Below are 49,147 nucleotides of genomic sequence, written 5' to 3' on the forward strand. Positions count from 1 at the left end.
CTACGTCCTGTAGGCCTCACGGAAGTTAAGCTCGAGCGCCGATGGTAGTTGGGGGAGAGTCAAGGACCTTCTCCTAAAAGCGCCACATCTTTGTGGCAACGGAGAAGTCAGCACATCCTGTGCAAGTCCTGTGAGAGTAGGACGTCACCAAGCAAGTGAAAGACCAGCCAAATCGGCTGGTCTTTTTTGCCGCTTCCGAGGTTTCGCTTAAATCAACCAGATTTTCGCGTAAATCGGCTCCACTTTCGCTTAAATCCCCCTGAGTTTCGTTTGAATCACAAAATCATGCAAAAAACGCTTCCTTGTACTTACAATAGAAGACCTTATTCAGACAAATGTCCCCTTAAATTTAGCTCACCACCCTCTATTTTCCTGGAATAGCATATACTTCACCTTTCTTATGCACCCGCTTGCTCTTTTTCAAAAGCATAAAGCCACTTCCCGCATATAGAAGAGAGGCAATGTAAAAAATACTGCCGATGGTTAGAAAGTCAATTAAGTATCCAGTTAGAATGATGGCAATGGCAGCGCCTACAGATGTCCATACATGATATTTCCCTATCTCGATTCCTGCGGTTTCTTTGGATACATTCCTCGCAAGTGAAGTTTTTTCTGAGTTTCTTTGTATCGCTCCTAAAAGGCCCATAATGATCTGAAGAACATATACATGCCATACTTCCGTCATGAGAGGGAGAAATAAGAGAATGACAGCCATGGACCAAGAGTAGATGGCAAATAAGACGCTGTCTCCAAGCCGGTCTGCCAGTCTTCCGATGACAGGATAAGCTAATGCTGAGGTCAGGGCAAAGAGGCCATAAGCCCAGCCGAATTGGGAGTAGCTGTTCCCGACATTATTAAGCAACAACACATAAAACGGAAATATCATGCTGCCGGCAATGGAGATGATGCTTTGATAATAAAGAAATCGCTGATAATTCATTTTCCATACTCCTCATAAAAAAGACTTTGAAATCGTTCTTCAGGATCGTATTTGCGTTTCATTTGAAAAAATTCCTCAGAAGGCGGATAGGCTTGCTTAAACTGCTGTTTGGTTGGATACGAATAATACGGCAAATAGTAGCTTCCGTTATGTTGTAACGTTAAATTTAGCATATCGTTGATCACTTGCTCGGTGTTTTTAATATCGTCTGCTGAGGTTCCTTGATTGATTAGTAAAACAAGCGCGAACATATCATCCTTTGAAAAAGACATCACCGCATTATCATTTTTTTCCACGTAACGAACCGTAATATTCAGCAGATTGAAATCTTCTTGCTTTTCCAATATGTTTCTCAGACCGTCGATGTAATCTGCAAACTCGTTAACAGGCACAAAATATTCCTGTAATACTTCTGTTTTTTTCGGATGATCATATTCCATGAACAAACTGTCGGACCTCATAACGTTATTTCGGGTTTCCAAATCGCCATGTGTATTTTTTGCATAAGATTTTTGCGTAGTCCAAAATAAATCTTTCCCCCAGTCGCTGTGCCGGGATAAACCTAAAAAGAATTTTGGAAGCATGATGATTTTTTCTTCTTTCAATTTACTGAAATCCTTTAATTTTTTTTGATCAGCGGCCATTACATAATCTGTGATATACATTTCCTTTAGTAAAGTATCGGGAGCTACAGAGATCCTGGACATATGCATTCTTACCTGGCTGTCATTCTTTACTTCCTTTTCAAAATAGGCTGCATACTCTTTATAATCGATTGTTTTTGTTCTTATCTTGTATAGCTCGTCATCTGTGAGTTGAAGCGTTACATCCAGGATGATGCCGAATAAACCGTATCCGCCAATTACGAGCGGGAATAACTCAGCGTTTTCGGTTCTGCTGACGTTTATAATCTGGCCATTAGCATTTATGAGGCGATAGGATTCTACACTATCAATTAATGCATCATTACGAATATCGCGCCCATGGACGTTTACACTAAGTGAACCTCCGACGGTGAATATATTTTGTGATTGCATGACTTTAACCGCTAAGCCATGCTTGTTGATATGTCGTTGAATGTCATCCCAGGTTGCCCCGCTCTGTACGGTGATTGTTTTCTCTTCGAGATCAAGATCGAGTATTTTATTATATTTCTGCATATTAATCATGATGGTATTCGGGTAGTAGGTGTGGCCTCCCTGGCTATGCTGCATGCCGGCAATTGAAATCTTGTCATTCTTTTCAATGAGTTGTCGGAAATCTCTTTTCTCGGTTGCGTGCTCGATGCTTTTTACTTTAACCGGTAGCAGCCCTCCTTTATCTTTAACTTCAGGATGAGATACGTTCGTTTGATAAAGGTGTAGGGAACTTCCAAATACAGCACAATATATAGCAAAAAGGAGAATCCTCCAGGCAAACTTTTTTTTCATTTAAAATCCCTTCCCATCAGATCCTTTATATTTCCATAATACTCATGAATATAGTGTAATTTTACACTTTTATTGAATGAATTCAATAAGATTTTAAATAAAGCACTCTTGAATTTTCCAGTCAATTATCTTAATCTAGTGTGAGGTTGTGTGAATAGGGTAAAATAATCGAAAACAGGGCTATAGTAAAGGGGACGTGGTTGGGTGCTTCAAAATAGTACGACAATGGTCTTGATTATTCTTTTAATTAATATTGTCTATGTATCTTTTTTTACGATCCGGATGATTCTGACTCTGAAAGGGCAGAAATATTTAGCCGCGGGAATCAGTATGATCGAAGTGATCATTTATGTCATCGGCTTGGGGCTTGTGCTCGATAACCTCAATGAGATCCAGAATTTGATAGCCTATGCGGTTGGGTATGGGTTGGGCGTGCTTGTTGGGATGAAAATTGAGGAGAAACTGGCACTTGGATATATTACCGTAAATGTTATAACGGCAGAATACGATAAGGATTTGCCGAGACAATTAAGGGAGAAGGGGTACGGTGTAACGAACTGGCTTGCGCATGGTTTGGAAGGTGATCGGATGGCTCTGCAAATATTGACACCGAGAAAATATGAACTGAGGCTATATGATACAATAAAGCAACTTGACCCTAAAGCATTTATAATTGCTTATGAGCCTAAAACAATTTATGGCGGTTTTTGGGTGAAATCAGTAAAGAGAGGAAAGCTGTTTCGTGACCAAGAAAAAGAAGGAAATCTTTGAAGTCGAAGACGGGGAGACCATCGATGCCTGCCTGGAAAGGATTAAGGCGGCAGGATATGTTCCTGTTAAACGAACGGAAAAGCCAATATTTCAAGAAATAGTAATAGATGGAAAGGTTCAATATGAGCCAATTAAAAGAAAAATGATGTTTGAAGCAAAGTTATTGGAGTAAAACACGAACATTAACGTTCTTTCAACTGTCTATCATTCGATTTACGACTTGACAAAATGGATGCTTCCTTAGTAAGATGGGGTAGTAAATAAGAATTCTCTCATATAATCCTGGGAATATGGCCCGAAAGTTTCTACCCAATAACCGTAAATTATTGGACTATGAGGGAAAGTAGATACTTTATCTGGATTACATATGTCTTTTGTATGTATTAAAAAAGACTACGATTCCGGACAGACTACTTTCTCGATTTTGAGATAGTCTGTCCGGTTTTTTTATTTTTAGGATTTCTTGCTTTCGCTTAAGTAGTCTGTATTTTTACGTAAATCAATGCAGTTTTCGCGTAAATGACTGGGTGTTTCGCTAAAATCGATATATTTTGGTTGGATAAAAACCAACATGTTGGAGGAGAAGCCAATGAAACCGGAAGTTGGCGTTATTATGGGAAGTGTTTCTGATTGGGAAACGATGAAGTATGCGTGTGAAACGCTTGAACAGTTGGAGATTCCTTTTGAGAAAAGAGTAGTATCTGCGCATAGGACTCCTGATTTGCTGTTTGAATATGCCGAAAGTGCAAGGGACCGGGGTATTAAGGTCATCATCGCCGGTGCTGGAGGCGCGGCCCACCTTCCTGGTATGACAGCGTCCAAAACGACGCTGCCGGTGATTGGGGTGCCGGTTCAGACAAAGGCGCTGAACGGAATGGATTCGTTATTATCAATCGTTCAAATGCCGGGCGGCGTTCCGGTTGCGACCGTGGCCATCGGGAAAGCCGGATCTATCAACGCGGGGCTTTTGGCGGCACAAATTTTGGGATCGCATGACAGCACAGTCGCGGAAAAGCTCGAAGCCATGCGAAATGAAACGAGAGAAAAGGTGTTGCAAAGCAGTGAGCATCTTAAATAATAAAACCATATTACCTGGAGATACAATTGGAATCATTGGTGGCGGGCAGCTCGGCAGGATGATGGCTCTCTCCGCGAAGTCACTCGGTTTTCATATCGCAGTATTGGATCCGACAGAGAATTGTCCATGCGGACAGGTCGCCGACTTTGAAATAAATGGCGCTTACGATGATTTGGATTCAATCGAAGAGCTTGCGAGAATCAGTGATGTTATTACATTCGAATTTGAAAATATTAACTTTGAGGCGCTTGAATGGTTAGAGGATCATGCCTATGTGCCACAAGGATCAGAATTACTGAAAATCAGCCAGGACAGGCTGCTTGAGAAAGCGGCTATCTCGATGACCGGGGCCTCTGTTGCGCCTTATTTCGCCGTTAATAATCTCCACGATTTGTACAACGGGATTGAAAAGGTCGGGTATCCGTGTGTTTTAAAGACAGCACGCGGGGGCTATGACGGAAAGGGACAGCTTGTTATCCGGAGCGAAGTAGATATAGCAAAAGCAACGGACGTCCTGATCATGGGAAAGTGTGTACTAGAAGCATGGATCCCATTTGTGAAGGAAATTTCGGTTATCATTACCCGGAAAGCAAATGGTGATAGCAGCTGTTTTCCAGTGGCCGAAAATATTCATTACAACAATATTTTAGATAAAAGCATCGTGCCTGCAAGAATTAGTGGGCAAGCGGAAGCTGAAGCTATAAAGCAAGCAAAGCTACTTGCGGATGAACTCGAATTGGTCGGCACGCTTGCGGTGGAGATGTTCCTGACAGCAGAGGATGAAATCATTATCAACGAGCTTGCACCTAGACCTCATAATTCTGGACATTATACGATGAATGCATGCGAAACTTCGCAGTTCGAACAGCATATTCGTGCGATTTGTAACTGGCCGTTAGGTAATACTAATGTATTGAAGCCAGTGGTCATGGTGAATATTCTTGGACAGCATCTGGATGGTCTCACCGGCCATATTACTAACTTATCAGATTGGAAGCTTCATCTTTACGGAAAAGAAGAGGCCAAACACAATCGAAAAATGGGGCATATCAATATTTTGCGCCCATCAATTGATACAGCACTTTCTGAAATTAACAGCAGCGGATTTTGGAATCTGCAGACTGAAACGGAGGATATTTCATGATTGAACGTTATACACGCCCGGAAATGGGCAAAATTTGGACGGATGAAAACCGGTTTAATGCCTGGCTTGAAGTGGAGATTCTTGCCTGCGAGGCGTGGGCTGAGCTTGGCGTCATTCCAAAGGAAGATGTAAAGCTTCTTCGCGAGAACGCTTCTTTTAATATTAACCGAATCAATGAAATTGAAGAAGAAACGCGCCATGATGTCGTTGCCTTTACCCGTGCGGTTTCCGAAACATTGGGTGAGGAGCGTAAGTGGGTCCATTACGGATTAACATCAACAGACGTTGTGGATACAGCCCTGTCCTATGTGTTAAAGCAAGCGAATGAGATTTTGGCAAAAGACCTCGAGAGATTCGTTGAAATCCTAAAGAACAAAGCTCAGGAGCATAAATATACCGTAATGATGGGACGTACACATGGCGTTCATGCGGAACCAACGACTTTTGGACTGAAGCTCGGTCTCTGGTATGAGGAAATGAAGCGAAATGTCGACCGCTTTAATGAAGCCAGGAAAGGGATCGAATTCGGAAAAATTTCCGGAGCGGTCGGAACCTATGCCAATATCGACCCATTCGTAGAGCAATATGTTTGTGAGAAATTGGGACTGCAGGCAGCGCCTATATCAACCCAAACGCTCCAGCGCGACCGTCATGCGCACTACATGAGCACGATTGCCTTAATAGCGACATCGATTGAAAAGTTTGCAACCGAGGTTCGCGGCCTTCAAAAAAGTGAAACGCGTGAAGTTGAGGAATTTTTCGCAAAAGGCCAAAAAGGCTCGTCAGCGATGCCGCATAAAAGAAACCCGATCGGCTCTGAAAACATGACGGGAATGGCCCGGGTGATCCGCGGCTATATGATGACCGCTTATGAAAATGTGGCTTTATGGCATGAGCGTGATATCTCGCACTCTTCAGCAGAACGGGTAATCCTTCCCGATGCGACGATCGCCTTGAACTATATGCTGAACCGTTTTAGCAACATCGTGAAGAATTTAACGGTCTATCCGGAAAATATGAAACGCAATATGGATCGTACCCTTGGCTTAATCTACTCACAGCGTGTGCTATTGGCGCTTATCGAAAAAGGACTTGTGCGCGAGGAAGCGTATGATACAGTGCAGCCTAAAGCGATGGAAGCTTGGGAAACACAAGTCCATTTCCGGGAACTGCTTGACAAGGATGAAAAAATCACAAGCCTGCTTACAAAAGAACAGCTCGATGATTGTTTTGATTATAATTACCATTTGAAAAATGTGGATTTGATTTTTGAACGACTAGGTTTGTAGGTGCATGGGGCGGAGGATCGCCGAAAAACGGTTACATCCTGTGCTCCAACATCTATTTTTTACAGATTTCCGTTGGATTATCGCGTTTGTGCTCGATAATCAGGATTTCTGCTCGATAAATCAAAATTGTGCTCGATGATCAGGATTTCTGCTCGATAAATCAAAATTGTGCTCGATGGTCAGGATTTCTGCTCGATAATTCAAATTTGTGCTCGATAATCAGGATTTCTGCTCGATATTTCAAAATTGTGCTCGATGATCAGGATTTCTGCTCGATAAATCAAAATTGTGCTCGATGATCAGGATTTCTGCTCGATAATTCAAAATTGTGCTCGATGACCAGGATTTCTGCTCGATTGTAAAAACTGCAACTATAGAATTCCTAATATTCCAAATCCGGAGGGCTGACTGATGAAAAAGCTTGATCTGCTATATGAAGGAAAAGCGAAACGAATTTACGCAACGGATGAAAGCGGATTGGTGTGGGTGGAGTATAAAGATTCTGCCACAGCCTTTAACGGCGAAAAGAAAGCTGAGATTGCCGGCAAAGGAATCCTGAACAACAAGATTACAAGTTTGCTATTTTCCAAGCTTCATAAAGAAAACATTGCTTCGCACTTCGTTGAGCAGCTTTCCGACAGGGAACAGCTGGTCAAAAAAGTCGACATCATCCCCCTTGAAGTGGTCGTCCGGAACACGGCTGCCGGCAGTCTGTCAAAGAGATTGGGCATCCCGGAAGGAACTCCTTTTAAAAAACCGATCGTAGAATTCTATTTTAAAGATGACGCTCTCGGTGACCCCTTATTAACAGAAGATCATATCGAAGAATTGGCACTTGCAAACAAAGAAGAAGTCGAGATCCTGAAACAAAAAGCGTTGCAAATAAATAATGTTTTAATTCCGTTTTTCAAAGAGCTGGGAATCTCTTTAATCGACTTTAAATTGGAATTCGGTAAAACCGCGGCAGGAGCCATTCTGCTTGCTGATGAAATTTCGCCGGATACGTGCCGGCTTTGGGATATCGAAACGAATGAACGGTTGGACAAGGATGTATTTCGCCGGGATTTAGGCAATTTAACCGATGCATATGAAAAAATCTTAACGAAGCTGGGGGAAAACCTGCATGTATAAAGTCAAAGTATATATCACATTAAGAGAAAGTGTATTGGACCCACAGGGAACTGCTGTTCAGCAATCCTTGCACAGCATGGCATACAACGAAGTGAAGGATGTCAGGATCGGCAAATATCTTGAACTTTCGCTAGAAAAAAGTGATCGCGATATCGATCAGCTCGTTAAGGTAATGTGCGAAAAGCTGTTGGTAAATACGGTGATTGAGGACTATCGATATGAAATCGAGGAGGTTGTCGCTCAATGAAATTTGCAGTGATCGTCTTTCCAGGCTCCAATTGTGATAGTGATATGTATCATGCGATCAAGGATGAACTCGGAGCGGAAGCGGAGTTTGTCTGGCATACAACAGACAGCCTCGACGGATATGATGGGATATTGCTTCCAGGAGGCTTTTCTTACGGAGATTATCTTCGAAGCGGTGCGATTGCCCGTTTTTCAAAGGTGATGTCTGAAGTAATCAAAGCGGCGGAAGCAGGCAAGCCAGTTCTTGGTGTGTGCAATGGATTTCAAATTTTGCTGGAAGCTGGACTGCTTCCAGGGGCGATGCGCAGAAATAAAGATTTGAAATTTATGTGCCGCAAAGCGGATTTGAAGGTTGAAAACAATCGGACGATCTTTACAAATGGATATGAACAAGGAGAAGTTATCTCGATACCAATCGCCCATGGTGAAGGTAATTATTATTGCGATGAGCAAACCCTTGCAGAATTAAAGGAAAATAACCAAATCGTATTTTCGTATCATGAAATAAATCCGAACGGAAGTCTTGATGATATAGCAGGCATTACAAATAAAAGAGGTAATGTACTCGGTATGATGCCACATCCGGAGCGGGCAGTCGACACGCTCTTGGGAAGTGCAGACGGATTAAAACTGTTTCAATCAATCGTAAAAAGCTGGAGGGAATCACATGTCTTTACTGCTTGAACCAACACCGGAATTGATCAAATCAGAACGCATCTATGCACAAATGGGATTATCTGATGCGGAATTTACGAAGGTTGAAGAAATCCTTGGCAGGCTTCCGAATTACACCGAAACCGGCCTGTTCTCGGTTATGTGGTCCGAGCACTGTTCATATAAGAATTCCAAGCCGGTGCTAAAAAAGTTCCCTGTTACAGGCGAGAGAGTTTTACAAGGACCCGGTGAAGGAGCAGGAATCGTTGATATTGGTGATAACCAAGCGGTTGTTTTTAAGATCGAAAGCCATAACCATCCGTCCGCCATCGAACCATACCAGGGCGCAGCTACGGGAGTTGGCGGGATCATCCGTGATGTTTTCTCGATGGGGGCCCGGCCAATTGCCTTACTAAACTCGCTGCGATTCGGAGAATTGGATAATCCGAGGGTTAAGTATTTGTTTAAAGAAGTAGTAGCCGGTATTGCAGGTTACGGCAACTGTATCGGAATCCCGACTGTTGGCGGAGAAATCCAATTCGACCCTTCCTACGCTGGAAATCCGCTAGTGAACGCGATGTGTGTCGGCTTGATCAATCACGAGGATATTAAAAAAGGACAGGCGCATGGAGTCGGAAATACCGTCATGTATGTAGGTGCAAAAACAGGTCGCGACGGCATTCACGGGGCAACCTTTGCTTCCGAAGAACTAACGGACGCTTCCGAAGAAAAACGGCCGGCAGTCCAAGTTGGTGATCCTTTCATGGAAAAGCTGTTGCTTGAAGCGTGTTTAGAATTAATTCAATCGGATGCGCTGGTAGGGATTCAGGATATGGGAGCGGCAGGATTAACAAGTTCAAGCGCTGAAATGGCAAGCAAAGCCGGCTCAGGAATTGAAATGAATCTGGATTTCATCCCTCAACGGGAAACCGGCATGACAGCTTATGAAATGATGCTTTCCGAATCTCAGGAGCGCATGCTCATCGTCGTAAAAAAAGGACGTGAGCAGGAAATCGTCGATTTATTTTCCAAATACGGTCTTGAAGCCGTTTCAGTCGGTGTAGTTACCGATGATAAAAACCTAACACTTTACCATAAAGGTGAATTGGTAGCTAAGGTATCGGCTGATGCATTGGCGGAAGAGGCGCCCGTGTATTACAAACCTTCCCGGGAGCCGCTTTATTATCAAGAGTTCCAGCAGATGGAGAGCAAGTCTTATAAACTGGCTGATTACGGTGAAACTCTTAAGAAATTACTTTCTCAGCCTACGATTTCCAGCAAGGAATGGGTGTATGACCAATATGATTATATGGTTCAGACAAATACGGTCGTCGTGCCAGGTTCTGACGCGGCTGTTGTGAGAATAAGAGAAACTAATAAAGCACTTGCGATGACAACCGATTGTAACTCCCGTTATTTATACCTCGATCCGGAAATCGGAGGCAAAATTGCGGTAGCCGAGGCAGCACGCAATATCGTCTGTTCCGGTGGAGAGCCGTTAGCGATTACGGATTGCTTGAATTTCGGAAACCCGGAGAAGCCGGAGATTTTTTGGCAAATTGAGAAAGCGGCCGACGGGATGAGTGAAGCATGCCGTACGCTAAGTACACCAGTCATTGGCGGAAATGTTTCCCTGTACAACGAAAATAACGGTGTAGCCGTATATCCGACACCGGTAGTGGGCATGGTCGGCTTGATCGAAGACATCAACCATGTGACTACGCAGACGTTTAAAAATGCGGGCGATCTGATCTATGTCGTTGGAGAAACAAAAATTGAATTCGCGGGCAGCGAGCTTCAAAAAATGATTGAAGGCAGAATTTTCGGCAAAGCTCCTTCCATTGACTTAGAAGTTGAGAAAAAGCGCCAGGCTCAAATTTTAGCAGCTATCAAAAACGGCTTGGTTTCTTCAGCCCATGACCTAGCGGAAGGCGGTCTAGCTGTTGCAGTTGCTGAATCATTATTCGGGACAGGACATCTTGGTGCTGATATTAAAGTAACCGGCGATGAGTCGACCGCTTTATTTAGCGAAACCCAATCCCGTTTCTTGATCTCGGTTAAATCTGAGCATCGCCAAGCGTTTGAAGGAATAGTCCAAGACGCAGTGAATATTGGAGAAGTGACAAGTAACGGTGTTTTGACAGTGGTGAATGAAGAAAATAATAGATTGGTTGACGCAAATGTCGGTGAATTACACGAAGCCTGGAAAGGAGCGATCCCATGCTTGCTGAAATAAAAGGCCTGAATGAGGAATGCGGTGTATTTGGTGTTTGGGGACATCCGGACGCGGCCCAGATTACGTATTATGGATTGCACAGCCTCCAGCACAGAGGGCAAGAAGGCGCTGGTATGGTGTTAAGTGATGGCGGGAAACTGACAGGTGTTAAGGGAGAAGGACTGGTTACCGAAGTGTTTACCGCTGAGAAAATGCAGGATCTTTCTGGTATCGCCGCGATCGGTCATGTGCGCTATGCGACAGCAGGTGGCGGTGGCTATGAAAACGTCCAGCCGTTTCTATTTAATGCTCAAAGCGGCGGGCTTGCCCTTGCCCATAATGGGAATCTCGTCAATGCGAAACAGCTGAAAGGGCAGCTTGAAGCACAAGGAAGCATCTTTCAAACGACATCTGATACGGAAGTGCTGGCCCATTTAATTAAAAAAGGCGGCTTTTCCGATTTAAAGGAACGGGTTAAAAATGCATTAGGCATGCTGAAAGGCGCATACGCATTCCTAATCATGACCGAAACAGAAATGATAGTCGCTGTTGACCCGCATGGCCTTCGCCCGCTTTCGCTTGGGAAACTGGGAGATGCCTATGTGGTCGCTTCGGAAACATGTGCACTGGACATTGTCGGCGCGGAGTTTGTCAGGGATTTTGAACCGGGTGAACTGGTCATCATGAACAAAGATGGCATACATTCGGAACGTTTTGCCGCATCAAGCCAGCGTTCGATGTGTACGATGGAATACGTCTATTTTTCCCGTCCGGATAGCAATATTGATGGCATCAATGTTCATACCGCGAGAAAAAATTTAGGGAAGCAGCTGGCGATGGAAACATTGATTGACGCAGACGTCGTTACAGGCGTTCCTGATTCGAGCATTTCTGCGGCAATCGGCTATGCGGAAGCTGCAGGCATTCCTTATGAAATGGGTTTGATTAAGAACCGTTACGTAGGACGTACATTTATCCAGCCGTCACAGTCTCTTCGAGAGCAAGGAGTGAAAATGAAGCTAGCACCGGTAAGAGGCGTAGTGGAAGGCAAACGCGTTGTTATGGTCGATGACTCGATTGTTCGTGGCACAACAAGCAAACGAATTGTCACAATGCTCAAGGAAGCGGGAGCAAAAGAGGTACATGTCTGCATCAGCTCACCTCCTATTAAAAACCCTTGCTTCTATGGAATTGATACATCTTCCAGGGAAGAATTGATCGCTTCCGAAAAATCGGTGGAAGAAATCAGAAAGCTGATTGGCGCCGATTCACTCACCTTCTTAAGTGTGGAAGGCATGGTTAAGGGCATTGGACGGCCCTTCGCTGGTGAAACCCATGGTCAGTGTCTTGCGTGCTTTACCGGTCAATATCCAACAGAGATCTACGAGCAGTCCGTACAAGAGTTACAAAAATGCTGATGGGGAGGATTAACAATGGCAAACGCATATAAGCAGGCCGGGGTGGATATTGAGGCTGGCTATGAATCGGTTACCCGGATGAAAAAACATGTTCAGCGTACAATGCGCCCGGAGGTCATGAGCGGTCTCGGCGGTTTTGGCGGCATGTTTGATTTATCAACACTCGGTTTAAAGGAACCCGTTTTAGTCTCGGGAACCGATGGTGTGGGGACGAAGCTGCTTTTGGCGATCTTGCTTAATAAGCATGATACCATTGGGATTGACTGTGTCGCTATGTGCGTCAATGACATCGTCGTCCAGGGAGCCGAACCGATTTACTTCTTAGACTATATTGCCTGCGGCAAAGCCCTTCCTGAAAAAATCGAAAGCATTGTACAAGGTGTGGCAGACGGCTGTGAACAGGCGGGAGCAGCGCTAATCGGCGGCGAAACAGCTGAAATGCCGGGAATGTATGATGCAAACGAATACGATGTCGCCGGATTTGCCGTTGGCGCCGTTGAAAAATCGAAGCTCGTTACCGGGAAAAACATCACTCCGGGGGATCTTGTCATTGGCCTTGCATCAAGCGGGATTCACAGCAATGGTTACTCCCTCGTGCGCAAGGTGCTCTTGCAGGATTCCGGCCTGAAATTAGCGGAGCATATTGATGAACTGGGCTGTACGTTAGGCGAAGAATTGTTGAAGCCTACCAAAATTTATGTAAAGCCGATTTTGTCAGCTTTGCAATCATATAAGCTAAAAGGAATGGCCCATATAACCGGTGGCGGATTTATCGAAAACCTTCCGCGCATGCTTCCTGAACATACAGGGATTGAGATTGAGCTGGGGAGCTGGAGTATCCCGCCAATTTTTAAGCTGCTTGAAAATAAAGGAAGCCTGTCGCATGAAGAAATGTTCAATATTTTTAACATGGGAATCGGCATGGCTATCGTTGTCAGTCCCGAAGACAAAGACGCAGTTTTAAGCCACTTTGAAGGCTGCGGTGAAACAGCCAGTGTGATCGGTAAAGTAGTGGATCGTGAAGGAGTGTCCTTTACCCGATGAGAAAAATCGCGATTTTTGCATCAGGGAATGGGAGCAACTTTCAAGCGATATACGAAGCTGTAAAAGCAGGAAGCCTGCAGGCGGACATCAGTCTGGTCGTGAGTGACAAAAAAGATGCCTATGTCCTGGAAAGAGCGAATTCCGCAGACCTTGAGACATTCAGCTTTACACCAAAAGAGTACAAGAGTAAAGAAGAGTTTGAAACAGAGATATTGATGAACCTTCGTGAACTTGGAGTAGAAGTCATTGTTTTAGCAGGATATATGCGTTTGATCGGACCGACGCTTCTGGGTGAATTTTCGGGCAGGATTGTCAATATCCATCCGTCCCTGCTCCCGTCTTTTCCAGGAAAGGATGCAATCGGACAGGCGTTTGCTGCCAAAGTAAAGGTGACAGGCGTGACGGTTCATTACGTGGACGAAGGGATGGATACCGGGCCGATCATCGCCCAGCAGGCAGTGCCGGTGCTCGAAGGCGATACAAGAGAGAGACTGCAACAACGGATCCAGATAGCGGAGCATGAACTATATCCGTCTGTTTTGAAAGAGATATTAGAGAAAAATGAGTACATTCATGTGGAGGGATAAACGTGGCTAAAAGAGCATTGCTTAGTGTTTCCGACAAAACCGGCATTATTGAATTTGCAAAAGGATTAAAAGAAGCCGGTTTTGAAATCATATCTACCGGAGGCACAAAGAAAGCATTAACTGAAAACGGCATAGAGGTCACAGGGATCAGCGATGTAACCGGATTTCCTGAAATTTTGGACGGACGGGTGAAAACCTTGCATCCCAATGTCCATGGTGCCTTACTCGCCCGACATGGAGACCCAGAACACCAAAGACAGCTCGAACAGCATAATATTACACCGATTCAGATGGTCTGCGTGAATCTTTATCCGTTCCAACAGACAATTGCGAAGCCGGATGTTACTCCTGAAGATGCGATTGAAAACATCGATATCGGTGGACCGACGATGCTCCGCTCAAGCGCTAAAAACCATGAATATGTAACAGTCGTTACGGATCCTGCCGATTACGGGGCAGTCCTTACCGAATTGTTTGAACAAGGTGAAGTCCAGCCAGCTACGAGAAGAAGGCTGGCTGCAAAAGTATTCCGCCATACGGCTTCATATGACGCTGTCATCTCGGAATACATGACAAAGCTTGCTGAAGAAGAAAATCCGGAAAGCCTGACGGTCACATACGAATTAAAACAAACGCTCCGCTACGGTGAAAATCCGCATCAAAAAGCGTCCTTCTATAAAAAGCCGCTGGGCTCCGCATTCTCAATTGCGCATGCAGAACAGCTTCATGGAAAAGAGCTTTCCTACAATAATATTAACGATGCAGACGCTGCCATACAAATCGTGAAAGAGTTCAAAGAACCGGCAGCTGTTGCGGTCAAGCATATGAACCCATGCGGCGTTGGAACAGGCTCCATTATTAGGGAAGCATTCAAAAAAGCGTATGAAGCAGATGAAACCTCCATTTTCGGTGGCATTGTCGCATTGAATCGGGAAGTGGATCGAGAAACGGCCGAGATGCTGAGCGGGATTTTTCTGGAGATTGTGATTGCCCCGGCATTTTCAAAAGAAGCCTATGAAATCCTGACCGCTAAGAAAAACATTCGTCTGCTCACAATTGACTTTAATGGAAACCAAAAGATAGAACGTAAATTAACTTCCATCGAAGGCGGCCTGCTTATCCAGGATATGGATACATACGGATTAGATCAGGCAAATATCACAGTCCCGACAAAACGTCAGCCGACTGGTCAAGAGTGGGAAGCATTGAAGCTGGGCTGGAATGTTGTCAAGCACGTGAAGTCCAACGCGATTGTTGTCTGTGACGATAAAATGACACTAGGTGTTGGTGCAGGCCAGATGAACCGTGTTGGAGCTGCGAATATAGCCTTGGAACAGGCGGCTGAGCGGGCAAAGGGCAGTGCTTTGGCTTCGGATGCCTTCTTCCCGATGGATGACACAGTGGAGGCGGCAGCAAAAGCGGGCATCACAGCCATCATTCAACCGGGCGGCTCTGTCCGGGATGAAGATTCAATCAAGAAAGCCGATGAATATGGCATTGCCATGGTATTTACAGGCGTACGGCATTTTAAGCATTGATGTCTGAAATCGTTACAAGCGGGTATATAGAAAATACCAGGCTTTTAATTTGGGATGAGGTGGGTTCATGAATGTGTTAGTCATTGGCCGTGGCGGCAGGGAGCATGCCATCGCCCGAAAGCTGAAAGAAAGTAAGCGAGTAGATAATGTGTACGCGGCACCGGGCAATCCGGGAATGGAAGATGTCGCCGAGCTGGTTTCCATCCAGGAAAACAATCATGAGGGTCTCATTTCCTTCGCAAAGGAAAAGGAGGTTTCCATAACGGTTATCGGAGCGGAAATCCCTTTGCTGAATGGACTTGCTGATGATTTTAAAAAAGCGGGCTTACGGGTGTTCGGACCAGACCGGCTGGCCGCTGAAATTGAAGGCAGCAAATCATTTGCCAAGGATTTGATGAAAAATTACAACATTCCAACCGCAGAATATGAAACGTTCTCTGATTTTGAACAGGCTAAAGCCTACTTGGAAGAAAAGGGAGTTCCGATCGTGATAAAAGCCGATGGACTTGCGGCTGGAAAAGGTGTTGTTGTAGCCCAGACAATGGAAGATGCATTGGAAGCATTATACGAAATGCTGATTGATGCTAAATTCGGACAATCGTCAGCTAAAGTGGTCATAGAAGAGTATTTAGACGGCGAAGAGTTTTCATTCATGGCTTTTGTAAATGGTGATAAAGTATATCCAATGGTCATCGCTCAGGATCACAAGCGGGCATTTGACGGAGATAAAGGCCCGAACACCGGGGGAATGGGCGCATATTCACCAGTGCCGCAAATTCCGGATAACATTGTTGAAAAAGCTTTGGAAACGGTGCTAAAACCGGCTGCTTCGGCACTCGTTCAGGAAGGGCGACACTTCACGGGTGTGTTATATGCAGGATTGATCACGACCACTGACGGGACCAAAGTCATTGAATTCAACGCCAGATTTGGCGACCCGGAAACGCAGGTTGTCCTGCCAAGAATGGAATCCGATTTTGTCGACGTGCTGGAGTCAGTACTAGAAGGAAATGAACTCCAAATCGAGTGGGATGATTCTCCGGTGCTCGGAGTGGTTGTAGCGGCGCAAGGTTATCCGGGTGAATATGAAAAAGGCAGTGTCATTAAGGGGCTCGAAGAAGTAAGTTCTGAAACGCATATCTATCACGCGGGCACGGCCAAAAATGACTCGGGTGAATATGTTTCGGGCGGAGGCCGCGTCTTGCTACTGGCCGCAAAAGGCTCCGATCTCCTCTCCGCCCAGGCAAGTGTCTATAAAGAGCTTGAACAGCTCCACAAGGACGGGCTGTTTTGGCGAAAAGATATTGGCCACAAGGCGATTCAATACGACTTCTCGTAAGAAATGAGTTGTTTGGATAATAAATGCTGAGTTCGGATAAAAAAATCCTAGTTTGGATAATAAATCCTGAATTCGGATAATGAAATCCGATTCCGAATAAAACTAGCTAGGTGAATTTCTGAAATACATGCAAAAAACGCTTGGGCTCCAAGCGTTTTTGCATTTCAATCCTTTTCATCCCATTTCCCGGAACCTTCACTGTTATGGAGGCCCATACTTTTCTCATACAATGCCGTTATCGGACAAAATTTGAGAATGCCCTCGCCAATCTTCATGGCGGCAAGCACGGCCATGAGGATGTAGGATTGACGCCATGGCTTCTTGACGAGCTTGGCTGTTGTCCATGCGAGTACTGTAATCCCGCACGTAATCCGGATCAAGGCATTCACAATTCCGATATTTTGCTCGACTTTCAATCAAATGACTCCCTTCATAAAAGATTTTAAAACTTTACTGTGTTAAAATGTTAAATGTGTTATTATATAAGAAAACTAATTTGGCTTTCTTTAATTTGCCGATTAATTAAAGCGCTTACAATATAAGGGGAGGATGTTCATGCTGGAACAGCGATATCGATGGAAAAACAAGCATCTGCGTGAGCATGTTGATGTATTGGACGGCAAAAAAGCGCCGCATATGCTGCTTAAAGATGCTGTTTATTTAAATCAGGTTTTTAGAAAATGGATGAAAGCGAATATTTGGATTTACGACGACCGGATCGTGTATGTCGGAGAAAAGCTTCCTGATAACCTTGAAGGCTGCGAAATTGTTGATTGTAAGAATCAATATCTAGTCCCCGGTTACATAGAACCCCATGCCCATCCGTTTCAAGTTTATAATCCCCTTTCCCTTTCTCAATATGCAACTAATTTTGGTACCACGACGTTGATAAACGATAACCTGGTCCTTTTTTTACAATTAGAAAAAAAGAAAGCGTTTTCTCTATTAGGGGAGCTTAGGGAGGTTCCTGCTACGATGTACTGGTGGGGTCGGTTTGATGCCCAGACTGAACTTCAGAACGAAGAAATGATTTTTTCTCATGGAGAGGTAAAAGCATGGCTTGAGCATGATGCCGTGCTGCAGGGCGGGGAGCTGACGAGCTGGCCAAGACTTCTGGCGGGCGATGATATGCTTCTTCACTGGATGCAGGAAACAAAGCGGATGCGAAAGCAAATTGAAGGACATTTTCCGGGAGCCTCTGAAAAAACGTTGGCAAAGATGATGCTGTTTGGAGCAGATGCCGATCATGAGGCGATGACGGGTGAAGAGGTCATGACCCGCTTGATGCAAGGGTATACCGTATCACTAAGGCATTCATCCATTCGCCCTGACTTGCCCAAGCTGTTGGATGAAATCCAGGAGCTAGGTTTAGAGTATTTTGATAAATTACTATTCACGACGGACGGCTCGCCGCCATCCTTTTATGAACAAGGCTTACAAGACAACATGATCAGAATGGCGATTGAGAAGGGCATTCCTGTCATTGATGCCTATAACATGGCGACCATTAATATTGCGAAGCATTACAACATTGAATACCTGCACGGCAATATTGCTACAGGCCGGGTCGCGAATATTAATTTCCTTGAAGATATCGAAAATCCAACTCCTGTTTCTGTGTTGGCTAAAGGACAATGGGTGAAGCGCGATGGAATAGAAAGTCCTGATTTAGCGACAATTGATTGGGATAAATATGGTTTCAGTCCATTGAAGCTGGACTGGGGTATTGAACCGAATGATTTAGAGTTTTCGATGCCATTTGGAATCGAGATGGTCAACGACGTCATTACAAAACCGTATTCCATTACTTCAGATGTGTCATACGAAGAATTGTCCTTCGACCATGATGAGTCGTTCTTAATGATGGTTGATGCAAATGGTAAGTGGAGAATCAATACGCTTATTAAAGGATTTGCGAATAAATTGTGCGGATTCGCCAGCTCTTACTCCAACTCGGGTGATATCATCCTGATTGGCAAGCGGAAGAAGGATATGATCATCGCCTTTAATCGAATGAAGGAGATTGGCGGAGGGATCGTCATAACAGAGCATGGTAAGGTCATATATGAACTGCCTTTAACCTTAAAAGGCATCATGTCCAAAGAACCCATTCATGAACTGATACAGAAGGAAAATGAGCTGAAGGCTCTTTTAGCAGAAAGGGGCTATCCATTTTCTGACCCGATCTATAGTCTGTTATTCTTTTCATCTACACATTTGCCATATATACGCATTACCCAGCAAGGCATGTATGATGTCATGAATAAAACGGTACTCTTTCCCCCGATAATGCGATAAAATATAGAAAAAGATAAATTTCCAAAATTGGGGAAGCCTTTCAAAAGGCAGGGAGTGTTAGAAATGAAGCTGAAAGTAACCGTTTTTATATTGGCTGTATCCATGCTTATCACCGGATGTAAAAGCGAAGAGGATGCTAAGCCAAAAGAGAAAGCAATTGAAACAAGTTCAAAAGTAGAAGAAAAACAATTTTCAAATGCCTTTCCACTATCAGGAATCGGCACGAATGAAGAGCCGGAGGGAAGGGCGGTCGCGGTAATGATCAATAATCATCCGGACGCTCGCCCGCAATCAGGTCTGTCTCAGGCGGACATCGTGTATGAAATGCTTGCCGAGGCCGAAGTCACAAGATTCCTAGCCGTTTACCAAAGTGAAAAGCCGGAAAAGGTAGGACCTGTACGCAGTGCCAGGGATTATTATATTAAACTGGCAAAAGGGCTCGATGCGTTGTTCATTGCCCATGGATACAGCCCCGATGCCAAAGCTCTGCTTGCCGGGGGCTATGTCGATCACTTAAATGGAATCGCATACGATGGCACGTTATTTAAGAGGGTAGACTTCCGAAAAGCGCCGCACAATTCGTACATCACCTATAAGAATATCGAAAAAGGCGCGGAAGACAATTCATTTAATCTGGACAGCCAGCCAGATTCATTTACTTTTTTAACAAAGGAACAGCTTAAGGATCTACAGGGAAATCCGGCTCCGTCTGTGATGATTTCTTACGGTTCGAAGGTCTTTGATGTGACATTTGAATATGATGAAGAATCGGGCAAATATAAACGCTTTTCAGGCGGCGAGCAGACCGTAGAGTATGAAAAAGAGACCCCAGTGCTGCTGGATAACATCTTTATCATTGAAGCGTCCCATCAAGTTGTTGACAATAAGGGGCGTCGTGATATTAACTTAGAAAATGGCGGAAAAGGCTATTTGCTTCAAAAAGGGAAGATGAATGAAGTACAATGGCAAAATAAAGACGGTCATATCGTTCCGATAAAGAACGGGGCAGAAATAGGATTGGTACCGGGAAAAACATGGGTTAATGTTATTCCTGATCAACCTGGTTTAATTGAATCAGTATCTGTTGATTCTGAGTGACTAGTTCATTAAAGGAGTAATGCTATGCAAATTGAGAAATTAAGAGGAAAAGAGCTTGATCAGCTGTTTCAAGCTGTTTTATCTTTAAAAGACTTAGATGAGTGCTATCGCTTTTTTGATGATTTATGTACGGTAAATGAAATACAATCACTGGCCCAGCGGCTCGAAGTGGCACGGATGCTTGAGGAAGGCAAAACATACCACAAAATCGAAACGGAAACAGGGGCCAGCACGGCAACCATTTCGCGTGTAAAAAGATGCTTGAACTACGGAAATGATGCCTACACAATGGCGCTTGAACGAATTAAAGAAGATTAATTTTATAGAACTCCTAAGGCCGGGGAAGGATATCCCCGGCTTTCGTTTTTTAATATACTATCTTTTTTTATCATTTTTCTTAATGCTATAATGGTGTAATGGAAGCTAGAATGGAGGATTACCATGTATGATTTTCGTGAGTGGAAGCATGCTTTCAAACTCGATCCTAATAAAGCAATAACGGACGAAGCATTGGAGAGGATTTGCGAATCCGGGACAGATGCGATTATCGTCGGCGGTTCGGACGGGATCACCCTGGAAAACGTTCTTGATTTAATGGCCAGGGTGCGAAGATTTACAGTTCCTTGTGTGCTTGAAGTTTCTTCGATAGATACAGTCACTCCGGGGTTTGACTTCTATTTTATCCCGACCGTCCTGAATAGTACCGATCCCGATTGGATGATGAATTTACATCATCAGGCTGTGAAAGAATACGGTGAAATCATGAACTGGGATGAAATGATTGTTGAAGGCTATTGTATTTTAAATCCTGATTGTAAGGCTGCAAAGCTGACGAAGGCGAATGCAGTGCTGGATACGGATGATGTGGCGGCTTACGCATTAATGGCTGAAAAGATGTTCCGTTTACCTATTTTTTACCTGGAATACAGCGGGACATATGGCGATCCCCATGTGGTGGAAATGGCCAAACAAAATCTGTCCGAAACGGTCCTCTTTTATGGAGGCGGCATTAAAACGGCAGAACAGGCAAAGGAAATGGCCCAGTTTGCCGATGTAATTATAGTGGGAAATGTTGTATATGACGATCTGCCTATGGCTTTGAAAACCGTTTCAGCGGTAAAATAAATGTTTAAATAACTAAAAAAGTTAATCAATCGTTTGATTACCTATAGTATAATTAAAGGAACAAATGTTCGAACAGGGGCGGTGTTTTCATGCAATACTTATCTGATAAATTAGTGAATGGATTAAATGAGCAGCAGCAGAAGGCTGTGAAAGCAACGGATGGACCGCTTTTGATCATGGCCGGGGCGGGGAGCGGAAAGACCCGGGTGCTTACCCACCGTATTGCTTATTTAATGGTGGAAAAACAAGTAGCGCCGTGGAATATCCTTGCGATTACGTTCACGAACAAAGCTGCACGAGAAATGAAAGATAGAATCCGTAATTTAATGGGAGGCGCAGCGGATGAAATCTGGGTTTCCACCTTCCACTCGATGTGCGTTCGGATTTTGCGGCGCGACATTGACAGGATTGGCTTTAACCGCAATTTCTCCATCCTTGACACAACCGATCAACAGTCAGTGATTAAACAGATATTAAAAGATAAGAATATGGATACGAAGAAATTTGATTATCGGGCTATTTTAGGGACAATCAGTTCTGCGAAAAACGAGCTGATGACAGCTGATGACTTTGCCAAAACGGCTGGCGGGTATTTTGAGCAGACAGTAGCGGAGGTTTACTCGGAATATCAGAGGCGTCTCCGTAAAAACCAGGCGCTCGATTTCGATGACTTGATCATGATTACCATTCAGTTATTCCAAAGGGTACCTGAAGTTCTGGAATATTATCAGCGTAAATTCCAGTATATCCACGTCGATGAGTATCAGGATACGAACCGGGCCCAGTATATGCTCGTAAAACAGCTGGCATCCCGTTTCAAAAACCTGTGTGTCGTAGGTGACTCCGATCAATCCATTTACAGATGGAGAGGCGCCGACATTGCGAATATCCTTTCCTTTGAGAAAGATTATCCGAATGCCAATGTGATTTTCCTTGAACAAAACTATCGTTCCACGAAAAGAATCCTTCAGGCAGCAAACGAAGTGATTGCCAAAAATAGCAACCGGAAGCCTAAAAATCTCTGGACGGAAAATTCGGAAGGCAACAAGATTTTATATTTAAGGGCTGACAATGAACAGGGTGAGGCCCAGTTTGTCGCCGGAAAAATAAACGAAGTAATAAGGAATGGTTCCCGTAAGTTCTCGGATGTCGCTATTCTCTACCGAACGAATGCGCAATCGCGTGTGATGGAGGAAGTTCTGCTAAAATCCAATATTCAATACAGCATTGTCGGCGGTATCAAGTTCTACGACAGGAAGGAAATTAAGGATATTCTTGCGTATCTTCGCCTGATTGCGAATCCGGATGATGATATTTCCCTTCGTCGTGTCATCAATGTGCCAAAACGTGGGGTAGGCGCTACATCTGTTGATAAGATTGGCGACTATGCAATGATGAACGATCTGTCCATGTTCCAGGCGCTTCAGGAAATTGAACAAATCGGATTAAGCCCGAAGATAACAAAGACCGTAAGAGATTTTCGCGATTTGATTCATGGATACACACAAATGCAGGAATATCTATCGGTAACGGAGCTAGTCGAAGAGATTCTTGGAAAAACAGGATACCGCGAAATGCTTGAAGCGGAAAAGTCGATAGAGTCCCAGAGCAGATTAGAGAATATTGACGAGTTTTTATCCGTAACGAAAAGCTTTGAGGAAAAAAATGATGATAAATCCTTGGTAGCCTTCTTAACCGATTTGGCACTCGTTGCCGATATCGACCAGCTTGACGATACAGAGGGAGGGGGGCCCCAGGATACGGTGACATTGATGACCCTGCACTCGGCAAAAGGATTGGAATTTCCGATCGTCTTTTTGCTTGGGCTTGAGGAAGGCGTGTTCCCTCACAGCCGGTCGCTGATGGATGAAGAAGAAATGGAAGAAGAACGCCGCCTGGCTTATGTAGGCATTACCCGGGCGGAAACGGAGCTTTATTTAACGAACGCGCAAATGCGCACATTGTATGGACGGACGAATATGAACCCGGTTTCGCGGTTTATCTCCGAGATCCCCGAAGACATTCTTGAAGACTTGCAGCCGAAGAAAAAGACACCTGCTTTCATGTCTTCGTCAAGTCATCAAAGAGGAATGCAGCAGCGATCCGCTACATTTGGCCGGGCCGTTTCTCCGCCTACCTCAACAGGAGGCGAAGAGATCGGCTGGAATGTGGGTGACAAAGCCTCCCATAAAAAATGGGGAGTCGGCACAGTTGTCAGCGTAAAGGGTGAAGGAGAAGGGAAAGAACTCGACATCGCGTTTCCAAGTCCAACCGGCATTAAACGGCTGCTTGCTAAATTCGCGCCGATTGAAAAGGTGTAGGAACCTAACCTCACTCAGGAAAGGAAAAGAAGCTATGGACGTTAACACAGCTGAAAAACATGTGAAAGATTTGCAAAATCTCTTAAATCAGTACAGCTATGAATATCACGTATTGGACAAACCGTCTATACCGGATGCTGAATATGATAAACTTTTGAGAGAACTGATTGAATATGAAGAACAATTTCCTGAGCTGCGTTCCCCTGATTCCCCTACACAGCGTGTCGGTGGAGCAATTTTGGAAATGTTTGAAAAAGTCGAACACTCAAGCCCGATGCTTAGTCTCGGCAATGCTTTTAATGAAGCGGATCTGCGGGATTTTGACCGAAAAGTCCGCCAGGCAGCCGGTGAGGAATTTTCCTATGTATGTGAATTGAAGATTGATGGGCTTGCTGTAACACTTTTGTATGAAGACGGCCTATTCGTTCGAGGTGCGACCCGCGGGGACGGAACCGTCGGGGAAGATATTACGGAAAACCTGAAAACGATCAAGTCGATTCCATTAAAAACGAAAGAACCGATTTCGATTGAAGTTCGGGGAGAAGCCTTTATGCCGAGACGATCGTTCGAGGCACTCAATAAGGCCAAGGAAGAGCGTGATGAGGAGCCGTTCGCGAATCCGCGGAATGCGGCAGCGGGTTCATTGCGCCAGCTCGATCCCAAACTGGCGGCAAAAAGAAATCTGGATATCTTCTTATATTCCATTGCGGAGATCGGTGAAACAGGTGTGAAATCCCACAGCGAAGGCTTGGATTTATTGGACCGCCTCGGCTTTAAGACAAATAAAGAACGAAAAAAATGCGCGAACATTGAGGAAGTGTTAGCATATGTGGAAGGATGGGTAGAAAAACGCCCGAACCTTCCGTATGATATAGATGGAATCGTCATTAAGGTCGATTCCCTTGAACAGCAACGGACGCTTGGAACAACGGCTAAAAGCCCGCGTTGGGCGATTGCTTATAAATTTCCAGCCGAAGAGGTTATCACGACACTCCGCAATATTGAATTAAGCGTAGGCCGTACAGGAGTTGTCACTCCGACCGCCATTTTGGAACCAGTAAGGGTTGCCGGCACGACCGTGCAGCGGGCCTCTTTGCACAATGAAGATTTGATCCGGGAAAAGGATATTAAGATCGGCGATCAGGTTGTCGTAAAAAAAGCGGGCGATATCATTCCCGAAGTTGTCAACGTCCTGGCTGACAGGAGGACTGGGCAGGAAGAAGAATTCAAAATGCCTACCCACTGTCCTGAATGCGAAAGCGAGCTCGTCCGACTGGAAGAAGAAGTGGCGCTTCGCTGTATCAACCCGAAATGTCCGGCACAGATTCGCGAAGGATTGATTCATTTTGTGTCCAGGACTGCGATGAACATTGACGGTCTTGGTGAAAAGGTAATCAGCCAATTATTCAGCGAACATTTAATCAAGGATGTTGCGGATATTTACAAACTAACGTATGAACAGCTGATCTCTTTGGAGCGGATGGGCGAGAAATCAGTAAATAACCTGTTACAGGCCATAGAGGCTTCGAAAGCCAATTCATTGGAAAGACTGCTATTCGGACTTGGAATCCGTCACGTAGGATCAAAGGCGGCGAAGACACTCGCCGGGGAGTTCGGTACAATAGAAGCATTAAGAAAAGCAACGCTTGAAGAATTAACGGCGGTTAATGAAATTGGTGAGAAAATGGCCGATTCTGTTGTGACATTTTTTGAAAGTAATGAGGTTCAAGAGCTGATCAAAGAGCTTGAAGCGGCTGGCGTAAATCTTGTTTACAAAGGGCCAAGACGGGTGGCGGCAGAACACTCGGATTCGTTCTTTGCCGAAAAAACAGTTGTCTTGACCGGAAAGCTGGAGCAGCTAACGCGCACTGAAGCACAGGAAAAGCTCGAAGCGCTTGGAGCGAATGTAGCGGGCAGCGTTTCTAAGAAAACCGATTTGGTCGTTGCAGGTGCTGATGCGGGCTCAAAGCTTGCGAAAGCACAGAATCTGGGCATAGAAGTATGGGATGAAGAGAGACTGATTCGAGAATTAACGAAATAAGAGGGTGTAAAACCATGAAAAAAATCTCCTTTATCGGACTCGCTGTTCTGCTTCTTCTCTCGGGGTGTGCCCCAAGATTTGAGAAGCAGGAGGAAGTAGTCCAGGATGCAGACACAGATAAATCAAAGGAGACTGCGATTATACCAAAGTATAATATTTCCGATAAATTTTACCGGGCTATTCTGCCATTTGAGCCGGCAAAAGCAAGGGGTCTGGTCGTCTCTAACTTAAATACGCGTTATGACATTGAAGAATTTGAGACAGGCCTGATGCGGGTTGCCCAGAAACAATTCGATCCTGATCAATATTTGTTCCAGGAAGGACAGAATCTGGGTAAGAAAACAGTAAACCTCTGGCTAAACCGAAAATTTACAGACGCTCAATTAAAGCAAGAGAATCTGGAGCCGGAGGATAATATTGGGCTGAATCCTTTGGATCCCGGCAAAGGCGATATTGATAAACGCAATGAAGCGAACCCGATTTATTTAGCGCACATCCTCGAGCACGATTATTTAGTTAAGAACAAAGATAATAAGGTGGCCCTTGGCGGTGTCGTGATCGGCCTTGCGCTTAATTCCATCAATTATTATCAAAAAGAGGAATTCGGAGCGACTTACAGCAATGAGATAAAAAACATTGAAGCAGAAGGAAGAAAAATAGCCCAGGAAGTACTAAAGAGATTACGGCAGATGGAAGGCTTGGAAGAAGTTCCGATCACCATCGCCTTGTTTAAACAAAATGAAAAATCTTCGGTCGTACCGGGCAATTTCATTTCCTATACGAATATCGATCAAGGAAGCAACCAAATCGGCAAATGGGAAAAAGTGAATGAAAAGTATTATATTTTTCCAGCAGATGATAAAACAAAGAATAAATTTCGCACAGATTCGAATGCCTTTGACGGCTTTAAGCAGGATGTGGAAAAATACTTTCCAAACTTCAACGGTGTGGTTGGACGAGCCTTTTATGCAGAAGACCAGCTGCAGGAGCTTGACATAAACATTCCTATTCAGTTTTATGGTCAATCGGAAGCAGTGAGCTTCACACAATATGTAACAGGGCTTGTTATGCAGCATTTTCCGGATTATGTTTCGGTGCAGGTATCGATTACTTCAGTAAATGGTCCTGAAGCATTAATTGTCCGTAAAGCAGATCAAGAGGAGCCATTCGTTCATATTTATAACTAATGATTGCCCGCCTCGTGCGGGCTTTTGCTTTGAAAAAACTATATAAACGAGTTCGCAATATTTAAAATTATTCTATTATTTATACTAGTTGTAACTCTTGGATTGCATCAGGTAGAATAGTAGGTGGGTGAAAAATGAAGCTATAATATTGGAGGGGAATTACTTGGTACAACCATACAAGCATGAACCGTTTACTGACTTCTCTCAGGAAACTAACAAAAATGATTATCTAACAGGTTTAAAGACAGTTAACACATATTTAGGGCAAGATTATGATTTAGTCATCGGCGGAGAACGGATTTCCACTGACGATAAAATCGTTTCTTTCAACCCTGCCAATAAAGAAGAAATCATCGGCCGCGTGTCTAAGGCAGACCGCGAGCTGGCTGAAAAAGCAATGAAAGCAGCAGACGAAGCATTTAACACTTGGAAGAAGGTTAAATCGGAAGTACGGGCTGATGTCCTGTTCAAGGCTGCAGCCATCATCCGCCGCCGCAAGCATGAGTTCTCTGCACTGCTAACAAAAGAAGCAGGCAAGCCATGGAATGAAGCGGATGCAGATACAGCAGAAGCGATTGACTTCCTCGAGTTCTACGCTCGCCAAATGCTGAAATTAAAAGACGGAATTCCTGTTCAAAGCAGACCGAATGAATATAACCGTTATGATTATATTCCGCTAGGTGTCGGGATTATCATTTCCCCATGGAACTTCCCGTTTGCAATCATGGCTGGTACGACAGTGGCTGCGATCGTAACAGGAAACACCGTTTTGTTAAAACCGGCTTCGACTACTCCTGTAGTTGCGGCTAAGTTTGTCGAAGTCATGGAAGAAGCAGGACTTCCAAAAGGAGTTCTTAATTTTGTACCGGGAAGTGGCGCAGAGGTTGGGGACTATTTAGTTGATCATCCGCGTACACGCTTTGTATCGTTCACAGGTTCCCGTGAGGTCGGTACTCGCATTTTTGAACGCGCATCAAAAGTAAATGAAGGCCAAATTTGGCTGAAGCGCGTCATCGCGGAAATGGGCGGCAAGGACACAATGGTTGTTGATAAAGAAGCGGATCTTGAATTGGCAGCTCAATCCATTGTAAAATCAGCATTCGGATTCTCCGGTCAGAAATGTTCTGCATGTTCACGCGCGGTTATCGTGGAAGACGTGTATGATCAAGTATTGAACCGTGCTGTTGAGTTAACGAAGGAATTGTCAATCGGAAACCCTGAAGATCAATCTAATTTCATGGGGCCGGTTATCGACCAGAATGCATATAAGAAAATCATGGAGTATATTGAAATTGGAAAAACAGAAGGTAAGCTAATGGCAGGCGGAGAAGGCGATGATTCAACTGGATTCTTCGTGAAGCCGACGATTATTGCCGATCTTGATCCGAAAGCCCGCTTAATGCAAGAAGAGATCTTCGGCCCTGTTGTTGGGTTTGCTAAAGCAACAGACTTCGATCATGCTTTAGAAATTGCCAATAACACGGAATATGGCTTAACCGGTGCGGTCATTACCAGCAACCGTGAGAACATGGAAAAAGCGCGCGAAGACTTCCATGTCGGAAATCTATACTTCAACCGCGGCTGCACAGGCGCGATTGTCGGTTACCAGCCGTTCGGCGGATTCAATATGTCCGGAACTGACTCAAAAGCAGGCGGACCGGACTACCTAGTCCTTCATATGCAAGGAAAAACCACTTCAGAGATGTACTAAGAAATACAGGCCTTCCCGCTAGTGTGGGGAGGTTTTTTGAATCTAATATGGCTCGGGGAATTTGATTTAAGTGAAGATATGGACCACTTAAGCGAAAAGGCGGATCATTCAAGCGAAAGTTGGTGTAACTTACGCGAAAAGTTAGTCCATTTACGCGAAAAACTCCCTTCATTTAAGCGAAAGTCATTTTCCCATCCTGACACAGGGTAACACCCTTAATAAGAAAGTGGTTGTCGATAGGTGCATATCACCGTCTATTTATAAGGTCTTTGGCTAATTTAATTGCGGAACCGACTTCTTTCAATATTTCCCGGACAATATTTGCGGTATTTCTATTTAAAGAATAATTTATCTGCTACTTTCTGTCATTTTAACAGAACCAATTGCACAACTACTAGATCAAAAACAGCTGGCTGTTGCTTTACTGCTGAAAAGTTTGTTATGATTTATTTAATTGCTTTCGGGCAAATCCCGAAATATAGTTAACTACAAATGACGGCTTAGCGAAAGCCGGTTTTTTAATTTATTGGAGGTGGAGAGCGTGTCGCGTATTTCAATGGATCAAGTAAAACATGTGGCTCATTTGGCACGGCTTGGGATTACTGAGCAAGAAGCTGAAAAGTTTACAAAACAACTCGATCAAATCATTTCTTTCGCGGAGCAGCTTAATGAGCTTGATACGGAAAATGTGGAGCCGACTTCTCATGTTTTAGACATAAAAAATGTCATGAGAGAAGATGTTGCAAAGCAAGGGCTGCCTGTTGAAGAAGTATTGAAAAATGCTCCGGACAGCAAGGATGGACAAATCCGTGTTCCGTCGATTTTGGATTAAGGAGGGGAAATCATGTCATTGTTTGAACATAAAGTTTCAAAGCTTCATGAGCTTTTACATAAGAAAGAAATCTCAGTAACCGATCTCGTCAGTGAATCATACAAACAGATCGGCCAGGTGGAAGACAAGGTGAAATCCTTTCTGACACTTAATGAAGAAAATGCCAGAACCCATGCACAAGAGCTTGACGACAGGCTCGTAAAAGGAGAACACACAAGTATCCTAGCGGGCATGCCGATTGGAGTAAAGGATAACATCGTTACGAAAAATCTTCGGACAACCTCTGGCAGTAAAATTCTCGAAAACTTTGATCCTATTTATGATGCGACCGTTGTCGAAAAGCTGCAGCAAGCAGAAACGGTTACAATCGGTAAATTGAATATGGATGAGTTTGCGATGGGTTCATCGAATGAAAACTCGGCTTATCAAGTTACCCGTAATCCGTGGAATCTGGAATACGTTCCAGGAGGATCTTCAGGTGGTTCCGCTGCCTCTGTGGCTGCTGGTGAAGTATTGTTTTCCCTCGGATCCGATACAGGAGGTTCCATCCGCCAGCCAGCAGCATATTGCGGTGTGGTCGGTTTGAAGCCAACATACGGCCGTGTGTCCCGATTCGGATTGATTGCATTTGCGTCGTCCCTTGACCAAATCGGCCCTATCACAAACACGGTTGAGGACAATGCTTACCTGCTCGAAGCCATTTCTGGTGTGGATCATATGGATTCTACTTCCGCTAATGTAGATGTTCCAAATTTCGTGAATTCCTTAACAGGGGATATTAAAGGTCTAAAAATCGCTGTTCCTAAAGAATATTTAGGTGAGGGTGTAAATGAAGAAGCGAAAAACTCGGTTCTTGAAGCGTTAAAGGTGCTCGAAAAGCTTGGCGCAACTTGGGAAGAAGTCTCGCTGCCGCACTCTAAATATGCGCTGGCTACCTACTATCTGCTTTCTTCCTCAGAGGCGTCGGCAAACCTTTCCCGGTTCGATGGCGTCCGTTACGGCTATCGCACCGACAATGCAGCCAATTTGATCGAAATGTACAAGCAAACCCGTGCGGAAGGCTTTGGCGATGAAGTAAAACGTCGGATCATGCTAGGTACCTTCTCGCTAAGCTCTGGATACTATGATGCTTATTATAAAAAAGCGCAAAAAGCCCGTACGTTGATTAAAAAAGACTTTGATGACGTGTTCCAGAAATATGATGTCATCATCGGACCGACAACACCAACTCCGGCATTTAAAATAGGTGAAAAAACAAGCGACCCGTTAACGATGTACGCAAACGATATTTTGACGATTCCGGTGAACCTTGCCGGGGTCCCGGCGATTTCCGTGCCATGCGGCTTCGCAAATGGCCTTCCGCTTGGGTTGCAGATAATCGGCAAGCACTTTGATGAAAGCACAATTTACCGCACGGCTCATGCGTTTGAGCAGGCGACTGATTTCCATAAACAAAGACCACAGCTGTAAGGGGTGAAAAATGATGAGCTATGAAACGGTAATTGGCCTTGAAGTACACGTAGAATTAAAAACAGACTCGAAAATTTTCTCGGCGAGCCCGAACCATTTCGGAGCGGCACCGAATACGAATACGACTGTAGTCGACCTCGGCTATCCGGGTGTGCTGCCGGTACTAAACAAAAAGGTGGTTGATTTCGCGATGAAGGCTTCGATGGCATTGAACTGCGAAATTGCGACCGAAACGAAATTCGACCGAAAAAACTATTTTTATCCGGACAATCCAAAGGCGTATCAAATTTCCCAATTCGACAAACCGATTGGTGAGAATGGCTGGATTGAAATAGAAGTCGACGGAAAGAAAAAGAAAATCGGCATTACGCGCATCCACATGGAAGAAGATGCAGGTAAGCTAACACATACAGGGGACGGCTATTCTCTATGTGATTATAACCGCCAGGGAACACCGCTTGTTGAGATCGTTTCCGAGCCTGACATTACATCTCCGGAAGAGGCGTATGCTTATTTGGAGAAATTGAAATCAATCATCCAGTATACCGGAGTTTCTGATTGTAAAATGGAAGAAGGCTCCTTAAGATGTGACGCGAATATCTCGCTTCGCCCGGTTGGCCAAAAGGAATTTGGCACGAAGACAGAGTTAAAGAACCTAAACTCCTTCAACTTTGTCCGCAAAGGCCTTGAGTTTGAAGAAAAACGCCAGGAAGAAGTATTGAGCTCCGGGGGCGTAATTGAACAGGAAACGCGACGTTTTGATGAGGCGACCGGGAAAACAATCTTGATGCGTGTTAAAGAAGGATCGGATGATTATCGCTACTTCCCTGAGCCCGACCTATTGGATCTGTACATTGATGAAGATTGGAAAGCGCGTATTCGTGCGGAAATCCCGGAGCTTCCGGACGAGCGAAAGAAGCGTTATATGGAAGAGCTCGGCCTGTCTTCGTATGATGCAGCTGTTTTAACGGTTACGAAGGAAACGGCTGACTTCTTTGAAGCAGCTGTCGCTAAGGGTGCGGATGCAAAACAGGCGTCCAACTGGATCATGGGTGAGCTTTCTGCCTATTTGAATGCGGAAGGAAAAGAACTGCATGACGTGGCCCTAACGCCGGAGTCGCTTGCCGGGATGATCAAGCTGATCGAAAATGGCACGATTTCATCAAAAATTGCTAAGCAAGTCTTTAAGGAATTGATTGAAAACGGTGGGGATGCCGAGACGGTCGTCAAGGAAAAGGGCCTTGTCCAGATTTCGGACGAAGGTGCATTAAAGAAAATTGTCGACGAAGCATTGGATAACAATCCGCAATCTATTGATGATTTTAAAAATGGAAAACAAAAAGCGATCGGCTTCCTGGTCGGCCAGATTATGAAAGCAACAAAAGGACAGGCGAATCCGCAGCTCGTCAATAAAATTCTTCTAGAGGAAATACAGAAGCGATAAGCAAAGGGCCGTATCACTTTATGTGGTGCGGCTTTTAAATTTCAGCTGAATCTGTGAGATAAAAGGGGGAGAAGACTATGATCAAGCTGGCAGATGAAGAAGATATTCATACCGTTCATCAATTGATGCTCGAAGCCTTTGAAGAATATCGAAATCTTGATGTTCCTTCCAGCGCCCTGAACGAAACGGTATCTTCTATCGTTCAGTCGATCAAGAGCGGTTCAGAGCAAGCCATTGTTTGTATGGTCGACGATGTTCCCGTTGGATCCGCCAGATTTAAATTGGATGACCATTCCCTTTATTTCTCCCGTGTCTCGGTATCGCCACAGGCAAGGGGAAAAGGGGTGGCGAAATCCATGCTGGTCTGGCTTGAAACGTTTGCTAAGGAAAATAACAAGACGGAAATGGTTTGTAAAGTCCGAATGTCCCTGCCAAGGAACATGAGCCTTTATCAATCACTCGGTTATGGATTGACGAAGGAAGAAATCCACGCTAATCCTGATGGTTTTCCGGTTAAAACGGCAACGATGAAAAAACGGATATAGAGTGGGCCATTCCCATTTGTTTATCTTCCTTACTTAGGGGAATAATAACCATATATACTTTGGGAGGGACTAAAAATGGCAAAATCAAAAAATAGTTTGTTAGGGCTTGCAGTTCTGGGAACCGCAGCATATTTATTTCGAAATAAGGAATCTCGTAACAAAGTAGTGAATAAGCTTCAATCGGTCGTCACACCGGAAACGCGCGACAAGGTAATGAATAAGCTTCAATCCGTAGTCACACCTGAAACGCGTGAAAAGATTAAGGACCAGGTTCGAACTTTTACAGGAGGCAACGGCTCTCAAGGCACACAAACACCACAAAGCAAGGATGAAGCGGAACCGAACAGCCAGGCATTGACCACAGCTGAAACGATGAATCAGCAGACAGAGAAATTCCTGGAACCGGAGGAAAAGAAGGAAGTTACAGAATTAAACGTAACGAAATGAAAAATGATATAAAGCTAATTGTAAGTAAAAAGGAAAGGAAGTCCAAAAGTTGTTACTTATTGGACTTCCTCTCCTTTTTTTGATTTTCTTTATTATCTTTCTGTATTTGATTGTCCTCCGGATTATCACCCATTACTTCATAAGAATCTTGGTTATTCGTCTTGTCATGAGCTTTCTCATTTTTCTCTTTCATTTTTTAGCACTCCTTTGTGGTTTAAAGTGATATTCTCCCCTTTTATGTACTATATAACCTATAACGAGAGGATTAAACAAGGAAAGCTCCTTTAGTTAGATTAATGGTTAATGTATAATATTGGTATATACTGAGGGGGTCTTATGCAATGGTTGGTGAGTTTATTTATGGTCTTTTTAGTATTATTCCTATTTTATTCTATCTATTCGTATTGCTTTAAGTATCTATCTAGTTGTTCGAACGATTCGATTCATGAATGAAAAAACAAAACTGGATCAACAAAGAAAATGAGAAATTGGATACTCTGATTAAGGTTATTCAAGATAACAAGGATGATCAATAATTAGTACTGTAAAACAGAAATGTGTTATTTCTTAAACAAAGGATATGCTTTCCCTTATAATTCCTCACATCATTAGATTCGCCAACACACACATTATGTTTAGGGGAAAACAGTCCCTATGTGTCTAAATAGTCCGGCACATGATGTTCGAACAATTCGTTAAATACCCTTCTTTTTACCATATAACGATCATGTGGATCCCATCCAAACGGAGGTGGTCATTATGCCAAATGGAAATGGTACTCACGGATATGCGAATGTTGAAAATTTTGATTCAAGAAGAGAAGTGAAGGAGCGGCCAAGCAAGGCTGAATTCAAACAGAAAGCGACTTTGAAAAGAAACAACAAATAATCTATAAAGTTTAGTCAATTAGCCTCAACAGGAAATCCTGTTGGGGTTTTTCGTGTATGCTCTTAATTCACTTCAGGCCTAGGGCTTTCTACATGTATAGTTCTTGTTTCGTTGAGGGAAAATACATCTGATTACGGACCACGGAGGTGATTAAATGGAAAATAAAAGCTTGGGGTATCATGAAACAATGGAATTACATGAGATGCTTAATTTTAAAACGACATGTGTAGTCAAATCCAAGATGATGTCGGGGGTCGTATTCGATCAGGATCTTAAGGCATTAATGGAAAAAGACGTTCAACAATCGCTACAAGCACTACAAGATCTGCAAAATCTATATAAAATCCCAAACCCGGTAAACGGAGGTGAACTGCATTGATTAATGATTACTTAGAAGTCGAAAACGCAGAAGGCATGCCCGAGATGGCTGATTCCGCATTAGCATTGGAATTTTTATTAAGCATAAAAAGCGGTGTTCGGAATGCAGCCTATGCGATCACGGAGTCAAGAACGCCAGAGGTCAGGAACGCGTTCCGCAATCAGATGGAACAGGGGCTTCAGTTGCACGAAGAGGTAAGCAATTTCATGATGGAAAAGGGATGGCTGCATCCTTACAATGTGGAAGACCAATACCAGATCGATATGAAATCAGTAGAAGCAGTGACAATGATCGGGAATTTGAAATTATTCCCTGGCGACACTTCCAGAATGGGTATGATGGCGCAAATCGATTCAGATGAATAATAGGAGGGAGGCTGGATAATGAAAGCAGTAACGTTTCAAGGGATAAAGGATGTACGAGTCAAAGAGGTAAAGGATCCGACAATCGAAAAAAAGGACGATATCATTGTTAAAATAACTCATTCTGCCATTTGCGGTTCCGACCTGCATTTGATTCACGGGATGGTTCCCAACTTCCCTGAAGATTATATTATCGGACACGAACCAATGGGTATCGTAGAAGAAGTAGGCCCTGATGTAACGAAAGTGAAAAAAGGCGACCGCGTTGTTATCCCATTTAATGTGGCTTGTGGGCAGTGCTTCTTTTGCCAAAACCACTTGGAAAGCCAATGCGATAACTCGAATGAGAATGGAGAAATGGGTGCATATTTCGGTTATTCCGATACAATGGGAGGATATCCGGGCGGTCAGGCCGAATTTTTGCGTGTACCTTATGGGAACTTTACTCCCTTCAAAATTCCAGAAAATAGCGAAGTGCCTGATGAAAGCCTAACGCTTCTTGCCGATGCAGCTTCAACGGCTTATTGGTCTGTGGATAATGCCGGAGTAAAGGACGGAGATACCGTTATCGTGTTCGGTTGTGGACCTGTGGGATTGCTTGCCCAGAAGTTTGCCTGGCTGAAAGGGGCAAAACGGGTTATAGCGGTTGACTATATCGATTATCGCCTGCAGCATGCGAAAAAGCACAATAATGTGGAAACCGTAAACTTTGAACAGCACGAACATACCGGGGAGTATTTGAAAGAGCTAACCAAAGGCGGCGCTGATGTTGTGATAGAAGCTGTCGGCATGGACGGGAAAATGACCCCGATGGAATATGTGGGAACCGGACTAAAGCTGCAAGGCGGTTCACTTAGTCCATTAGTAATGGCTACACAAGCTGTCCGCAAAGGCGGCACGATACAAGTTACCGGTGCTTATGGAGGCAGATATAACGCTTTCCCTCTTGGGGATATTTTTCAAAGAAATGTGAACCTTAGGACAGGACAAGCACCGGTTATCCACTATATGCCTTTCCTACATGATTTGTTTAATGAAGGAAAAGTAAATCCTAGTGATATTGTTACACACGTTCTTCCGCTTGCTGAAGCGGAAAAAGGCTATGAATACTTCGATACGAGAACAGATGACTGCATAAAAGTAATCCTAAAGCCGTAAATGGCATAAAAAAATGGAAATCAGATGATTTCCATTTTTTTATGGGCTAGTGTTGGCTTATTTAAGCTCGAATCGTAAGGGAGAATGCGAGCTTTCTATTGGCCCCTTGCGATTCGAGCTACCTTTCAGCTGAGCTGAAGGCGTTTAAAACTAAAGTTTTAACGAATAAGCCAACAAAATTCATAGCCATTCTCTTATTGTTGTTGCTGTTGTTGTTGAGGTATGTTTAATGCTGTCTGTGCGGTTGTGACATCGACGTTAATTTGTTCATTCATATTGTATGGGTGATAGAATCCTTTAGCGACCATGTAATCAACAACCTGTTCATGAAAATTAATTGCGTTGTTTAAGTGTTCAGTGAGCACAGCTCTAAGTTCTGGAGTAGCCGTTTCAGTGACAGCGAAAGAATGCATCTTCACACCAGACTTTGCCCCATTCAATAAATCGGTTGCTATCACCTGATCGGTGATGTTGCCCATACCCGTAATGTTTTGAATAAATTCATTCATGAAAATGACCTCCTACTTTAACAAATTAACTAATTGTTCCGCTTCTAGTCTTGATTGTTGGACATCCATTGAAAGAAGATTTTTTAGTTCTGAATCTTGCGCCAGTCCCGCCATGGTTGAAGATTTTGCGATGCAATTGCTTTTAAACGTCAAGATTTCATGCGCTTCAAGCTTTTCGTGAAGTCCCAATTGATTTTCCATTCTATGCCTCCTTAGATAAGTTTTTTCATTCTGTGATGAAGAATGGAGTGTACCCTAACTAGGCTATTCTTCATGTTTATTATGAGCAAAATTAAAGGAGTTATTACACGGGATTTCATAATACCCACTAGGAATAGATGTAGATAAGAGGACCAGGTAATCTATGTCAGATAGAAAAATGGATAGATACCCGATACTTAGGGGTTATAACTTATAAAGAATTTCCCTTAAGGAGTGACTTTTTAGCAAATTTAGGTTTATGGCTTGCTTTTTCTATTGAAGTGATAGTGGATTTTACATATAACCCCTGTTTTTCACATATATTGGTAGTATAATAAGAATAAAAGTTTTTTTCAGTACTTGCTTGTTAAGGGGGAGAATCATTGGGTTTTAGAACGATGCTTTTTGGCTTTATTTTTATTCTGTTTGATATAAATCTGGAACAATTCGATATCTTGTCTGATGTAATTGGGTACATTTTATTGTTTATAGGTGCAGCTACTATTAAAAACAAAATGGATAATACATATTTTTCTCTTGTCAGGAAATGCAGTCAGATACTCATTATTCTTTCAGCTTCGGAAGTATTGATAAGACATTTTGATCTGTTAAATCATGGGATGTTTATTTTTGAAAGTACAGTTGGGATGCTTTTTGGCTTTGTTTATATCTTGGGATTTGCCTCCCTGTTAACCTACTGCGTCTATAATCTTTGCATGGGGATTGAAAAAGAAGCAGTGGCTATTGGAGAGAAAGAGTTAGCTTTTAAGGCGAAAAAGGTGTTTAAGGCTTTCATTATTTATCAAGGTATTTTTTTATTTTTCTTATTATTGGTGGAGGTACTAGGAGAATTTATTAAAGTAGGCATAATGGCCATGTTTATCGTGCTACTGGTATCAGCGATTTATATTTGTTTCCAAGTGATATCGTTATTGAACCAATCGGAAAATGTTTTTCATTCAATAGTAGATAATAGTTAGAGCGGAGGAGTAGATACGGAAAATTTGAACCGGTTGGAGAGTGGGTGGATACATGATTACGAACAGGAATTATTTAATGGGGGGCATTATTTTATTTATCGTTTCGTTCATTCTGGATTTTTCTTTTCCTAATAAGAGCCCCTATGGCGAAACAATCTTTAAATCGGTTGGCCTGCCAGTATACTCTGACCCTGAATCCCAAGAGGGTATTCTTTTTGTTGGGGTAACAAGTATTATACTATTTTTTGTTAGTTTGTATTTAATCAACATTGCTTTAAAAAAATATAATAGCAGAATAGTGTTAATACTATTTATTTTTGGTATAGCTGGCTCTCCTTTACTGATTTATACGTATCAAAACACTCTTGGGAATGGAATTTACGCGATTGAATACGAAGAGGAATTTAGCAGGTGTGAATATAATATCAGTAAGGATGGAAACAAATTAAATAGCAAGTGTTACATTCCTTTGGCAAACTACAGTTCAAAGGAAACTCAGTTTACATTAAAATTTAAAACCTCTGTGATTGATGACCCATATGATATTAATCGATTAATGAATAGAAATGGCCCGTATAAATTGAATCTGTACGGGGATGAAAAGAAAATCATTGAAATAGAAACAGCTATAGATGTAACCAACATCAAGAAATATCCTGAATCGGGCGAGGCTTATGGTATGGGGATTGTTCTTTTCGAGAATGATAGAAAAAGAGAACTGTGAAGCTGAAATTCACAGGAATTATCTGCTGCTTTTATAAAGGGGAAATGCGATTTGAAAAAAAGACTTGCTATATTACTCCTCATGGGAGTATTAGCAATAAGCGGATGCGAATTGACAATAAATAATGAGCCGGTAAGTATAAAGAAGAAGGACGACACCGTATCGCCATATGAATTAACCGATAAAGAATCAGAGTTGATTAACTTGACTTCGGCGAGTCAAGGAGATTTATTGGTCTATAAGATTGAACTAGCTGACAAGCGCGATTTCGAAACAAAAATCGATTATTATCAAAATGGAAAGCTATCAAACACATTGATGGCAATGACAAATGAAATACAGAAGGGAAACTCTCTTATGTCTTTTGAAATAAGACAGTTTTCAGATAAGGAACCAACCTGGCATGAGTTTTTTATAGCTGGTGAGTTTGGATTTGCTTCAGCCCGGGAAGAAAGCGCATCACCTACAGTAGCATCCTCCAACGTTTCCATTAGCGAAAAAAAGAAACTGCCGCATAACAAATTTATAGCAATAGGCGCGTTTATAAAAGACACAAAAGACGGACAGATAAGTGCTGCGTCTATGGATGCTAAGGAAGCTTTCAACGACTTAATTAAGGAAAACGAGAACGTGTATGTCTTTTCATGCAAGATAAAATAAGTCCATCTGGCTTTTATAATAACTATATAATATTTGACTAATTTTATTGGGCGACAGTCAAAAAATAGAAAAGAGGTGGGTTATGTATAAGGTAATTGCTATTATTATCTTAATATTTGTAATCATCAAATTGGCTCAACTATATATAAACAGAAACTGGAAACTGTTACACACCACATTTGGACATGAGAACTATTATAAAGCTGTTGCAAAACTGAAAAGTGCAGGCGTGAAATACAAAACCAAAACTCCGTTGAATGTAAACAATAGGGAGCGGTTAAACGATAACACACAATACGATATCTATGTAAAAAAAGAAGAAGAGCATCTTGCCCAGAGAGCAATGAATCAATCTGATTAAGATCCGCAGTGATCAGGAAGAATGATTAATCCAAAAGCCTTTTCCAAAATAAAGACTTTCAGGTAAAAGCGCAAGAACTACTTGGTTTCGTAGAGTAGGATTTCTGGCGCTTTGTCTAGTAATACATGTTGATAATTGCCGGTCGTTGTATCTTTAGTAAAAGAAGGTAATAGATTGATTGTTGAAGAATTTTGGGGTAGAACTATTCGCACCTAATTCGTAAAGCTCAATATAGCAATCGATAAGAACGTATTCATATACTGCGTGCTAGCATGGAATCACTATATATAAAAGGAGAGAAAGGTATGACTGAACTGGTGTTTAAGCAATTTGAGCTCGCAAGAGGTTGGTGTATTGAAGTGGCAGAATCAGTCCCGGAGAAAATAGTGAATGTACAGCCGGCTGGTTTCAACAATACAATTCAATGGCATATCGGCTATATATTAACGGTTACTGAGTACTTTATGTTCGGCATTTCACCAAAAAAGAGCAATTTTCCGGCAAACTTTACCGGATTATTTGGTCCTGGTACCAAACCCGCTGACTGGAAAGGGGATGTACCTTCCGCAAACGAGCTTATCACACACCTGAAAGGATCAGTTGGTCCGTCTTCAACAAATTCCAGCTGAACGCTTACATGCACTGCTGGAAAAGCCTTTATTTGGATTTGAGACTTATGGGGAATGTGCCGGATTTGCGTTGTTGCATGAAGCACTCCATATAGGAAAAATGGAAGAGATGAAGCGCGTCATCGAATATCAATTGCCGTCTAGCGGGAAGTAAAGATTAAATTCTCTTTTTCAAATGGTTGACTTTTATTTTTATACTAAATATATTTAACGATATGGCTGAGCTTATTAAATAACGATCAAATAATTTTACTTTAACTATTTTATCGCTGTTCAGAAACGGTATTTTTATCAGATTAATTTTTCATTGTTTGGTTTAAAAATGAAGAGAATTAAAATGGAGGAAGCTGTATCCAAATGCAAAAAGTACACACGTTCCTAATCTTCGAGGGCAAGGCTGAAGAAGCAATGAATTTCTATACCTCTCTATTTGACCAATCAGAAATAACGAGTATTACCCGTTATGGGGCCAATGAAGCTGGTAACGAGGGTAGCTGTTACATGCTGCATTTTCGCTAAAGGGACAAGAGATTATGTGTATAGACAGCAGCATTAAGCATGAATTTACATTCACTCCTGCTATATCGCTGTATGTAACATGTGATACGGAGGAAGAAATTGATGAAGCTTTTGAGAAGTTATCCGAAGATGGAGGAGTTCTCATGCCGTTAGCTGCTTATCCATTTAGTGAAAAGTTCGGTTGGGTTGCCGATAAATATGGAGTCACTTGGCAATTGAACCTCGCGAGTAAAAAGTAATTACAATCAAGACATTACCTTGAAGCAGGCGGTGACATTATGAACGAATATAAAGTAGTTGTAAAGAATGGAAATGCGACTATCCTGGAGGAATTAATAACAGCTGAGGATGAAAGAGATGTTCTAGGTAATCTTCTTCTAAGAAGCGAATTATTTAATCAAACATTTACGGATATCAGGATATTGGAACGCTGAATTAAAGAGTAAAACCATAGCTGGATTCTGTTGCTGGTGAGGGCATTCGTTTAGTGATTTAGTATTCCAGCCTCCCTTGGGAACAAACGGTTTCAAGAGGGAGAAATTTTGGGGAGTAAGCCATGTTCATCAGCCATTATGTCTGTTGATTTCCTGAAATTAATCATGCTGCTGATATTTTGGCGCCCGGTTGTGGGTACGGACGAAATAGCCATTTTCTAAAAGGAGAGAATCTATTTATGTATGAACTAAAAACAAAAGAAACCGAAAACAGTGTCATTGAGTTTATTGAAAATGTCGAAAGCGCTAAAAAACGTGAAGACGCATATAAATTATTAGATATTTTTACTGAAACGACAGGCTACAAAGCGAAAATGTGGGGACCGAGTATCATTGGATTTGGTTCATACCATTATAAATATGAATCGGGTCATGAAGGCGATGCGGCGATGGTTGGCTTTTCACCTCGAAAAGCCAAAATCAGTTTGTATTTTGCCACGGGTGATAAAAAAAGAGAGGAATTGTTACAGGACTTTGGAAAGCATACCACTGGAAAAGCGTGTGTCTACATCAATAAAGTAGCGGACATTGATGTTGATGTTTTAAAAGCGTTAATTAACCAATCTGTAGCGTTTTTGAAAGAAATGTATCCGAATAATTAAAATGTTTAAAGCGATTAGTTGAACAAAGATTAAAACAGGGCAACTCTGATAGAGTTGTCCTCAGATTGTCGACAAAAGGGGTTCGGAATGGTCTCATTCCGAACCCCTTTTTAGTGATTATTCTATTTTTGCTTATTTTGAGTGTGAATGGACCTCACTTAGCCTTATTTATTAGGCCATTTCTGGACCGTGCCATGTCCAGTTTGCCATCTTCTTCAAATTCATGACAGCGAAAGTAAGCATCGCCTGCCGCAACCGCTTTGGGTTTTCCGACCTTCCCGATTACTTGTTCAACCAACGGCTCAAAGATATGGCTGTCATGCGTATTGCCGGGTGTCACAATCGTTCCCAGGACAAATCCATTGCGGTCGGAGGCCGCATGAAAGGAGTAAGCAAACTGTTTTGTCCGCTCGTCCTTGACGTAATAGCCACTCTCCGGATCGGTTGTGCTCTCCTTGATTTCCTTTGATTCTTCCTTGTCGAACTTATCAGGAGGAAAAGGTCTTTTTCCGTGATCTTCCCGATCTTGATTGATTTCCTCTTGGAGCTTCCCCTGATAGGCACGTGTTTCCTTACAGACCACTTTCTTGGCAAACTTATGCTTATTCGCACTTGCCTTTACGTGTGTTGAATCAATGAAAAGGTGCTCGGCACTGATCAGCTTCTTGTCGGCTGCCGTCTTAAAAGCCTGTTGATTGGAGTGGAGGCGCGAAGACTCCTGCGGGAGCAGCGGGACAGGTGAGACCCCGCAGGAGCATGCGACGAGGAGGCTCACCGCCCGCCCCTAAGGTGCGCGAAGCGCCTGGAACGGAAATCAACAGACCCCATTAACAGGCCAAATAAAAAAATAACCGCAGGCAAACTCGATTTTATCCAGTTTGTCTACAGTCTGAGGGCAACTCTGATAGAGTGTCCTTTGAAGTCATTTTAACTACTGTCTCTATTATGATTAAAGGAAAATCAAGGGTTTCATTTGAGACTAAGTCGCTTACTCTTGTTTTAATCCCTACTAATAGATTTAAATGAAAGTGAATGCCGTGGGTAAAATGTCAAAGAGATGAGTTTATTTATAAATAATGTTGCAGAACATGTGACGGGAAGAAATGGAGGGGTAGTGGTCTTAAAGCTACAATAGTGGAATGGGACATTATAGAATCGCGTTGTGCCTGTTTTAAACTATTGTACATCGCTTTACCGCCAACTGAATTGGCAGAATGAATAGTTATGCGGTTAGCAAATAATTTTTCTTTAATCATTATTTGTACAAGCATCAAACCATTCCTACTTCTATTTAATAAATCGTGGTCCAAAGAGAGATGTTCAATATTAAAATTTCGCAATAGCTCTATACACTCGTCAATAGTCTCGACTAACACATAGCCACTAGGTGCTTTCCGATAGTCATCCAGGAAAACGTTAATATTCTCCAATAATCATACTCCTTCCTTTATGCAGAGAGTTACTAGGAAAAGTCGAATATGCCCTAGATAATTTGATTTCATATATCAAGTTTAACACAATTCTTATCATAATGGGTGGTATGTTAACCATAATGCAACTACAAAAACCTAAACCGTGCATAACAGAAGGAATGAATACTTAGCAGGCAGTGATTAGTGTTAGATGGTTAATTACACTAACATATAGAAATAGCACCACTTATAAGGAGTATAACTTCTATTTGACAAACCTTAACTTGCTATCAAGGCATTTGAGATATTCTGAGCATAATATTTCTAACCCTTTAATAAAAATCCACTGCCTTGATCAGGCAGTGGATTGTGCATTTCTCTGTTTTTAACTTACTATCAAAGAATTGTTCGAATAGTACCTGTTTTTTTCACAGTGCGGTTTTCCTATACGCATGCAAGGCTTGCTTCAGGGTGGCATAGGTTTTAATGTTGTTAAAATCAATCCCAAGACTGACCATAGTTTGGGCAATTTCCGGACGAATGCCCGTGATGACAGCTTCCACTCCAAGAAGACGCAAAGAATCAATGACTTGGAAAAGCTGTTGGGCAACCATCGTATCAATGATCGGCACACCTGAGAGGTCCAGAATGAAATAGGAGACATTTAACTTGGTGCTTTGTTTTAACGATTCTTCCATCAGGAATTTTGCCCGGTCGGTATCAATCGTCCCGATAATGGGCAGAACCGCGATTTCATCTTCAAGCGGGACCACGGGCACCGATAGCTCATTGAGAGCCGCCCTGGCCGTTTCCATTAACCGATTGTGATGATTCACAAACGCTTCACTAAAGCTTTGAGCCGCCTGATCAATGATCCGGTGCAGTTTCGTAAGTGACTCACTGTACTCGTCAAACGACGCCTGTTGTACCTTAGCCTCCTGAGTGATCACGCCAGCCATCACTTCACGGTAAATCGGCAATTCATCCAAAGCCACATCAATGGTCATTCCCAAATTGGAACAGTATTCCCCTGTTTGTTCTCCCCAGACAGAAATTTTCTGCAAGGCTACTTCTAGCGGATCGGTCAATAGTTCCTGGTACATATCAATCAATTTTACTCTTTCTTCCAATAACGCCGTGGAAATGGGTACCTGTTGTTCCGGATGCTTATTGTTCTGAATATCAGTAATTTTTTCGGCTAGCTCGTATTTTTGTTCCGTTACCTTTTTTGCTACTTCTTCCATATTCCAGCTCATAAAATCACCTTTCAAAATACAATCGCTACTAGGTTTAATTCATATCAATAATAAACTTCCCTACTTTGCCTGACAACTTGCAAGCCTTATCCAATGTTTGCCGATATTCTGAATGTAGCACAAAAATGCATCATAATTCACAAACCGTCTTTCCTAATGGCTAAGTGGTTTTTGGTAAACAACACTGTTTTAAAGCTAACGGGACAGGTTAGCTAAAAAAGCAAAGAGGGCATACAACAGATTTTATATATTAAAAACACATGAAGGTTAATGAAGGGAAGGGGGATAAACAATGAAAAAGAATAACGTGGGTATAGATAATGTGATGTAAATGGGTTGAACCTTCTTATATATAAAAGGGTTTATATTTAGGGAAGGTAGCTTGCAGCGGTATGGAAGAACTGAGCGTATTGGCCTATTAATAAATGACGAAACCGCATGCCTTTATCAGGTACGCGGTTTTTTATAAGAAAATTCGTTTTTTCGTCCTTTATTCCTGTGCTGGTAATAAGCTTTGGATTCAGCGCGACATAATTGCGAGTTTACAAGCTATTAGGTCTAAACCAAGTAATCTTCCAATGCCTGTTGCAGGGTGGCTTTTGTTTCCGCTTTCCCTTCAAACGTTAACCCAATCCTGGTGATTTTTCGTACAATTTCAGGACGCAGCCCCGTAATCACACACTCGCATCCCATCATATTCGTCCCGTCGATGATCTTCATCAAATGCTCGATAACTTCTGTCTCCATTTGGGCGATGCCAGAGAGATCCATTACCAAGGTTTCAATTCGCAATTTTCCAATTTCCATCAATACTTTCTCTTCGATTCTGTTCGACCTGTACATTTCCATTTTTCCGATTAAAGGCAGCACGCACACTTTTGGGGTAATGGGAATGATCGGGACGGAAAGATCTTCAACTAAAGCCTGTTGTGCATAAATCAACTCATCCTTATAATTAGAATAACTCAGGAAAAAACCATTTAAGAACTGGTCGATACGATCGTTCACTTGTTTTTCAAGGTTAAAAAAATCCTCATGAGACGCATTTTCTTCTCTCTCTTCTTCAAATTGTTGTAGATATTTCCACAACGTCCTGCGGATAGATTGAACCCACTCAAGCTTAAAAGATAAGGTCAAACTATGGCTTGCCCACGATACGCCTTCTTCATTAGAGAATTTTTCCAATTCCGTTTCTTTTCCGGAAAGTACATACATGACCAGCTTATGGGCGTTGTTTAAGAGGTCAATGTTTCCGACTAACAAAATGTCATTAATCTTATCACGTACATTGACGGCTTCATTTAACAATTCATCTTGAAATTCATGACTATTATGGGAAAAGTAATCCACATAATCTTTTTCCAGGGCTAGCCCCATATCTTTCACTCCTATTCACATAATTAACTGGGAATATTTACTCTTTCATTCTATCAATTGTTTCACATCTTGACTATTGATAAAGAGTGTTTTTACAATGGATTTCTGCCGTATAAATAAGACGGCGAATTATAAAAAAAGCTGTCCGATGAGGACAGCCTTTCACGCGTTGTGGGGTGTTGTTAGTTAGAATGTTCTTTGTTACTGAATAATGGAAGCTCCTGTTAATGATTCAGGAGACATCCCAATCGCTAACAGGCTGATTTTGGCATAGCCCACATTTCTGAAATCGGTGAACACTTCTTTCAATACTTGGCAATGCATATCATCTTTTACCTTTTGCAATTCCTTTTTATACAAGCGTAAAACAGATCCTTGTACAAAATTAGGGGTATGATTGCCTGGATTCTCATCTATAATTAAACAGCCCATATATTGATACTTAAATTGCAAAGCGCGAGTTAGATTAATCACTTCAACAAGCTTTTCAAAAAGGGCAGGATAAGAATTCTTTAACTTCTCCAAAGCTTCTTTCGTCTCTCGTAACTCATCTTGGCTTGATAAAGTTATCATGAATGTTGCCTCCTATTATTTATTCATCCCATGGTTTTTTAACAGTAATATAAGCAGCTAATTCTTTACTTTTCTGTCTTCTGAATTTACGCATCTCCGCTCTTTCCTTGCCGGTATTATAAAGAAATATTTCTTCTTCTGTTTCTGGTACGATGCCTGGTACGTCAACCGGTCGTTTATCCTTACCCAGGGCTACAAAAGTCAAAAATGCAGTAGCGGCGATTCTGCGTTCGCCGGTTAAAATATCTTCGGCGATCACTTTACAGAATATTTCCATCGAGGTTGTTCCTGTATATGTTACAAAGGATTCGACACAGACGGAATCAGTTTGATGAATGGGACATAAAAAATCGATCGAATCCGTGGAAGCAGTTACGCATTCTTTTACTCTGGAATGTCTGCGTGCAGATAAAGTCGCGGCGTCATCCAGCTTTTTCATTAACACTCCGCCAAAAAGGGTATTATAGTTGTTTAAATCCGTTAATAATACTTGAGCAGTATTAATAATACGGCTTTCTTTAGCTTTTTTTGGTTCCATATGAGGTGGCTCCCTTTCATGTCAAAATCCGAGATGCATGGCCCCAAAAAGGTTATTTGGTGCCTGTCACAAGTGTACGCCCCTATTTTTGGATAGTAAAATGGTTAAATTTTATCTCTACTATAGATAAAATCTATGTAAATGCTTACATGTATAACCTAATTGCATAGGGAAATTTCGGCACAAAAAAGACGATTCTTTAAAATCAGAATCGCCAGGGTATTTGTTTATGAAAATGAATAAAAACCAGGCTTTAAAAGCCGTTCTTTTGTGAATTGAAGCCATTCTTTTGCAGCATAGGACAAATATTGATCTTTTCCCCATATAAGCGCCAGGTTCCAGCTAATTGAAGGGTTCACTACTCTAACTGGCTTTACATCTTTCGTTAAATGGGAGCAAATGCTTTCTGGCAAAAGAGATACACCTAGTTTCGAGGCAACCATTTCTTCAATAAACGACCACTGTGAACTTTCGGAGATAATGTGCGGGTTGAATCCAGCCTGATTACATGAGGCGATAATCCGATCGTATAAAACAAAGTCCTTATTAAACATGATAAAGGATTCATTGGCCAAATCTGCTAAGTTTATTTCCTCATTTTCAGCTAATGGGTGTGATGGATGAAGGATGAGCAATAAATCTTCTTCCATGAATGAGAAATGCTGAAAGATATCGTTGTTAGTAGGGAGGACAACTACCCCTACATCCAGAAGATTGTTAGCCACATCCTCTTCTATTTTCTTTGATCCATCTTCGACCAATTGGAATGTGATGCCCGGATGCAATTCATGAAAGGAACCAACTATTTTTAGAAATAAGTGAGCATCAAATATAGGTGGCAATCCAATGCGAATATGCCCTTTTTCCAGCCCACGCAGGTTATCCAATTCCGATTCCAAATTGTTAAATGCTTGATTAATCAGTTTTGCCTGCTCCAAAATGATTCGGCCTGCATCTGTTAGGGTCAATTTCTTCCGGGACCGCTCAAAAAGAAGAACTCCCAGTTCGGTCTCCAAGTTTTTAATCATTTTACTGATCGTTGGTTGGGTGATATACAAATGATCAGCCGCACGTGAAAAACTATTAAATTTTGTCACCTCAATAAAATATTGTAAATGTTTGATATCCATTGTCTTGCACCTGCTTTATGGAGAAATTTAATGTCAAACCTTAAAGAACCGGGCATTGGTTAATACCGTAATTGTGGCTTTTATATAGAACTAAAGGATTGGAAGAAATGAGATTTGAGCATAAAAAAACCCCTTGGCATGATATTAAATGTCCTGAGCTTGCCGGCAAAAGGACTAATCAAAACCAGGAGGCTGTTAAAAAATAATACAGTCATTGGATCGGCCGTAGTTACAAAAGAGTTTCCTGCTAAGTGGGTAACCGATGCAAGGTGATACTACAAATAACTAAACGATGAAAAAATGAAATCTAAGAATACAATGCTTAAGAAAATATCATTTTTCGGATTCGTCCTTGCCATCTCCATCCTCATCTTTATTGAACCATAGTGGCTCTTTGTCATCAACGTCACCATTATAGTTGATTAGGATTTCTTCTCCTGCTTTTATATCTGTGTATGCATAGAATTCAAATGTATGGTTCTCAAATTTAATATCATATGTGGCATTAGGCTCATAGGAATGGTTAAAAAGACTGCCATACCCTAACACGATTGCAGAGTGATTTATTCCATACTCAAACACATAATCATCCAGTACCGTGTGCTCAATTAACATATGTTCCCTATTTGGATAAGGAATAACTGGTGCGACATGAAAAAGCGTACCTTTTGCTATATCAACTGTCGCAAACACGCCTCTATTAAATTCCCCATCGCTGAGTGGGGATGTCTTTACTTCGATAATGTTAATCACCTTCGAGTTCTTTTCTTTAATGTTCTTACCTTCATAATCTTGACGGTTTATTGTGTAGAAAGCAACTGTTTTAATGTAAAAAAGCTTCAAAAGAAGTTGGGTCTGTATGTTTTAGTGGGCACTAATAGGAAAAAATTATAAAATCTTCTTTTTTTCGGTTCTTCACCAAAAGAAGTGGTTTAAGCTTTTGATTATCCGTTGATTTCCGCTCCAGGCCCTCGCTTTACGCGGACAGTCCGGGCCTCCTCGGCAAAGGGCACGCCTCCGGGACTTACACAGGATGTGTTGGCGTCGACGTA

52 protein-coding genes, 2 pseudogenes and 1 riboswitch are annotated in these 49,147 nt (G+C 42.5%); of the genes and pseudogenes, 40 read left to right on the top strand and 14 right to left on the bottom strand.

Going from position 1 to position 49,147, the window contains the following annotated elements:
• Positions 1-364: 364 nt before the first annotated feature.
• A complete protein-coding gene (locus D0463_RS16465) occupies positions 365-940 on the bottom strand; it encodes an MFS transporter (protein WP_117308466.1) in 576 nt (191 codons plus the stop codon).
• A complete protein-coding gene (locus D0463_RS16470; RefSeq protein ID WP_117308467.1) occupies positions 937-2,370 on the bottom strand; it encodes an FAD-binding oxidoreductase in 1,434 nt (477 codons plus the stop codon). Before D0463_RS16470 ends, D0463_RS16465 begins: the two co-directional genes overlap by 4 nt.
• Before the next feature lie 225 nt (positions 2,371-2,595).
• Here D0463_RS16470 and D0463_RS16475 point away from each other — a divergent pair, with 225 nt between their 5' ends.
• From D0463_RS16475 to purD, 14 genes are all read left to right on the top strand, one after another.
• Positions 2,596-3,141, top strand: a complete 546-nt coding sequence (locus D0463_RS16475) for a DUF2179 domain-containing protein (protein ID WP_174234343.1) — start codon at positions 2,596-2,598, stop codon at positions 3,139-3,141.
• Positions 3,113-3,313: an NETI motif-containing protein gene (locus D0463_RS16480; protein ID WP_117308469.1), complete on the top strand. Its 201-nt coding sequence runs from the start codon at positions 3,113-3,115 to the stop codon at positions 3,311-3,313. The genes D0463_RS16475 and D0463_RS16480 overlap by 29 nt, the downstream gene beginning before the upstream one ends.
• Positions 3,314-3,393: 80 nt before the next feature.
• Positions 3,394-3,495, top strand: a riboswitch (purine riboswitch).
• Between the two features lie 235 nt (positions 3,496-3,730).
• Complete coding sequence (gene purE / locus D0463_RS16485; RefSeq protein ID WP_117308470.1) at positions 3,731-4,219, top strand: 5-(carboxyamino)imidazole ribonucleotide mutase; 489 nt, start codon at positions 3,731-3,733, stop codon at positions 4,217-4,219.
• The gene (gene purK / locus D0463_RS16490) at positions 4,203-5,363 is read left to right on the top strand and encodes a 5-(carboxyamino)imidazole ribonucleotide synthase (protein ID WP_254052839.1); all 1,161 of its coding nucleotides are present in this window, start codon (positions 4,203-4,205) and stop codon (positions 5,361-5,363) included. The genes purE and purK overlap by 17 nt, the downstream gene beginning before the upstream one ends.
• Positions 5,360-6,652: an adenylosuccinate lyase gene (gene purB, locus D0463_RS16495; protein ID WP_117308472.1), complete on the top strand. Its 1,293-nt coding sequence runs from the start codon at positions 5,360-5,362 to the stop codon at positions 6,650-6,652. Before purK ends, purB begins: the two co-directional genes overlap by 4 nt.
• A 411-nt stretch (positions 6,653-7,063) precedes the next feature.
• Positions 7,064-7,783, top strand: a complete 720-nt coding sequence (gene purC, locus D0463_RS16500; RefSeq protein ID WP_117308473.1) for a phosphoribosylaminoimidazolesuccinocarboxamide synthase — start codon at positions 7,064-7,066, stop codon at positions 7,781-7,783.
• The gene (gene purS, locus D0463_RS16505) at positions 7,776-8,030 is read left to right on the top strand and encodes a phosphoribosylformylglycinamidine synthase subunit PurS (protein WP_117308474.1); all 255 of its coding nucleotides are present in this window, start codon (positions 7,776-7,778) and stop codon (positions 8,028-8,030) included. The genes purC and purS overlap by 8 nt, the downstream gene beginning before the upstream one ends.
• Positions 8,027-8,713 (top strand): phosphoribosylformylglycinamidine synthase subunit PurQ, encoded by a 687-nt coding sequence (gene purQ, locus D0463_RS16510; protein WP_117308475.1) that lies wholly within the window; start codon positions 8,027-8,029, stop codon positions 8,711-8,713. Before purS ends, purQ begins: the two co-directional genes overlap by 4 nt.
• Positions 8,697-10,919: a phosphoribosylformylglycinamidine synthase subunit PurL gene (purL, locus tag D0463_RS16515; RefSeq protein ID WP_117308476.1), complete on the top strand. Its 2,223-nt coding sequence runs from the start codon at positions 8,697-8,699 to the stop codon at positions 10,917-10,919. The genes purQ and purL overlap by 17 nt, the downstream gene beginning before the upstream one ends.
• Positions 10,904-12,316 carry an amidophosphoribosyltransferase gene (purF, locus tag D0463_RS16520; protein ID WP_117308511.1) on the top strand — a complete coding sequence of 471 codons (1,413 nt, stop codon included), beginning with the start codon at positions 10,904-10,906 and terminating at the stop codon, positions 12,314-12,316. Before purL ends, purF begins: the two co-directional genes overlap by 16 nt.
• 15 nt (positions 12,317-12,331) lie before the next feature.
• Complete coding sequence (gene purM, locus D0463_RS16525; RefSeq protein WP_117308477.1) at positions 12,332-13,360, top strand: phosphoribosylformylglycinamidine cyclo-ligase; 1,029 nt, start codon at positions 12,332-12,334, stop codon at positions 13,358-13,360.
• Positions 13,357-13,947 carry a phosphoribosylglycinamide formyltransferase gene (purN, locus tag D0463_RS16530; protein WP_117308478.1) on the top strand — a complete coding sequence of 197 codons (591 nt, stop codon included), beginning with the start codon at positions 13,357-13,359 and terminating at the stop codon, positions 13,945-13,947. Before purM ends, purN begins: the two co-directional genes overlap by 4 nt.
• A gap of 2 nt (positions 13,948-13,949) precedes the next feature.
• Complete coding sequence (purH, locus tag D0463_RS16535) at positions 13,950-15,485, top strand: bifunctional phosphoribosylaminoimidazolecarboxamide formyltransferase/IMP cyclohydrolase (protein WP_117308479.1); 1,536 nt, start codon at positions 13,950-13,952, stop codon at positions 15,483-15,485.
• 67 nt (positions 15,486-15,552) lie between these two features.
• The gene (gene purD, locus D0463_RS16540) at positions 15,553-16,824 is read left to right on the top strand and encodes a phosphoribosylamine--glycine ligase (protein WP_117308480.1); all 1,272 of its coding nucleotides are present in this window, start codon (positions 15,553-15,555) and stop codon (positions 16,822-16,824) included.
• Positions 16,825-16,988: 164 nt separating this feature from the next.
• On the opposite strand, the gene D0463_RS16545 is transcribed toward purD, so the two are convergent.
• Positions 16,989-17,240: a YgaP family membrane protein gene (locus D0463_RS16545; protein ID WP_117308481.1), complete on the bottom strand. Its 252-nt coding sequence runs from the start codon at positions 17,238-17,240 to the stop codon at positions 16,989-16,991.
• Between the two features lie 139 nt (positions 17,241-17,379).
• Here D0463_RS16545 and D0463_RS16550 point away from each other — a divergent pair, with 139 nt between their 5' ends.
• The 13 genes from D0463_RS16550 (at position 17,380) to D0463_RS16610 (ending at position 33,343) form a co-directional block, all read left to right on the top strand.
• Positions 17,380-19,122: an adenine deaminase C-terminal domain-containing protein gene (locus tag D0463_RS16550; RefSeq protein ID WP_117308482.1), complete on the top strand. Its 1,743-nt coding sequence runs from the start codon at positions 17,380-17,382 to the stop codon at positions 19,120-19,122.
• A gap of 63 nt (positions 19,123-19,185) precedes the next feature.
• Positions 19,186-20,220, top strand: coding sequence for a DUF3048 domain-containing protein (locus D0463_RS16555; protein ID WP_117308483.1), 1,035 nt, complete (start codon positions 19,186-19,188; stop codon positions 20,218-20,220).
• A 24-nt stretch (positions 20,221-20,244) separates the two neighbouring features.
• The gene (locus D0463_RS16560; RefSeq protein ID WP_117308484.1) at positions 20,245-20,538 is read left to right on the top strand and encodes a YerC/YecD family TrpR-related protein; all 294 of its coding nucleotides are present in this window, start codon (positions 20,245-20,247) and stop codon (positions 20,536-20,538) included.
• A 123-nt stretch (positions 20,539-20,661) separates the two neighbouring features.
• The gene (gene pcrB, locus D0463_RS16565; RefSeq protein ID WP_117308485.1) at positions 20,662-21,345 is read left to right on the top strand and encodes a heptaprenylglyceryl phosphate synthase; all 684 of its coding nucleotides are present in this window, start codon (positions 20,662-20,664) and stop codon (positions 21,343-21,345) included.
• A gap of 89 nt (positions 21,346-21,434) precedes the next feature.
• Positions 21,435-23,666, top strand: a complete 2,232-nt coding sequence (pcrA, locus tag D0463_RS16570) for a DNA helicase PcrA (protein ID WP_117308486.1) — start codon at positions 21,435-21,437, stop codon at positions 23,664-23,666.
• A gap of 34 nt (positions 23,667-23,700) precedes the next feature.
• Positions 23,701-25,707 (top strand): NAD-dependent DNA ligase LigA, encoded by a 2,007-nt coding sequence (gene ligA / locus D0463_RS16575; protein WP_117308487.1) that lies wholly within the window; start codon positions 23,701-23,703, stop codon positions 25,705-25,707.
• 14 nt (positions 25,708-25,721) lie between these two features.
• On the top strand, positions 25,722-26,894 hold the full coding sequence (locus tag D0463_RS16580; protein ID WP_117308488.1) for a CamS family sex pheromone protein: 1,173 nt from the start codon (positions 25,722-25,724) through the stop codon (positions 26,892-26,894).
• Positions 26,895-27,057: 163 nt separating this feature from the next.
• A complete protein-coding gene (gene pruA, locus D0463_RS16585; protein ID WP_117308489.1) occupies positions 27,058-28,605 on the top strand; it encodes an L-glutamate gamma-semialdehyde dehydrogenase in 1,548 nt (515 codons plus the stop codon).
• A 541-nt stretch (positions 28,606-29,146) separates the two neighbouring features.
• Positions 29,147-29,437, top strand: a complete 291-nt coding sequence (gene gatC, locus D0463_RS16590) for an Asp-tRNA(Asn)/Glu-tRNA(Gln) amidotransferase subunit GatC (RefSeq protein ID WP_117308490.1) — start codon at positions 29,147-29,149, stop codon at positions 29,435-29,437.
• A 12-nt stretch (positions 29,438-29,449) separates the two neighbouring features.
• Entirely contained in the window at positions 29,450-30,907 is a 1,458-nt protein-coding gene (gene gatA / locus D0463_RS16595; protein WP_117308491.1) for an Asp-tRNA(Asn)/Glu-tRNA(Gln) amidotransferase subunit GatA, read from the top strand.
• A gap of 13 nt (positions 30,908-30,920) precedes the next feature.
• Positions 30,921-32,351: an Asp-tRNA(Asn)/Glu-tRNA(Gln) amidotransferase subunit GatB gene (gene gatB, locus D0463_RS16600; RefSeq protein ID WP_117308492.1), complete on the top strand. Its 1,431-nt coding sequence runs from the start codon at positions 30,921-30,923 to the stop codon at positions 32,349-32,351.
• A gap of 77 nt (positions 32,352-32,428) precedes the next feature.
• A complete protein-coding gene (locus D0463_RS16605; RefSeq protein WP_117308493.1) occupies positions 32,429-32,896 on the top strand; it encodes a GNAT family N-acetyltransferase in 468 nt (155 codons plus the stop codon).
• Positions 32,897-32,971: 75 nt separating this feature from the next.
• A complete protein-coding gene (locus tag D0463_RS16610; RefSeq protein ID WP_117308494.1) occupies positions 32,972-33,343 on the top strand; it encodes a hypothetical protein in 372 nt (123 codons plus the stop codon).
• 52 nt (positions 33,344-33,395) lie between these two features.
• Here the strand turns inward: D0463_RS16610 and D0463_RS19505 are convergent, their stop codons facing one another.
• Positions 33,396-33,536, bottom strand: coding sequence for a hypothetical protein (locus tag D0463_RS19505; protein WP_160118462.1), 141 nt, complete (start codon positions 33,534-33,536; stop codon positions 33,396-33,398).
• Between the two features lie 566 nt (positions 33,537-34,102).
• On the opposite strand from D0463_RS19505, the gene D0463_RS20165 reads away from it, so the two are divergent.
• The 4 genes from D0463_RS20165 (at position 34,103) to D0463_RS16625 (ending at position 36,130) form a co-directional block, all read left to right on the top strand.
• On the top strand, positions 34,103-34,231 hold the full coding sequence (locus D0463_RS20165; RefSeq protein ID WP_290369275.1) for a hypothetical protein: 129 nt from the start codon (positions 34,103-34,105) through the stop codon (positions 34,229-34,231).
• 154 nt (positions 34,232-34,385) lie between these two features.
• A complete protein-coding gene (locus D0463_RS16615) occupies positions 34,386-34,610 on the top strand; it encodes a spore coat protein (protein WP_117308495.1) in 225 nt (74 codons plus the stop codon).
• Complete coding sequence (locus D0463_RS16620; RefSeq protein ID WP_117308496.1) at positions 34,607-34,975, top strand: spore coat protein; 369 nt, start codon at positions 34,607-34,609, stop codon at positions 34,973-34,975. Before D0463_RS16615 ends, D0463_RS16620 begins: the two co-directional genes overlap by 4 nt.
• 18 nt (positions 34,976-34,993) lie before the next feature.
• On the top strand, positions 34,994-36,130 hold the full coding sequence (locus tag D0463_RS16625; RefSeq protein ID WP_117308497.1) for a zinc-dependent alcohol dehydrogenase: 1,137 nt from the start codon (positions 34,994-34,996) through the stop codon (positions 36,128-36,130).
• Positions 36,131-36,324: 194 nt separating this feature from the next.
• Here the strand turns inward: D0463_RS16625 and D0463_RS16630 are convergent, their stop codons facing one another.
• Positions 36,325-36,639 carry a spore coat protein gene (locus tag D0463_RS16630; RefSeq protein ID WP_117308498.1) on the bottom strand — a complete coding sequence of 105 codons (315 nt, stop codon included), beginning with the start codon at positions 36,637-36,639 and terminating at the stop codon, positions 36,325-36,327.
• Positions 36,640-36,651: 12 nt separating this feature from the next.
• A complete protein-coding gene (locus tag D0463_RS16635) occupies positions 36,652-36,840 on the bottom strand; it encodes a hypothetical protein (protein WP_117308499.1) in 189 nt (62 codons plus the stop codon).
• Between the two features lie 383 nt (positions 36,841-37,223).
• Between D0463_RS16635 and D0463_RS16640 the strand changes: the two genes are divergently transcribed.
• The 8 genes and pseudogenes from D0463_RS16640 (at position 37,224) to D0463_RS16670 (ending at position 41,809) form a co-directional block, all read left to right on the top strand.
• A complete protein-coding gene (locus D0463_RS16640; protein ID WP_117308500.1) occupies positions 37,224-37,820 on the top strand; it encodes a hypothetical protein in 597 nt (198 codons plus the stop codon).
• 76 nt (positions 37,821-37,896) lie between these two features.
• Entirely contained in the window at positions 37,897-38,544 is a 648-nt protein-coding gene (locus D0463_RS16645; protein ID WP_133299583.1) for a hypothetical protein, read from the top strand.
• 51 nt (positions 38,545-38,595) lie between these two features.
• Complete coding sequence (locus D0463_RS16650; RefSeq protein WP_117308502.1) at positions 38,596-39,204, top strand: hypothetical protein; 609 nt, start codon at positions 38,596-38,598, stop codon at positions 39,202-39,204.
• A gap of 82 nt (positions 39,205-39,286) precedes the next feature.
• The gene (locus D0463_RS16655) at positions 39,287-39,565 is read left to right on the top strand and encodes a hypothetical protein (protein WP_117308503.1); all 279 of its coding nucleotides are present in this window, start codon (positions 39,287-39,289) and stop codon (positions 39,563-39,565) included.
• Positions 39,566-39,870: 305 nt separating this feature from the next.
• The gene (locus D0463_RS16660) at positions 39,871-40,194 is read left to right on the top strand and encodes a DinB family protein (RefSeq protein WP_367946591.1); all 324 of its coding nucleotides are present in this window, start codon (positions 39,871-39,873) and stop codon (positions 40,192-40,194) included.
• Between the two features lie 357 nt (positions 40,195-40,551).
• Positions 40,552-40,952: pseudogene (locus D0463_RS16665) on the top strand (VOC family protein).
• Positions 40,953-40,991: 39 nt separating this feature from the next.
• Positions 40,992-41,147 (top strand): hypothetical protein, encoded by a 156-nt coding sequence (locus D0463_RS19510; protein WP_160118463.1) that lies wholly within the window; start codon positions 40,992-40,994, stop codon positions 41,145-41,147.
• A 239-nt stretch (positions 41,148-41,386) separates the two neighbouring features.
• Complete coding sequence (locus tag D0463_RS16670; RefSeq protein WP_117308504.1) at positions 41,387-41,809, top strand: DUF1801 domain-containing protein; 423 nt, start codon at positions 41,387-41,389, stop codon at positions 41,807-41,809.
• 235 nt (positions 41,810-42,044) lie between these two features.
• Here D0463_RS16670 and D0463_RS16675 read toward each other — a convergent pair.
• The 7 genes and pseudogenes from D0463_RS16675 to cidR all read right to left on the bottom strand — a co-directional run.
• A pseudogene (locus D0463_RS16675) lies at positions 42,045-42,470 on the bottom strand (transposase); the annotation flags it as partial.
• A 406-nt stretch (positions 42,471-42,876) separates the two neighbouring features.
• Positions 42,877-43,239, bottom strand: a complete 363-nt coding sequence (locus tag D0463_RS16680; protein WP_117308505.1) for a cyclic-phosphate processing receiver domain-containing protein — start codon at positions 43,237-43,239, stop codon at positions 42,877-42,879.
• 410 nt (positions 43,240-43,649) lie between these two features.
• Positions 43,650-44,477 (bottom strand): STAS domain-containing protein, encoded by an 828-nt coding sequence (locus tag D0463_RS16685; RefSeq protein WP_117308506.1) that lies wholly within the window; start codon positions 44,475-44,477, stop codon positions 43,650-43,652.
• A gap of 558 nt (positions 44,478-45,035) precedes the next feature.
• Positions 45,036-45,854 carry an STAS domain-containing protein gene (locus D0463_RS16690; RefSeq protein WP_117308507.1) on the bottom strand — a complete coding sequence of 273 codons (819 nt, stop codon included), beginning with the start codon at positions 45,852-45,854 and terminating at the stop codon, positions 45,036-45,038.
• Positions 45,855-46,055: 201 nt separating this feature from the next.
• Positions 46,056-46,427: a hypothetical protein gene (locus D0463_RS16695; RefSeq protein WP_117308508.1), complete on the bottom strand. Its 372-nt coding sequence runs from the start codon at positions 46,425-46,427 to the stop codon at positions 46,056-46,058.
• Between the two features lie 19 nt (positions 46,428-46,446).
• Positions 46,447-46,965 carry an acyl-CoA thioesterase gene (locus D0463_RS16700; protein WP_117308509.1) on the bottom strand — a complete coding sequence of 173 codons (519 nt, stop codon included), beginning with the start codon at positions 46,963-46,965 and terminating at the stop codon, positions 46,447-46,449.
• A 227-nt stretch (positions 46,966-47,192) separates the two neighbouring features.
• Positions 47,193-48,095, bottom strand: coding sequence for a cidABC operon transcriptional activator CidR (gene cidR / locus D0463_RS16705; protein ID WP_117308510.1), 903 nt, complete (start codon positions 48,093-48,095; stop codon positions 47,193-47,195).
• 114 nt (positions 48,096-48,209) lie between these two features.
• On the opposite strand from cidR, the gene D0463_RS19515 reads away from it, so the two are divergent.
• On the top strand, positions 48,210-48,368 hold the full coding sequence (locus D0463_RS19515; RefSeq protein ID WP_160118464.1) for a hypothetical protein: 159 nt from the start codon (positions 48,210-48,212) through the stop codon (positions 48,366-48,368).
• Positions 48,369-48,428: 60 nt separating this feature from the next.
• On the opposite strand, the gene D0463_RS16710 is transcribed toward D0463_RS19515, so the two are convergent.
• The gene (locus D0463_RS16710; protein ID WP_117308512.1) at positions 48,429-48,839 is read right to left on the bottom strand and encodes an SET domain-containing protein; all 411 of its coding nucleotides are present in this window, start codon (positions 48,837-48,839) and stop codon (positions 48,429-48,431) included.
• Positions 48,840-49,147 lie beyond the last annotated feature (308 nt).

Source organism: Bacillus sp. V59.32b, assembly GCF_003429085.1.
Classification (GTDB): Bacteria; Bacillota; Bacilli; order Bacillales; family DSM-1321; genus Peribacillus.

Excerpts from the sequence above, each read along its gene's own strand:
- purE (WP_117308470.1), top strand. The coding sequence starts at position 3,731 with ATGAAACCGGAAGTTGGCGTTATTATGGGAAGTGTTTCTGATTGGGAA.
- D0463_RS16580 (WP_117308488.1), top strand. The coding sequence starts at position 25,722 with ATGAAAAAAATCTCCTTTATCGGACTCGCTGTTCTGCTTCTTCTCTCG.
- purF (WP_117308511.1), top strand. The coding sequence starts at position 10,904 with ATGCTTGCTGAAATAAAAGGCCTGAATGAGGAATGCGGTGTATTTGGT.
- purL (WP_117308476.1), top strand. The coding sequence starts at position 8,697 with ATGTCTTTACTGCTTGAACCAACACCGGAATTGATCAAATCAGAACGC.
- D0463_RS16550 (WP_117308482.1), top strand. The coding sequence starts at position 17,380 with ATGCTGGAACAGCGATATCGATGGAAAAACAAGCATCTGCGTGAGCAT.
- D0463_RS19510 (WP_160118463.1), top strand. The coding sequence starts at position 40,992 with ATGAACGAATATAAAGTAGTTGTAAAGAATGGAAATGCGACTATCCTG.
- D0463_RS16700 (WP_117308509.1), bottom strand. The coding sequence starts at position 46,965 with ATGGAACCAAAAAAAGCTAAAGAAAGCCGTATTATTAATACTGCTCAA.
- cidR (WP_117308510.1), bottom strand. The coding sequence starts at position 48,095 with ATGGATATCAAACATTTACAATATTTTATTGAGGTGACAAAATTTAAT.
- D0463_RS16635 (WP_117308499.1), bottom strand. The coding sequence starts at position 36,840 with ATGGAAAATCAATTGGGACTTCACGAAAAGCTTGAAGCGCATGAAATC.
- D0463_RS19505 (WP_160118462.1), bottom strand. The coding sequence starts at position 33,536 with ATGAAAGAGAAAAATGAGAAAGCTCATGACAAGACGAATAACCAAGAT.
- purQ (WP_117308475.1), top strand. The coding sequence starts at position 8,027 with ATGAAATTTGCAGTGATCGTCTTTCCAGGCTCCAATTGTGATAGTGAT.
- D0463_RS16470 (WP_117308467.1), bottom strand. The coding sequence starts at position 2,370 with ATGAAAAAAAAGTTTGCCTGGAGGATTCTCCTTTTTGCTATATATTGT.
- purB (WP_117308472.1), top strand. The coding sequence starts at position 5,360 with ATGATTGAACGTTATACACGCCCGGAAATGGGCAAAATTTGGACGGAT.
- purN (WP_117308478.1), top strand. The coding sequence starts at position 13,357 with ATGAGAAAAATCGCGATTTTTGCATCAGGGAATGGGAGCAACTTTCAA.
- D0463_RS16645 (WP_133299583.1), top strand. The coding sequence starts at position 37,897 with ATGGGGGGCATTATTTTATTTATCGTTTCGTTCATTCTGGATTTTTCT.
- pcrB (WP_117308485.1), top strand. The coding sequence starts at position 20,662 with ATGTATGATTTTCGTGAGTGGAAGCATGCTTTCAAACTCGATCCTAAT.
- gatB (WP_117308492.1), top strand. The coding sequence starts at position 30,921 with ATGAGCTATGAAACGGTAATTGGCCTTGAAGTACACGTAGAATTAAAA.
- D0463_RS20165 (WP_290369275.1), top strand. The coding sequence starts at position 34,103 with ATGCCAAATGGAAATGGTACTCACGGATATGCGAATGTTGAAAATTTT.
- purD (WP_117308480.1), top strand. The coding sequence starts at position 15,553 with ATGAATGTGTTAGTCATTGGCCGTGGCGGCAGGGAGCATGCCATCGCC.
- D0463_RS16655 (WP_117308503.1), top strand. The coding sequence starts at position 39,287 with ATGTATAAGGTAATTGCTATTATTATCTTAATATTTGTAATCATCAAA.
- pcrA (WP_117308486.1), top strand. The coding sequence starts at position 21,435 with ATGCAATACTTATCTGATAAATTAGTGAATGGATTAAATGAGCAGCAG.
- D0463_RS16630 (WP_117308498.1), bottom strand. The coding sequence starts at position 36,639 with ATGAATGAATTTATTCAAAACATTACGGGTATGGGCAACATCACCGAT.
- ligA (WP_117308487.1), top strand. The coding sequence starts at position 23,701 with ATGGACGTTAACACAGCTGAAAAACATGTGAAAGATTTGCAAAATCTC.
- D0463_RS16555 (WP_117308483.1), top strand. The coding sequence starts at position 19,186 with ATGAAGCTGAAAGTAACCGTTTTTATATTGGCTGTATCCATGCTTATC.
- D0463_RS16610 (WP_117308494.1), top strand. The coding sequence starts at position 32,972 with ATGGCAAAATCAAAAAATAGTTTGTTAGGGCTTGCAGTTCTGGGAACC.
- purS (WP_117308474.1), top strand. The coding sequence starts at position 7,776 with ATGTATAAAGTCAAAGTATATATCACATTAAGAGAAAGTGTATTGGAC.
- D0463_RS16605 (WP_117308493.1), top strand. The coding sequence starts at position 32,429 with ATGATCAAGCTGGCAGATGAAGAAGATATTCATACCGTTCATCAATTG.
- gatA (WP_117308491.1), top strand. The coding sequence starts at position 29,450 with ATGTCATTGTTTGAACATAAAGTTTCAAAGCTTCATGAGCTTTTACAT.
- D0463_RS16475 (WP_174234343.1), top strand. The coding sequence starts at position 2,596 with ATGGTCTTGATTATTCTTTTAATTAATATTGTCTATGTATCTTTTTTT.
- D0463_RS16625 (WP_117308497.1), top strand. The coding sequence starts at position 34,994 with ATGAAAGCAGTAACGTTTCAAGGGATAAAGGATGTACGAGTCAAAGAG.
- purM (WP_117308477.1), top strand. The coding sequence starts at position 12,332 with ATGGCAAACGCATATAAGCAGGCCGGGGTGGATATTGAGGCTGGCTAT.
- purC (WP_117308473.1), top strand. The coding sequence starts at position 7,064 with ATGAAAAAGCTTGATCTGCTATATGAAGGAAAAGCGAAACGAATTTAC.
- D0463_RS16695 (WP_117308508.1), bottom strand. The coding sequence starts at position 46,427 with ATGATAACTTTATCAAGCCAAGATGAGTTACGAGAGACGAAAGAAGCT.
- D0463_RS16660 (WP_367946591.1), top strand. The coding sequence starts at position 39,871 with ATGACTGAACTGGTGTTTAAGCAATTTGAGCTCGCAAGAGGTTGGTGT.
- D0463_RS16685 (WP_117308506.1), bottom strand. The coding sequence starts at position 44,477 with ATGAGCTGGAATATGGAAGAAGTAGCAAAAAAGGTAACGGAACAAAAA.
- D0463_RS16690 (WP_117308507.1), bottom strand. The coding sequence starts at position 45,854 with ATGGGGCTAGCCCTGGAAAAAGATTATGTGGATTACTTTTCCCATAAT.
- D0463_RS16465 (WP_117308466.1), bottom strand. The coding sequence starts at position 940 with ATGAATTATCAGCGATTTCTTTATTATCAAAGCATCATCTCCATTGCC.
- D0463_RS16670 (WP_117308504.1), top strand. The coding sequence starts at position 41,387 with ATGTATGAACTAAAAACAAAAGAAACCGAAAACAGTGTCATTGAGTTT.
- D0463_RS16560 (WP_117308484.1), top strand. The coding sequence starts at position 20,245 with ATGCAAATTGAGAAATTAAGAGGAAAAGAGCTTGATCAGCTGTTTCAA.
- D0463_RS16615 (WP_117308495.1), top strand. The coding sequence starts at position 34,386 with ATGGAAAATAAAAGCTTGGGGTATCATGAAACAATGGAATTACATGAG.